A 54504-nucleotide genomic window follows, 5' to 3' on the forward strand; every position below is an offset into this window, starting at 1 on the left:
TCTTCAAGGGTTACCGTCCACAGTTCTACTTCCGTACAACTGACGTAACAGGCGATATCACTCTACCTGAAGGCGTAGAAATGGTAATGCCAGGTGACAACGTTCAAATGACTGTTGAGCTAATCGCTCCAATCGCAATGGACGAAGGTCTACGTTTCGCAATCCGCGAAGGTGGCCGTACTGTTGGTGCTGGTGTTGTAGCTAAAATCTTCGCTTAATAGCATTTAGATTTTTGCACACTCTTCATTAGAAGAACTGCATAAGAAAAGGGAAGCTTCGGCTTCCCTTTTATTTTTCCACGTTCCCACCACTTCTTTTTGCTTTCCCTTAGTATCATCCCCGTTCCTTGTCGTTCTGCTTTTGTCACACAACTTTTCTTCGAATGCTCTGCACAAATATATTCCGATTATTTTTCCAACACCACTTGCATACTAAAATGTGATCTGTATAATGCATCGCACTGGCTAACGCCGGTTTGTGAACCAATGAGCACTGAGGAGTAGGTCTTACCTAGTAATGTATACTCAGCTTATGTTCGCGGTTAATAAAAATAGTAAACCTTGTGTTTACTTCAAAAGTTAACTGACAATGCGTCCTAATCTTGGATGCTACGGTTTCACATAAATCAATCGGCATTCTCTCGTTCTTTCGAGCTTGAGTGGCGATATTGTTTGTGTAATTTTTAATAATTGGAGCTCTGTCTCATGCAGAACCAACGTATTCGTATCCGCCTTAAAGCGTTTGATTACAAGCTAATCGATGCTTCAACTGCGGAAATCGTTGAAACAGCAAAACGTACTGGCGCACAGGTTCGTGGTCCTATTCCACTTCCTACTCGTAAAGAGCGTTTCACTGTTCTTACCTCTCCACACGTCAACAAAGATGCACGTGATCAGTACGAAATTCGTACTCACAAGCGTTTGATCGACATCGTTGAGCCAACAGATAAAACTGTTGATGCTCTAATGCGTCTTGATCTTGCAGCTGGCGTTGATGTTCAAATCAGCCTAGGTTAAGGGAGATAAGAATAATGATTGGTCTAGTCGGACGTAAAGTGGGTATGACCCGCGTATTTACTGAAGAAGGCGTTTCTATCCCAGTAACTGTTGTTGAGGTTGAAGCGAACCGTATTTCTCAAGTTAAAACTCTTGAGACAGACGGCTACGCAGCAATCCAAGTAACTACTGGTGCTAAGAAAGCTAACCGTGTAACTAAACCTGAAGCTGGTCACTTCGCGAAAGCGGGTGTTGAAGCAGGTCGCGGTCTTTGGGAATTCCGTTTAGAAAACGGCGAAGAGTTTGAAGTTGGCGCTGAGCTAAACGTAGAACTTTTCAACGAAATTAAAAAAGTAGACGTTACTGGTACATCTAAAGGTAAAGGCTTCCAAGGCGCTATCAAGCGTTGGAACTTCTCTACTCAAGATATGACTCACGGTAACTCTTTGTCTCACCGCGCACCGGGTTCAATTGGCCAATGTCAAACTCCAGGCCGCGTGTTTAAAGGCAAGAAAATGGCAGGTCACATGGGTGCTGAGCGTGTAACGACTCAAAACCTAGAGATCGTACGTGTTGACGCTGAGCGCAATCTACTCCTTATTAAAGGTGCAGTACCAGGCTCAACAGGCGGTAACGTGATCGTAAAACCTGCTGTTAAAGCATAACGTCTAGGAGTAAGTAATGGAATTGATGGTTAAAGGTGCTGATGCACTAACTGTTTCCGAGACTACTTTCGGACGTGACTTTAACGAAGCTCTAGTACACCAAGTAGTTGTTGCGTATGCAGCAGGTGCTCGTCAAGGTACTCGTGCTCAAAAGACTCGTTCTGAAGTATCAGGCGGCGGTGCTAAGCCATGGCGCCAAAAAGGTACTGGCCGTGCACGTGCTGGTACAATTCGTAGCCCAATCTGGCGTACAGGTGGTGTTACTTTTGCTGCGAAACCACAAGATCACAGCCAAAAAGTTAACAAGAAAATGTACCGCGGTGCTATGAAAAGCATTCTTTCTGAGTTGATTCGTCAAGAGCGTCTAATCGTTGTTGATAACTTCTCTGTAGAAGCACCAAAAACAAAAGAACTTGTAGCTAAGCTTAAAGAGCTTGAGCTAAATGACGTTCTGATTGTGACTGGCGAAGTAGATGAAAATCTATTCTTAGCTGCTCGTAACCTATACAAAGTAGATGCACGTGATGTTGCTGGTGTTGATCCAGTATCACTAATCGCTTTCGACAAGGTTCTGATGACTGCTGATGCAGTTAAGCAAGTTGAGGAGATGCTAGCATGATCACTGAAGAGCGTATCTTAAAAGTTCTACGTGCTCCGCACATCTCTGAAAAAGCAACTATGGCAGCTGAGAAAGCGAACACTATCGTTTTCAAAGTAGCTAAAGATGCAACTAAGAAAGAGATCAAAGCAGCTGTAGAAAAGCTATTTGAAGTTGAAGTTAAGTCTGTAAATACTCTTGTATTAAAGGGTAAGACCAAACGTCAAGGTATGCGTGAAGGCCGTCGTTCAGACGTTAAGAAAGCCTACGTTACTTTGAAAGAAGGTCAAGATCTTGACTTCGTTGGCGGCGCGGAATAACAGGAGTAGTAAAAATGGCTATTGTTAAATGTAAGCCGACTTCCCCTGGTCGTCGTCACGTCGTTAAAGTTGTTAACGCTGACCTGCACAAGGGTAAGCCATACGCACCACTTCTAGAGAAAAACTCTAAGAACGGTGGTCGTAACAACAACGGTCGTATTACAGTACGTCACATCGGTGGTGGTCATAAACACCATTACCGTCTAGTTGACTTCAAACGTACTAAAGATGGCATCCCAGCGAAAGTTGAGCGTCTAGAATACGATCCAAACCGTAGTGCTAACATCGCTCTAGTTCTGTACGCAGACGGTGAGCGTCGTTACATCATTGCACCTAAAGGTGTTAACGCAGGCGACCAGATTCAATCTGGCGTAGATGCTGCAATCAAAGCAGGTAACACTCTGCCGATGCGCAACATCCCAGTAGGTTCTACTGTACACTGTGTTGAACTTAAGCCTGGTAAAGGTGCACAACTAGCTCGTTCGGCTGGTGCTTATGCTCAAATCATCGCTCGCGATGGTGCATACGTAACTATCCGTCTACGTTCTGGTGAAATGCGCAAAGTTCTTTCTGAAGGTCGTGCAACGATCGGTGAAGTTGGTAACTCTGAGCATATGCTACGTGAACTTGGTAAAGCTGGTGCTTCACGCTGGCGCGGCGTACGTCCAACCGTACGTGGTGTAGTAATGAACCCGGTGGATCACCCACATGGTGGTGGTGAAGGCCGCACATCTGGTGGTCGTCACCCAGTATCTCCTTGGGGCGTTCCTACTAAGGGCTTCAAGACTCGTAAGAATAAGCGCACTGACAAGTACATCGTACGTCGTCGCACTAAATAATTTATAAAGAGGAATCGCCATGCCACGTTCTCTCAAGAAAGGTCCTTTTATTGACCTACACTTGCTGAAGAAGGTAGAGAAAGCGGTGGAAAGCGGAGACAAAAAGCCTATTAAGACTTGGTCCCGTCGCTCAATGATCATCCCAACAATGATTGGTTTGACCATCGCTGTCCATAATGGTCGTCAGCACGTCCCAGTTTTCGTTACCGAAGAAATGATCGGTCACAAACTAGGCGAATTTGCACCAACTCGTACTTATCGCGGTCATGCTGCAGATAAGAAAGCTAAGAAGAAATAAGGAGTAGATGATGGAAGCTTTAGCTAAACATAACTTTGCTCGTATTTCTCCACAGAAAGCTCGCTTAGTTGCAGACCAAATTCGCGGTAAGTCGGTAGACCAGGCTCTAGAAATTCTAACTTTCAGCAACAAAAAAGCTGCTGTTTTAGTTAAGAAAGTTCTTGAGTCAGCTATCGCTAACGCGGAACATAACGAAGGTGCAGATATCGACGATCTAAATGTCGCTAAAATCTTCGTAGATGAGGGCCCTATCATGAAGCGTATTATGCCTCGTGCTAAAGGTCGTGCGGATCGTATCTTGAAGCGTTCAAGCCACATCACTATTGTTGTAGCAGATCGCTAAAGACTAGGAGAGTAAGCAATGGGTCAGAAAGTACATCCTAATGGTATTCGTCTTGGCATCGTCAAGCCTTGGAATGCTACATGGTTTGCTAATACCAACGAATTCGCTGACAACCTAGACGGCGACTTCAAGGTACGTCAGTTCCTTACCAAGGAACTACAAAAAGCATCATTATCTCGTATCGTTATCGAGCGTCCAGCTAAGAGCATCCGTGTGACTATTCACACAGCTCGTCCTGGCGTTGTTATCGGTAAGAAAGGTGAAGACGTAGAGAAGCTACGCGCAGCTGTAGCTAAAATCGCAGGTGTACCAGCGCAAATTAACATCGCTGAAGTACGTAAGCCTGAGCTAGATGGTCAGCTTGTAGCTGATAGCATCGCGTCTCAACTAGAGCGTCGTGTTATGTTCCGTCGTGCAATGAAGCGTGCGGTACAAAATGCTATGCGTCTAGGCGCTAAAGGCATCAAAGTACAAGTAGGCGGCCGTCTTGGCGGTGCTGAAATCGCACGTTCAGAGTGGTACCGTGAAGGCCGTGTGCCTCTACACACTCTACGTGCAGACATTGATTACGCAACTTCTTCGGCTCACACTCAATACGGTGTGATCGGCATTAAAGTTTGGATCTTCAAAGGTGAGATTCTAGGCGGTATGCCAGCTGCTAACGCAGTAGAGCCAAAAGGCGATAAGCCTAAGAAGCAGCGTAAAGGCCGTAAGTAAGGAGTCGAACGATGCTACAACCAAAACGTACTAAGTTCCGCAAGGTTATGACTGGTCGTAACCGTGGTCTAGCTAAAGGTACTGAAGTAAGCTTCGGCGAATTCGGTCTTAAAGCTGTTGGCCGTGGTCGCCTGACTGCACGTCAAATCGAAGCGGCACGTCGTGCTATGACACGTCACATTAAGCGTCAAGGTCAAATCTGGATCCGTGTGTTCCCAGACAAACCTATTACTGAAAAGCCTCTTGAAGTTCGTCAAGGTAAAGGTAAAGGTTCAGTTGCGTACTGGGTTGCTCAAATCCAACCAGGCAAAGTTATGTACGAGATGAATGGCGTACCTGAAGAGTTGGCACGTGAAGCGTTCCGCCTAGCGGCACGTAAACTGCCTGTTAAAACTACTTTTGTAACTAAGCAGGTGATGTGATGAAAGCACAAGATCTACGCGAAAAGAACGTTGAAGAGCTTAACGCTGAGCTATTGAATTTGCTACGTGAACAGTTCAACTTGCGCATGCAAGCTGCAACTGGTCAACTACAGCAAACTCATACTCTAAAAGCTGTACGCCGTGACATCGCACGTGTGAAAACTGTTTTGACTGAAAAGGCAGGCGCATAATGAGCGAAACTAACCGCATCCAGCAAGGCCGTGTAGTAAGTGACAAGATGGACAAGTCTATCGTTGTTGCTATTGAGCGTACTGTAAAACACCCAATTTACGGTAAGTTCATCAAACGCACGACTAAAGTACACGCACACGACGAAGACAACACTTGTGGCCTAGGCGACAAAGTTGAAATCGCTGAGTGTCGTCCTCTGTCTAAGACTAAGTCTTGGACATTGGTTAAAGTTCTAGAAAAAGCGAAGATTTAATCTTTGTAATTCTATAACTTATAAGCGGCTCCAAATAATTTTTTGGAGCCGCTTGTTTTTTGTCTACCCAATTTAAAAAAAGGGTGGTACAATTCGCGTCCCTTTTAAAGAGGCAGCCCGACCCGAGAGGGTCTAGTTTTAATATTTAGCGGAGCACTAACAATGATCCAGATGCAAAGTACACTTGACGCAGCAGATAACTCTGGCGCGCGCAAGGTAATGTGTATTAAGGTTCTGGGTGGCTCTCACCGCCGTTATGCACATATCGGTGACGTCATCAAGGTTACAGTGAAGGAAGCGATTCCTCGCGGTAAAGTAAAGAAAGGTGATGTTCTGAAGGCGGTAGTAGTGCGCACCCGTAAAGGCGTTCGTCGCCCAGACGGTTCTGTCATTCGCTTCGACAGTAATGCTTGTGTATTGTTAAATGACACTACTGAGCAACCAGTCGGCACACGTATCTTTGGTCCTGTGACTCGTGAACTTCGTAACGCGAAATTCATGAAGATTGTATCACTTGCACCTGAAGTTCTGTAAGGAGCGGCAACATGGCAGCTAAAATCCGTCGTAATGACGAAGTAATCATTCTTGCTGGTAAAGATAAAGGCAAGAAAGGTAAAGTAACTAAGGTTCTGACAACTGGTAAAGTTGTTGTTGAAGGCATCAATCTTGTTAAAAAACACCAAAAGCCGGTTCCGGCTCTAGGTCAACAAGGTGGCATCGTTGAACAAGAAGCAGCTATTGATGCTTCTAACGTTGCAGTCTTTAACGCGGCTACTGGTAAAGCAGACCGTATCGGTTTCCGTATCGAAGATGGCAAGAAAGTTCGTTTCTTCAAATCTAACGGCGAAACTGTTTCTAACTAATTAGAAGTAATTTGGAGTTCTACTATGGCGAAACTGCATGATTACTACAAGTCGTCTGTAGTCGCTGAGCTTACCAAAGAGTTCAGCTACACAAGCGTCATGCAAGTCCCTAGGATTGAGAAAATCACCCTAAACATGGGCGTTGGTGAAGCAATCAACGATAAGAAACTGCTAGAAAACGCAGCGTCTGATATGGCAACGATCTCTGGTCAAAAGCCTCTTATCACGAAAGCGCGTAAATCTGTAGCTGGTTTCAAAATTCGTGAAGGCTACCCAATTGGTTGTAAAGTAACCTTGCGTGGTGAGCGCATGTGGGAATTTTTAGAGCGTTTAATCTCTATCGCACTTCCACGTGTACGTGATTTCCGTGGTGTTAGCGCTAAGTCTTTTGACGGACGCGGTAACTACAGCATGGGCGTTCGCGAGCAAATCATCTTTCCGGAAATCGACTACGATAAAGTCGATCGTGTCCGCGGTCTTGATATTACTATCACGACATCTGCGGGATCCGATGAGGAAGGCCGAGCTCTGCTGGCTGCCTTTAACTTCCCATTCCGTAAGTAAGGGTAGGGTTACTGTTATGGCTAAACAATCAATGAAAGCACGTGAAGCTAAACGTGCAAAACTAGTAGTTAAGTTCGCTGAAAAGCGTTCTGCGCTAAAAGTTATCATTAGCGATGTAAACGCATCTGAAGAAGATCGTTGGAATGCGGTTCTTAAACTGCAATCTCTTCCACGTGATTCAAGTGCATCACGTCAGCGCAACCGTTGCAACCAAACTGGTCGTCCACACGGTTACCTACGTAAATTCGGTCTAAGCCGTATTAAGGTTCGCGAAGCTTGCATGAAAGGCGAGATTCCGGGTCTTCGTAAGGCTAGCTGGTAATTGCCACTTAATCATTTGGAGTAAATCTTATGAGCATGCAAGATCCGATTTCGGATATGCTGACCCGCGTTCGTAACGGTCAGGCAGCAAATAAAGTTGCTGTAAAAATGCCTTCTTCAAAGCTTAAAGTTGCAATTGCTGCATTACTTAAAGCTGAAGGTTACATCGTAGACTTCGCTGTTGACAGCGAAGCAAAACCTGAGCTAGAAGTTACTCTTAAGTACTTCCAAGCTAAACCTGTAATCGAGCAAATCAAGCGCGTATCACGTCCTGGTCTAAGAGTTTATAAAAATAAAGACTCTTTACCTACAGTGATGGGTGGTCTTGGTATTGCAGTTGTTTCTACTTCCAAGGGTCTGATGTCTGACCGTGCTGCTCGTAAAGCAGGTCTTGGCGGTGAAATCATCTGTTACGTAGCTTAAGGAGTAGATTATGTCTCGTGTTGCTAAAGCACCTGTCGCTATTCCAGCTGGCGTAGAGGTGAAACTAAACGGCCAAGAAGTTACTGTAAAAGGTAGCAAAGGTGAGCTTACTCGCGTTCTTAACAGCGCCGTAGTTATTGCACAGGAAGAAAACAACCTAACTTTCGGTCCGAAAGAAGGTGTTACTAACGCATGGGCACAAGCTGGTACAGCTCGCGCTCTAGTTAATAACATGGTTGTGGGTGTTACTGAGGGCTTCACTAAGAAGCTAACTCTTAAGGGTGTTGGTTACCGTGCTGCTATGAAAGGCAACGCTGTAGGTCTAACTCTTGGTTTTTCTCACCCAGTAGAGCACGCTCTACCTGAAGGTATTAAAGCTGAGTGCCCTAGCCAAACTGAGATCGTTATTACTGGTTGCGATAAGCAAGTAGTAGGTCAAGTTGCGGCTGACATTCGTTCTTACCGTGCTCCTGAGCCTTACAAAGGCAAAGGTGTTCGTTACGCAGATGAAAATGTGCGTACTAAAGAAGCTAAGAAGAAGTAAGGTATCACTATGGATAAGAAAGCATCTCGCATCCGTCGTGCTACACGTGCACGTCGTAAGATTGCAGAACTTGGTGCAACTCGCCTGGTAGTACATCGTACTCCTCGCCATGTTTACGCTCAAGTTATCTCGGCAAACGGCTCTGAGGTTATCGCAGCTGCTTCTACTGTAGAAAAAGCGATCCGTGAGCAAGTTAAGAACACTGGTAACGTCGATGCAGCTAAAGCAGTTGGTAAAGCTGTTGCTGAGCGCGCTCTTGAAAAAGGCGTAGCTTCAGTTGCATTTGACCGTTCTGGTTTCCAATACCACGGTCGAGTAGCGGCGCTAGCAGAATCTGCTCGCGAAGCTGGTCTGAAATTCTAAGGTAGGGTTGGAAGATGGCTAAAGAACAACAACAAGCTAATGATTTGCAAGAAAAGCTGATCGCTGTTAACCGTGTATCTAAGACGGTTAAAGGTGGTCGAATCATGAGCTTCACTGCACTAACAGTAGTTGGTGACGGTAATGGTCGCGTAGGTTTCGGTTACGGCAAAGCTCGTGAAGTACCTGCAGCGATTCAAAAAGCAATGGAAAAAGCGCGTCGTAACATGGTTACTGTTGCGCTTAACGAAGGCACTCTTCACCACCCGGTGAAAGGTCGTCATTCGGGCTCTAAAGTTTACATGCAGCCAGCTGCTGAAGGTACAGGTGTTATTGCCGGTGGTGCAATGCGTGCCGTACTTGAAGTTGCAGGCGTACATAACGTTCTTTCTAAAGCATACGGTTCAACGAACCCAATCAACGTTGTTCGCGCAACGATTGGTGCTCTAGTAGACGTTAAGTCACCAGAAATGGTTGCTGCTAAACGTGGTCTAACTGTTGAATCTATTTCGGAGTAAGCACACGATGGCAACTATTAAAGTAACTCAAACTAAAAGCTCAATTGGTCGCCTACCTAAGCACAAAGCGTGTCTTAAAGGTCTAGGTCTTCGTCGCATCAACCATACAGTAGAACTTGAAGATACTCCGTGCGTACGCGGTATGATCAACAAGGTTTACTACATGGTTAAGATTGAGGAGTAATCAGAATGCGTTTGAATACTCTATCACCGGCTGCTGGCTCTAAACCTTCTAAGAAGCGTGTAGGTCGTGGTATCGGTTCTGGCCTTGGTAAAACAGGTGGCCGCGGTCACAAAGGTCAAAAGTCACGTTCTGGCGGCTCTGTTCGTCCAGGTTTTGAAGGCGGTCAAATGCCTCTAAAACAACGTCTACCTAAATTCGGTTTCACTTCTCGTAAGAGCCTAGTGTCTGCTGAAGTTCGTCTAGCTGAGCTAGCGAAAGTAACAGGTGACGTAGTTGATCTTAACAGCCTTAAAGCTGCTAACGTTATCACTAAGAACATCGAGTTTGTTAAGATCGTTCTTTCTGGTGACCTAAGCAAAGCTGTGACTGTTAAAGGTCTACGCGTGACTAAAGGCGCTAAAGCTGCAATCGAAGCTGCAGGCGGTAAAATCGAGGAATAATCTCGAGGAACGAGGTACAGATGGCTAAGAAACCAGGAAAAGATTTTCGTAGTGCTCAGAGCGGCTTAAGTGAACTAAAGTCGCGCTTATTATTCGTAATTGGTGCACTTTTAGTATTCCGAGCCGGCTCTTTTGTGCCGATCCCTGGTATTGACGCAGCTGTACTTGCCGATTTGTTCGATCAGCAAAAAGGTACCATCGTAGAAATGTTTAACATGTTCTCCGGTGGTGCTCTTGAGCGTGCATCTATATTAGCATTGGGTATCATGCCGTACATTTCGGCATCGATCGTAGTCCAATTGCTAACTGTAGTTCATCCAGCGTTAGCGGAACTCAAAAAAGAGGGTGAAGCAGGCCGTCGTAAGATAAGCCAATATACACGCTACGGCACGCTTGTACTTGCAACATTCCAAGCTATTGGTATCGCAACAGGCTTACCAAACATGGTCGACAATCTGGTTGTTATCAACCAAACCATGTTTACGCTTATTGCTACCGTGAGTTTAGTAACTGGTACCATGTTTTTGATGTGGTTAGGTGAACAAATCACTGAGCGAGGAATCGGTAATGGTATTTCCATTCTGATTTTTGCAGGTATTGTTGCTGGATTGCCTTCTGCAATCGGTCAAACAATCGAGCAAGCGCGTCAAGGTGAATTGCATGTGCTTCTTCTGTTGTTTATCGCGGTATTGTCTTTTGCTGTAATTTACTTCGTAGTTTTCATGGAACGTGGTCAACGTCGTATCGTCGTTAACTATGCGAAGCGTCAACAAGGTCGTAAAGTTTTTGCAGCTCAAAGCTCTCACTTGCCTCTTAAGATTAATATGGCAGGTGTTATTCCAGCGATTTTTGCATCAAGTATTATTTTGTTCCCAGGAACATTAGCACAATGGTTTGGTCAAAATGGTGAAAGCAGCGCGTTCGGTTGGTTAACTGACGTGTCATTAGCTCTTAGCCCAGGTCAACCTTTGTATGTAATGCTTTATGCAGCAGCTATAATCTTCTTCTGTTTCTTCTATACAGCGTTGGTGTTTAACCCGCGTGAAACAGCTGATAATTTGAAGAAGTCTGGTGCATTCGTACCCGGTATCCGCCCAGGTGAGCAGACAGCGAAATATATCGATAAAGTGATGACTAGGCTAACCCTTGCGGGCGCTCTATACATTACTTTTATATGTCTGATTCCTGAATTCATGATGGTCGCGTGGAACGTTCGTTTCTACTTCGGCGGCACATCACTACTAATCGTAGTGGTAGTTATCATGGATTTCATGGCACAGGTACAGACTCATCTGATGTCACAACAGTATGATTCTGTGTTAAAGAAAGCGAATCTGAAAGGTTACGGCCGTTAATTCGGTAGTAATTATTTCGATTCCATTTACGGAGTTTAGCAATGAAAGTTCGTGCTTCCGTTAAAAAAATCTGCCGTAACTGTAAAGTTATCAAGCGTAACGGTGTCGTTCGCGTGATTTGCAGTGAGCCAAAGCATAAGCAACGCCAAGGCTAAGCAGCAGAAATTTTTACTTGAAATACTAGGTAGAGTCGAGTATATTCCTCGGCCTACCTTTTGCGTGCAAAAGAAGTAGTATGCCGCAGCGTATCCATAACGGGCTTTGCTGCGGATAATTCTTTTATGAACCCCCTTAGGAGTGAATAATGGCCCGTATAGCCGGCATTAACATTCCTGATCATAAGCATTCTGTAATTGCACTTACTGCAATCTACGGTATTGGCAAAACTCGCTCTCAAGCTATTCTAGCTGAAGTGGGTATTGCTGAAGATGCTAAGATCAGTGAACTAACTGAAGAGCAGATCGATCAACTGCGTGATGGTGTAGCTAAATACACTGTAGAAGGTGATCTACGTCGTGAAGTATCGATGAACATCAAGCGTCTTATGGACCTTGGCTGTTACCGCGGTCTTCGTCATCGTCGCAGTCTACCACTACGTGGACAGCGTACTAAAACCAACGCTCGCACCCGTAAGGGTCCGCGCAAGCCGATCAAGAAATAGTCGGATAAGGTAGAGTACAATGGCAAAACAACCAACTCGCGCGCGTAAGCGCGTACGCAAGCAAGTAGCTGATGGCGTAGCGCACATTCATGCTTCTTTCAACAACACAATCGTAACTATCACTGACCGTCAAGGCAACGCTCTTGCATGGGCTACAGCAGGTGGTTCAGGTTTCCGTGGTTCTCGTAAATCTACTCCGTTCGCAGCACAAGTTGCAGCTGAGCGTTGTGGTGAAATGGCTAAAGAATATGGCCTAAAGAACTTGGAAGTTATGGTTAAGGGTCCAGGTCCAGGTCGCGAATCTACTGTTCGTGCACTGAACGCTGCTGGTTTCCGTATCACTAACATTGTTGATGCGACACCAATCCCTCATAACGGTTGTCGTCCACCTAAGAAACGTCGCGTTTAAGTTTCGTTTCTAGGAATATTGGAGAAAGATCATGGCAAGATATTTGGGTCCTAAGCTGAAGCTTAGCCGTCGCGAAGGTACTGACTTATTCCTTAAGTCTGGTGTCCGTGCGATCGATACCAAGTGTAAAATTGATAACGCACCAGGTGTACACGGCGCTCGTCGCGGTCGTCTATCTGAGTATGGCGTTCAGCTTCGTGAGAAGCAAAAAGTTCGTCGTATTTACGGCGTTCTAGAAAAACAATTCCGCAACTACTACAAAGAAGCTGCACGTCTTAAAGGCAACACAGGTGCAAACCTGCTTCAGCTTCTTGAAGGTCGTCTTGATAACGTAGTTTACCGTATGGGCTTTGGCGCTACTCGTGCTGAATCTCGTCAACTAGTTAGCCACAAGTCTATTCTAGTTAACGGTAAAGTTGTAAACGTTCCTTCTTTCAAAGTAGCGGCAAACGACGTTGTTTCTATCCGCGAGAAAGCTAAACAGCAATCTCGTATTAAAGCGGCTCTAGAAGTTGCTGAACAACGTGAAAAGCCAACTTGGATTGAAGTAGATGCTGGCAAAATGGAAGGTACATTCAAGCGTATGCCTGAGCGTTCTGACCTATCAGCTGACATCAATGAACACTTGATCGTCGAACTTTACTCTAAGTAAGGTTAAAAAAAGAGAGGACACAATGCAGGGTTCTGTAACAGAATTTCTTAAGCCGCGTCTTGTTGACATTGAACAGATCAATACGACACACGCGAAAGTAACTCTTGAGCCATTAGAGCGCGGTTTCGGCCATACTCTAGGTAATGCTCTTCGCCGCATTCTTCTATCTTCTATGCCGGGTTGTGCCGTAACAGAAGTTGAAATCGAAGGTGTGCTACACGAATACAGCACTAAAGAAGGCGTTCAGGAAGATATCCTGGAAATCCTTCTAAACCTTAAAGGTTTAGCTGTACGCGTTGCTGAAGGCAAAGATGAAGTGTTTATTACACTGAACAAATCAGGCTCAGGCCCTGTTGTTGCAGGTGACATCACCCACGATGGTGATGTAGAGATCGCTAACCCTGAGCACGTAATTTGTCACCTAACGGATGACAACGCTGAGATCGCTATGCGTATCAAAGTAGAACGTGGTCGTGGTTACGTTCCAGCTTCAGCTCGTATCCATACTGAAGAAGATGAGCGTCCAATCGGTCGTCTACTTGTTGACGCTACTTACAGCCCGGTCGATAAAATCGCCTATGCTGTTGAAGCGGCACGTGTAGAACAACGTACTGACTTAGACAAGCTTGTTATCGATATGGAAACGAACGGTACTCTAGAACCTGAGGAAGCAATCCGTCGTGCAGCTACTATTTTAGCTGAACAACTGGATGCGTTCGTAGATCTTCGTGATGTACGTGTACCTGAGGAGAAGGAAGAGAAGCCAGAATTCGATCCTATCCTACTACGTCCTGTAGACGATCTTGAACTAACAGTTCGCTCTGCTAACTGTTTGAAAGCAGAAGCGATTCACTACATCGGTGATCTTGTACAGCGCACTGAGGTTGAGCTACTTAAAACGCCAAACCTTGGTAAGAAATCTCTTACAGAGATTAAAGATGTGCTTGCTTCACGTGGTCTTTCTCTAGGCATGCGCCTAGAAAACTGGCCACCAGCGTCAATCGCTGAAGATTAATCGAAAAGTTAGAAGGATTAGGTCATGCGCCATCGTAAAAGTGGTCGTCAACTCAACCGCAACAGCAGTCATCGCAAAGCGATGTTCAGCAACATGGCTAGCTCTCTTGTTCGTCACGAAGTTATTAAAACTACCGTGCCTAAAGCAAAAGAACTACGTCGCGTAATTGAGCCATTGATTACCCTAGCTAAGACAGACAGTGTTGCTAACCGTCGTCTTGCATTTGCTCGCACTCGTGATAACGAAGTTGTGGCAAAACTATTTAATGAACTAGGCCCGCGTTTCGCGGCTCGCCAAGGTGGTTACACTCGCATTCTTAAATGTGGTTTCCGTACTGGTGATAAAGCTCCAATGGCTTACATTGAGCTTGTAGACCGCCCAGCTGCTGAAGAAGCTGCTGAGTAATCTATACTAGATTCTTAATACAAAAGCCGAGCATTAGCTCGGCTTTTTTGTATCTGTAGAATTAGGAGACCGACATAAGAATTGCACCACGATATTTGGCACTTTTCTTTACCTTCTCTGCTCCATTTCTCAATAATATCTCGTATCTCGTATCTCGTATCTCGTATCTCTTTTGTTCAGCGCACAAAAAAGAGCACCGAAGCGCCCTTTAAGTATTTTAAATCAATTATTAATCACTGGTTATTACAACCAAATAGCTTCGAGTGAATCAACGAGACCGCTTGTTGCGCCTTGTGACTCTAGCCCTTGAATAATGATTGGTGCAAACGCCGCAACCATTGATGAATCCATACCTAATCCTGAAAATGCATTTTCAACAGATGTTTTTGAGTCCAATACTGACGTTAAACCGGTAGAATCAAGCGTCGACATTCCAGGGAAAAGCATTTCGAGCTCTTGGTTGTCAAAGTTATCAAGGGTATTTTGGGCAAGAGCTAGCATGGAGCCTACTCCACCTATAGCTTGCTCATTTGTTACAGATGCTTTGTCACTTAGGGAATTAGCAAGGGTGCTCGTAAATGGTGTTGCTTCATTTTTTTGAGACCACATGTCTACAGCGGCCATAAGGGCTGTTTGTGATAGTTGGGAATAGTTAATATCAGAAGTTGGGCTAACTTGTTCTGACTCGCTAGTACTAGCGCAAGATACCACAGCAAGGCTGCTTAAAACGGTGATGAGTACTTTCTTCATTATTCGTCCTTAAGTAATAAAGTAATTTACTCTTTCACTATAAACGAAAAACGGCGATGTAGTCACATCGCCGTTGAGCTAATTCAGTCTAATTTACCTATAGTTTTTTGTTTTACTAAAGGTTTTTATAGAAATTAAAGAATTGCTAGAAGTTCTACTTCGAATACTAGAGCAGCAAATGGTGGGATTGCAGCACCTGCGCCACGCTCACCGTATGCTAGATCTTGAGGGATGTATAGCTTCCACTTAGAGCCAACAGGCATCATTTGTAGAGCTTGTACCCAACCTTGAATTACGCCAGTTACTGGGAATTCAGCAGGTTGACCGCGAGATACAGAGCTATCGAAAACTGTACCGTCAGTTAGTTCGCCGTGGTAGTGAACGCGCACTTGCTTGTCTGCAGTTGGGATTTCGCCAGTACCTTCAGTTAGTACTTCGTACTGAAGACCAGACTCAAGAACTGTAACTTCTGAACGAAGAGCGTTGTCAGCTAGGAAAGCTTCGCCGTCAGCAGCAGCAGCTTTAGCTAGTTCTTGACGTGCAGCTTCACCACGAGTGTGTAGCTCTTGTAGTGCGTTGTTGATTTCGTCAACTTCGATAGCTGGCATGTCGCCAACTAGAGCTGTTGCGATACCAGCAGCGATTGCATCAACGTTTAGGCCTTCAAGACCAGAACCAGCAAGTTGTTGGCCCATTTGTAGACCGATACCGTAGCTAGCTTTTTGCTCTACAGTTTCAAATTTTACTTCAGACATGAAAAGTCACTCTTTTTGTCAGTACTAAAAGGGTAAGAATACCAGTATTAGCAGCCTGAATAAACGGCTAGCCTCTGATCACTTACGCTTTACCGTGTCCAAATCACAGCTATGTCAATTTTCTTGCTTTGCTCTCTGTTGTCGCGGAAAGATCTATACTGTTGGTACTTTGGTTTTTATACTGTAGTTATTCAATGTATAGGACGCAGTGGCATGAATCGTCGTCAAAAGAAAAAACAGAAAGTAGACCACTTAGCAGAGTTCAAGGACCGACTGAATCAGGTCAAAGAGAAACTAAGCTCGATCGATCTAAAGAAAATGAAAACCTCAACAGTGCAAACTTGGGGATCATTGCCGAAATTACACCAGAAATTATTGATGGTGATTTCGCCGATCATATTAATCTTATTGTTTGCACCGCTACCAGAGCCTAAAGTAGACAACGCACCAGCAACATCTCGTGTTGAGCTTGAGATAAATACTGTTGGCTTAAGCGAGCAGAAAAATGCTAAAAGTAATTCTTCTGAGCCAACCAGTTGGCAAGAGTATCTTGTTAAGCAAGGGGATACGTTAGCGCAGGTTTTTCGAAATAACGACTTACCGTTGTCTGACTTGAACGCGCTAGTGCGTATTGAAGGGGCAGACAAACCACTTAGTCAGATTCGTAAAGGCCAGCTAGTTCGATTCAAACTCGCCGAGACCGGGAAACTAGACATTCTTCAGCTAGAAAAAGGCAACACTTCGGTGATGTTTTTCCGATTGTCAGACGGTGGCTTTGGCCGTAGTAAGTAGCTCAATTCTGAGCCTGCGTTTAAGCGTTTTGTCAGATACAGATAGTCGATAGAAAAGAGCTAATGATTAGCTCTTTTTTTTGGTCGCTTGAAAGGTGCAAGCGGTAAGATGATGAGCATAATTCCGATAAAGGTTAACGTATCTGGAATCTCATCAAACCATATCGCGCCTATTATGGCGACAAACACTAAGCCTGAGTATTCAGCCAAGGCAATTTGACTAGAGTGTGCTTTTTGGTAGGCAGCGACCGCAAGTCCGTTGTAGCTTAAGATTAGCGTCGCACTTAATGCTATGTATCCCAAATGCTCCACAGACACCGGCTGCCAGTATAAGAAGCACAGTACTAATGAGGCTGGAATAGAGCATAAGGTTGTCCACCACAGCGTAGTGACCACCGTTTGCTCACTAGGAAGCTTTCTTACCAATACATTGAATAGTGCGAGGGTGAGTGCTGTACCCAAAGCAAACAGTGCTGCCCAATGAAATTGTGATGGCCTCAAGACAATCAATGCACCAATAAAACCGATAGTGGTGGCGATAACCTTGACAAGTGCCGGTTGCTCTTTCAGTAGAAACATAGAGAGAGGTAACATCAACAGGGGCGCGACGTAAAATACTGCGTTGGCGGTAGCCAAAGAAAGGTGGGTGATCGCGACGACCATACATCCGCTGCCGATTAGGATCAGTTGTCCTCGAATAAAGGTCACTTTAGCTTGTTGTAAGCGTCGTTGTTCTTTTTTCTGTTGTAGCCACAAAGGGGTGATGATGAGCAGAGATATCAACTGTCGGAAAAAAATATACTGAAGAGGCGGTACTTCGCCATTCAACAGTTTTACCGCTACGTCGGAAAGCGAGGCAAACAAGTTACCTGCAACCAACAATAGAATACCGACAGTGATATTCGTCATTACTTTTCAAATCTCATGTCTACATGCGGAATATCGTCTTCCAGATACATCTCAGAGATAGTTTCGAACCCGTGATTCGCATAGAAGTTTTCTAGGTGTTGTTGCGCGCCAATATCGATGGTCTTGCTCGGCCAAAGAGTCTCACAGCGTGTTAACGCTTCTTTGATCAATTGATGACCCAAGCCATCACCTCTTGCTGATTGCTTGGTCGCTACTCGGCCGATGCTGGTATTGTCGTAAGAAGTACCTGGTGGTAACAAACGGGCACACGCCACTAGCTCTGCATCAGCATAGCCAAGCAAGTGTTCAACACCTGCGAGTGTATCTTTACCATCGAGCTCTGGATAAGGGCAATTTTGCTCAACGACGAACACATCTACTCGTAATTTAAGTAGTTGATAAAGCTGTTGTGTTGAAAGTTCAGAGAAGGGAATTGAGTGCCAAGTGATCATGTTTACATCCAGAGGTTATCGATGCTCTGAATGTACTATGTGCGATGATGGTTGGCATTAACTATTGTTAATTCGACCTTTAATTCTGCTCAGACTGATCGCGGTTATTCCTAGGTAAGCGGCAATTTGATTGTCGTTCAAGCGCTGTTCAAGGTCGGGATAATGTTCGCAGAAAAGCTGATAGCGTTGCTCGGGAGTATAGAGCAGCATAAAGCGTTCTTTGTTTTCCTTATGCATCAGCTGAGTTTCTAATAACTTTAAATACAAAGGGTTGTTTGATGCGCGCCACTCGATAACCGCATTCATTGGTAGTTCTAACATAGTAATTGGTGTAAGCGTTTCTAATAGGTAAGGGGACGCTTGGTTTTTTATCAAACTCTCAAAGCCGATGATCCAATCTTGTTCCCAGTAGAACTCTTTGCTGTATTGCTTACCGTCATTAGTGAGATAACAAGCGTGGCACAAGCCTTCAAGTACAAAGTAGATTGAACTCGCCATTTCACCTTGATTGATCAGGATGTGTCTGGTTGGTAGCTCAAGCGGTTTCGCGACAGCTAATAGAGATTCAATCTGACTTTCAGAGAAGTCGAAGCTTTGTAGTTGTTCGATAAAAGAGGTGTGCATGTAAATAACCTAACCCAAATAAGTGTCGAAATCATCGCACTTATTTGAGTATAGGTACAGAGCGGGCTAAATCAGCGTCGAGCGTGCTGTTCTAGATAATCTTGAGCGAGCTCTCTGCCCATGTATTTACCTAGAGTTTTCAATGGTACTTTCTTAAGGTTAACCACAATCAAGCCATCCAGAGCATCATTAAATGATGGGTCGACGTTAAAGCACACCAACTTACCGTCCATCCCTAGATACTGGCGCAGTAGTACTGGGAGGCCTTTTCCTTGCTCCATACGTGCTAACACTTTAGAGAGCAGAGGAACACTCGCCAGTGACGATAAGAGGTGATTCTGCCAGAACACATGATTACTGGTATTGAGTGGTGAAGACGGAGAAACTAGATTCGCCTTTTCCTCATCATAATGGTGAATTGATAAGGTGGTCGCGATCAACAGGCGAGCATTGTGGCTGTAATCATTACTGATACTGACTGGGCCGAATAGGTGAGTGTATTGAGGATGACGATACACGAAGGCCGCGATGCCTTTCCACAATAGTAACAGTGAGTTAAGGCTCTTTTGATAAGGTTTGCTCACCACAGAACGCCCAAGTTCAATACTATTATCAAGGGTATCAATGAACTCTTGATTGTAGTTAAACAGACTTCGAGAGTAGAGTTGATCAAGCCCGTGCTCAGCGATCAACTTGTCGACCATACCAAGTCGGTACGCCCCAACCAGTTCAGCCTTAGCTTTGTTCCACACAAACAGTTGATGGTAGTAAAGGTCATACTCATCTAAATCACAGGCAAGCCCGCTGCCTTCGCCAACCTCTCGAAAGCTCTCTTCTCTGACTCGACCAATCTCACGCATTAAATTGGGGATCGACTGGCTCGGTGTGCAATACACCTCAAAATCGCCCTGTTCAAGTAATCTCATTTCTTGAGGAAGTGACGCGACTTCTATAGAGAGTGCTTCTGATGGAATAGGAGCAATAACCTGAGTGTCAAAAGAGGGTGCATGGATTGGCGTGCTAGGGCTATCTTGTTGACTCATCAGATAGGTATTGAGCCGCAGATAGTTGACGATATCCATCTCTTGTTCAAACGATTTGATCTCTGAATATGGGATCGAAGAGCCGATAGAGATAGAGATGGTAGTCGCTCGTTTATTAAGAAGTTCACGTCCAAGTAAAGCAGTTCGTAACAGCGGATGAACTCGTCCGGCTTGGTAGAAAAGCTCGCTGTTTTTACCATTGATAAAGATAGGAACCGTAGTGGCTTGATGACGCTTAACAAACTTGGCAACTGATTTGCTCCATTCGATGTCTGTCAGTGTTTTTGCCCCTTTACGGTAACTCGATACTTCGCCAGCAGGGAACACAATCAAGAGTCCACCGTCTGCTAAATGACGATTGGCATCTCGAATAGCTTTAGCATTGGTGCGTTTCGATTCTTTACTGTTAAAGACATCGACCCCAATGAAAAGATCATCCAGTTCAGGCAGTCGCTTGAGCAACTCATTGGCCAACACCTTCACATCCTTTCTTACCGATCCTACGAGATCAGCAAGGATCACGCCTTCAATCGCACCAAGTGGGTGGTTAGCCACAATGACTACTGGCCCTTGTTCGGGAATATTATCAGTGGCGCCTGCTGAAACGGAATAGTCGATATTCAATGCTGACAAGGTGTGATGCATGAATTCAAAGCTAGATAACTCATCAGGTCTATCTTGATAGAGCTTATCTAGCTTAGATAGCCCAGTTGCCCACTCGACAACAGACTCACCTAAACCAAAAGGCGTGTAACGTGGTAAACGAAAAGGACTATCAATCATAATGAAGCTACCTTATTGACTAAAGTTGTTTAGGAAACCGTCTTGATTCTTGAAATCTTTTACACTTAAAAATGCACCGCAAAGCCATACTAGGCATGCCATGCCAAACAGTAATCCGCCGTCATAACCGACAATTTCACCCGCTGCGTTAAACTCAGGCATTTGAATACCGAGCGGCGTAAACAGATGGAAAAATATCGCGCCACTCATAATCCCCACACTCATGATGGCACCCAGACCATGCCAACGAGTAAACAGCAAAATGGCCGCAATCAATTCAGCGAACCCAATCAAGTAGCCGCCAAATGAACCGAACCAACTTAAGCCAGACCATGTCGCCAAGGTGCCAAAGATATGCTCAGTCTCGTATGAGCCTGTGAACTTAAAAAACAGCGACTGAACAAATACGAAAGCGATAAATGCCGCAGGAATATGTTTAGCTGGAGTGAATGTCATGGTTATTCCCTTATTTGATCAGTTGCGGCCAAACGGTGTCGGCTTTTTGAATATGCTGTGCTCGGTCTTGTTCCCAACGCTGTTTAATCTCTTGGTCGTAGTTGAGGTAAAGCTTGTTATCAACAATTGTCCATTGGTTTGGGTCACCGGGTGCAAAGTCACTTTTTGCTGAAACAGCCCAAGCGCAATAACCCCCATATTGAGGGGCATATTTTTCAGGATTATTAACAAATAAAGTCAGATTCTTTTCAGAAGAGAAATACCAGTCCGCGCCTTTGTACTCGGTGCTGAATTTTTTACTGCCTTCAATGGGCTTACCTGAAGTGAAATAAGCCACAGTATCGTAGCCATCGAGCGCCTTACTGCTAAAGAACCCTGTGTAGATTTCATCGGCGGCAAATACGTATGGGCTAACAAGTAGCATGACCATGGTTAATAGTTTTCTCATGATGGACTCCTATAGATTGATTACGGGTGATAAATCGAAGGTAAAGCGCTGTTGATTTATCTGGCATGGTTTAATGGGTTCACAAGGCGAGCCGGGTGCGTAAAACATAGAGGCTTGGCCGTGTAGATTGCGTAAGTGTGTAAAGCTCACGGTGTGCGCGTCTTCACGATGCATACAGGTCGCTAAATGAGGCTGTTCGCTATGATGGTGAGAGTGAAATTGAAGTAAGTTCTGCTGATTCTTACCTGTTGTCATAAGCTGATCGTATTTTGCTTGTCGGTAGGCTTGCACTCGCTCTAAATCAACACCGGATGAGAAGAGTGGAGAATCGGTGTCGACGATGTGCTGTTGAATACCATCCCACATGTAGGCGATAACCAAACCATTGTTCTGAGTTAAATTCGGCGCGAAAGCCAACAAGGTAAATGGAGCAAAAGAGTGCAGGTCGAGCTGATGAAATGCTTCAGAGAGCTGACTGATGTTACGACTCGATGATAGATTCTTGAGTAACAAACCACGGCTAACTAAAGGTCCAACAGGTACTATGCCTTGATAGTTATTGAGTAGGCATAGCGAAAGCCCGAACTCATTGATACTGATCCAGCTACCACCGCCAGTTGGGTCGAGTGGCATGATGATATCGACGCCGTTAACTCGATACTGTTTAGGCGGCATTGCTAGTGCTCGCGTCTTTTGTTCGTCACGGTTAAAAAAGACCTGATAACCATTTTCTTCAAGCAGCCAAGATACTGAACACATGATTATTGCTCCCTCAGATAGCTGCTGGTGGTTGGGGCATAACCAAAGGTATTGCATGTTTCGACATCAAGAAAGGTCGTGATCACCTTGATCATCGCATAGTGATGATTGGCATGCAGCGCAGCAAAGGTAACCTCTCTTTCTAGCGTAGAAGGTAGGCTGGCGAACACTTGTGTATCCATTGAAACTTCGGTTTGGATCATGATAGGCGCTTCGAGATCTCTGCGGTCTAATCGTTCAAGCCAGTTGATCACGTAATGGATCTCTTTCAACGCAATCGACCTGTCGAACTCCACGGGGTGACCACGACGACGAGTGTTGTAATCAACGGTCGCATTCTCTTTTAAAATCAGAGCGTGAAAAAGATCGAGCGTGTGACGGGTATGCTCACCAATAGAACTTGTGACGTGCGGCTTTGCTCGTGTCAGATAGTCGCTGTCAGATATCGTTAACAAAAACTCTAAACCCTGATTCAATATCTCTACCGCTCCCTTGATACTAGGAGAGAAAGAAGTGAGGGCGCTCGGTTGGGCTATGGGGTTCATTCATGATCCTCGTACAAAGTTAATCGGTGGTCGGATATTGTTGAACAAGACGTCGCTCTTCTTGCCACGCAGCGAATAAGCTCTTGAAAGAGGGAGTCTTATGGCCTCGTTGTTTTTGCTGAGCGCCAATATCAAAAAGAATACGGTATTGCAGAAGTAGCGTAGCAAATATCTCTCGCAGCGGTGTATTGCGATCCCAGATATGCCCAGCCTCACTGCTTGCGCCATTGACCTCAAGGATCGTGAAATCCTCGCCGTTCATTAGGCTGTGCATGTCTTTAAACTTGACGTCGAGTCGGCCAAAATGAAAACCATCGAAGTCATCGAATATCTCGTCTAAACGTTCAGTTAAAGCCTGAGTAATGTATTGATTGCCATCGCGGAAGATGCAGCCACGGCTATGGCTACCTGCGAACGCGAGTTGGAACTCTTCGCCCTCTGCGAGCACTTGATCCAATTTATCTTGATGTCTTGGCAGATAGAGGTGACTGAGCTGCCCAGCACGCGGGCTATTTTCAATTAACTGTTTGAGTGTCGACTTGCCATCACCCATCACCATTGGCGCATATTTGAGTGTGATCGAGATGATCTCGCCTTGCTTTTTGTTTGGGTAACGAACATAGAAAACGCCAGCTTCTGCCTGATAAGGCGCCTTTTCTTGCAGTAGAAAGCGAGCATTATTTGGGAAAGATTCAACATATTGCTCAAGTTGATCTTGTGTGTTGATCAGCTTGACGCCTACGCCTCGACAGCCAAGATCTGGTTTAGCGACAATCGGGAAATCAAGATCGGATTGTATTAGTGCGCTGCGTGCATCTTCAGCTTGTTTCTTACCGCTGAGATCCGTTTTGGTGAGGGTGATAAACGGAGAGATCCAACGCTGACTTGAAGATCCGGCAAGGCTTAATATCTCGTGTTTTGATTCGCCTACCATTCCGCTTAACTTGATGCTTGGGTTGGCAATGAGCGGCAGTGCCCAGTCAAAGTGCCGTAACCCTTGCATCAGGCTTTGAATCACCACTGGCGTGTAGAAGAACCAAGTTGGAAGAAACTCATAAGGAGAGACGCTGCGCACGGTATCTTTTTCAAGCAAAGGCATGCCTGCATTGATTTGATGTGCGGGAATGATGCGAATATCTTGCGGTGAACTCATGATAATCCTCTAGAGTAGGTTCTATTCATTAATCGATTGCCGATAAACAGCAAAGCGATGGCACACGGGATGATGATCCATTGATATTCAGAGGCTTGCAGCCACGCTGATGTCCCTAAATAGTAGATGGCAGAGAAGACAATGCCAGTCCAGAGCGCAGTGGCACTAATCACGGCAAACAAGAAAGTAGGCAGTGGGATTGCGAAAAAGCCACTTAAGGTAAAGCCGACGGTACGAAGCCCGGGAATAAAGCGGATAACAAAAAGGCTGCTGAATGCGTTCTGACGTAATTTGGTACGAAGCGAACGAAAGTACTTATTAGTGAGGGCTTTATATCGAACACCTCGGAAGTAACGTCCTGATTTACCCAGGTAATAAAGACCGAGATCACCCGTGGCAATACCGATGAAAATAGCAAGCAGCGCATATTGAGGAAGTATTAGACCTTGAGTCGCGATACCTGCCGCCGTAACAATCGCAAGATCTTCAAGCAGATAAGAAAGCGCGATGATGCCAAGCATCAGCCATAGCAGCGACTCCTCCCCTGAATGTAACCATGCTTGAATGCTCTCGACGGTGCTCATCAAATGTCCTTATCTATCCTATAGATGAATGGCTTAACCACCATTCATTGAGTGTAGTAAATTAAATAGACAGGAGGAGCAGATAAAAACTTACAGCTGATTAGTGTTTTTTTGTGTTGGATTTATTCAATTGGTGGTTTGAGTCGTGCTGTTTGACTGCTGTTTGACTGCTGTTTGACTGCTGTTTGAAGCTAAAGGCGTGGCATTTGGAAGCGGGTTGAGCGAGAGTTTGTCGTTCGACAAATTAGAGCTTTGGACTGAACATTTATAAGAAAAGAAAAAGGCTGAGTCGTTAAACTCAGCCTTTCATAACGTTAACTATAGATTACTTAAGCAACCTATTTAGTTAGGTCAATCTGGTAAACAGCAAAACCAACATCGTCAGTCGCAACACGTTTCATCGGGTATTGACCCTTCTCTTTAATGAACTCTGCTGCTTTGTCGCTTGGAGATGTTTCAAAGCGGATATCTAGCTTGTTATCTGTTTTGATTGGCGCAAATGACCAATTGTTATCCGCGCTTGGGCTCACTTGACCTTGCTCTTTGCTTACGCGAGAGATGTAGTTTGCAAGAACAGTACGGTTCTCATCTGGTGCATCAAATGCGATGAAGTCTTCACCTGTACCTGGGAACTTAGCGCTGTATGCTCGGTAGTTGTTGGTTGCGATCAGGAAGTCTTGCTTCATGTCGATTGGCTTACCTTGGTAAGTTAGGCCAACAATACGCTGTGAGTCAGGGTTAACGACTTTACAGTTTGCATCGTATTTAGCAGGTTGAGTTACGTCGATTTGGTAATCAACACCGTCGATAACATCGAAGTTGTAAGTACGGAAGTTATCCCACTCAATCAACTGTTGTGGTGCTGTGGAGTTAACATCCACTTGGTTGAACTGACCTGCAGAACACTCAAGCCACTCTTTTACTTCGTGACCTGTTACCTTCATCGCAACTAGCGTGTTCGGGTAAAGGTACAAGTCAGCTGCGTTACGGAATGTCAGTTGGCCAGATTCAACCTCAGTGAAGTTCGCTGGGTCATTCTTACGGCCACCGGCCTTGAATGGTGCAGCCGCGGAAAGTACTGGCGTACCATCTAGGTCAGGGTCACCTTGGATGAACTGTTCAACGTAATCTTTCTGTGCAAGGTTAACGATTTGAACTGTTGGATCGTCTTGTACTAGAGACAAGAAGCTGTACATCACATCGTCTGCTTTACCAATCGGTTGGTTAACAAACTCACGAGTACCAGCGTGGTCTTTTTCTAGTGCTGTTACGATGCCTTCATCAGCTGCAGCAAGAGATTTCTTCTCTATTTTGTCGTAGATAGGGCGTGCTTCTGATTGGCCTTTAACGACTTCCCACTTACCGTCTTTTTGTGCAAGTGTTAGATCCATAACACCAACGTGGCTACCCCAACGACCTGGCATTACTGCCGCAACGCCGTTCATTGTGCCAGTTTCGTTGTCGATGCCTTGAATGTCATCAAAACCTTTACCTGGGAAAACTGCGTGAGAGTGGCCGAATGCGATCGCATCGATGCCGTCTACTTCAGATAGGTAGAACGTTGAGTTCTCTTCGCCATTTTTGTATGGGTCAGTTGATACGCCTGAGTGAGGGATAGCAACGATAACTTCAGCGCCTTCCGCTTTCATTTGAGGCACTAACTCGTTAGCCGTCTCAATGATATCGCGAGCGATCACTTTACCTTCAAGGTTCTTCTTATCCCACGTCATGATTTGTGGTGGAACGAAACCGATGTAACCCACTTTTACTTCGTGCTCTACGCCAGCAGTATCTTCGAACGTGTGCGTCTTGATGATATAAGGCGTGAAGTAGTGTTCTTTGGTTTCTGCGTCGTAAACGTTAGCACTGATGTACGGGAAATCAGCGTCGTTGATAGATTCTTCTAGGAACTCAAGACCGTAGTTGAATTCGTGGTTACCTAGGTTTGCAGCGTCGTAGCTTAGTTGGTTCATTGCTTTATATGCAGGGTGAACTTCGCCTGCTTCGATGCCTTTGTCTGCCATGTAGTCACCCATTGGGCTACCTTGCAGCAAGTCACCGTTATCAACTAATACGCTGTTGGTTACTTCGCTTTGAGCTTCTTTTACTAGAGTTGCAGTACGTGCTAAGCCAATTTTTTTCGATGGCTTGTCTTTGTAGTAGTCGTAATCCATTAGGTTGGTATGGATATCCGTCGTTTCTACGACACGTAATTTAATCACTTCATCGGTATCTGGTGTTGTTGTGCAGCCTGCTAAAGTCAAACCAAGACCCGCAAGTACAGCCAATGACAAAGGTTTCATTGCAACTTTCATTTTGTAGCTCCAAAGTGGATAGTAGAAAATTCGTTGCGTAATGTAACAAAACCGAATGAAACAATGATTACAACGAATGTTAATTCGTGACTTAGATCGATTACTTTATGGTGTTCTGCAAGACGCCTCCCAAAGCTGCTCAATCGATGCGCAACTGATATCGATAATATTAGTCCATTCATTTCACCTGCTTATCGGTAAATTCAATCCCTTATCAGCTTTTCGAATAAAAAATGAAATTTTAGAATTTCCAGTAATATGAGAGGCTCGTCATAATGCCTATATCAAGGACGTATCAGGCAGATGAATAGCAAGGATAGCTCAAAACGAAGCTTCTGTTTTCTTCTAGTGCCAATACTCCCATTCACTCAAGTGGATGAGTTAAATCCCTTGCTTGGCAAGACCAAGTAATGAATTGCTCGTAACGCGAGCCTTAAAGGAAGCACTGAAATGGACCAAGAACGTTTAACCCACCTAAAACAGCTCGAAGCGGAAAGTATTCATATTATCCGTGAAGTAGCGGCTGAGTTTGATAACCCAGTGATGATGTACTCCATCGGTAAAGATTCTTCTGTGATGCTTCATTTAGCTCGCAAAGCGTTTTATCCAGGCAAGATTCCATTCCCACTATTGCATGTAGATACGGATTGGAAATTCCGCGAGATGATTGAGTTTCGTGATCGTACGGCTAAAAAGTACGGCTTTGACCTTTTAGTACATAAGAACCCAGAAGGTATTGAGATGGGGTGTAGCCCATTCGTACATGGCTCTTCTAAGCATACAGACATCATGAAAACTCAAGGCCTTAAGCAGGCGTTAAATAAGTACGGGTTCGATGCCGCTTTTGGTGGTGCGCGTCGTGATGAAGAAAAATCTCGAGCAAAAGAGCGTGTTTATTCTTTCCGCGATAAGAACCATACATGGGATCCAAAAAACCAGCGTCCAGAGCTTTGGCACACCTACAACGGTCAGGTTAATAAGGGCGAAAGCATTCGTGTTTTCCCGCTATCTAACTGGACTGAGCTCGATATCTGGCAATACATCTACCTAGAGAGTATCGATATTGTTCCACTTTACCTTTCAGACAAACGTCCTGTGGTTGAGCGTGATGGCATGCTGATCATGGTTGATGATGACCGTATGGAACTGCAAGAAGGTGAAGTGATTGAAGAAAAAAGCGTTCGTTTCCGTACTTTGGGCTGTTACCCACTAACCGGAGCCGTTGAATCTGAGGCGAATACGCTAACAGGTATTATTGAAGAGATGCTGGTGGCGACGTCCAGTGAGCGTCAAGGTCGAGCGATTGACCATGATCAGTCGGGCTCTATGGAGCTGAAAAAGCGCCAAGGTTATTTCTAAGAATCTAAGGAAAGAAAAATGAATAGTGCAGTAGAAGCCGAATTGGCTGAACTAGGGATTGAAGGTTATCTAAGTCAGCATCAGCATAAATCTATGCTTAGATTTTTAACTTGTGGCTCGGTAGACGACGGTAAAAGTACGTTAATCGGTCGCTTGCTCCATGATACAAAGCAGATTTATGAAGATCAGCTAGCAGCGGTTCACTCTGATAGCCAACGAGTGGGTACCACAGGTGAGAAACCTGATTTAGCACTGCTTGTTGATGGCTTGCAGGCTGAGCGTGAGCAAGGGATTACGATCGATGTGGCTTATCGTTACTTCTCGACTCAAAAGCGTAAATTCATTATTGCTGATACCCCAGGGCATGAGCAGTACACGCGCAACATGGCAACAGGCGCTTCAACGTGTGATCTAGCGGTGATCTTGATTGATGCTCGTAAGGGCGTTCTGGATCAAACACGTCGTCACTCGTTTATTTCTAACCTGCTTGGTTTGAAGCACTTCATCGTCGCAGTCAACAAAATGGATCTCGTCGAGTACTCGCAAGATCGTTTTGAAGAGATTCGCGATCAGTACCTAGAGTTTGCTGAAAACCTAGAGGGCGAAACTAATATTCAGATCCTGCCAGTTTCCGCACTTGAAGGTATTAACGTTGCTGCGCCAAGCAAAGAGCTTGCATGGTTCGAAGGTCCGTCTCTATTAGAAGTGTTAGAGAACGTCGACATTGACCAAAAACGCTCTGCGGGCGAATTCCGTTTCCCTGTGCAGTATGTCAATCGTCCTAACTTAGATTTCCGTGGCTTTGCTGGCACCGTGGCTTCTGGTCGTGTCAGCGTGGGTGATGAAATCAAGGCGTTGCCTTCAGGTAAAACTTCTAAGGTGGCAAGCATTGTGACCTTTGATGGTGAACTTGAATCAGCACAAGCGGGTTTGGCGGTAACACTGACTCTTGAAGATGAAATTGATATCAGTCGTGGTGATTTGATTGTGCTGGAAAACGCGCAAATTGAATCTACTAACCATGTATTGGCTGACATCGTGTGGATGACAGAACAACCACTGCAACCGGGTAAAGCTTACGACATCAAGATCGCAGGCAAGAAAACCGTCGGTCAAGTTGAAACGGTTCGTCACCAGTATGACATCAACAACCTGTCGACCCACGCTGTCGATGAGTTGCCACTGAATGGTATTGGCTTGTGTGAATGGTCACTGAACGAGACTGTCGCATTGGATAAATACCGTGAAAGTGCCGATACCGGTGGCTTCATCGTTATCGACCGTCTAACCAACGTGACGGTTGGTGCTGGTTTGATTCGAGACCGTTTGGACTCTGTTGAACAGCAAGTCGGTAACTTCTCTGCATTTGAACTTGAGTTCAACGCTCTAGTTCGTAAGCACTTCCCTCATTGGGATGCCAAAGATCTAAGCCAACTACTGAAGTCATAAACGACCAAGTAACAGCTTATTGAATCAGGCGGAAACCGATTGTTTCCGCCATAAAGGACGGGTATATGTGGCAACAAGGATTTGTATTAGCGATTTTGCTCGGCATCATTACTTGCCTGCTCGTTACCCGTATTAAGCCAAGCTTTATCTTTGCTGGCGCGGCTTTTATTGCTTTTATGGCTGGTATGATCGACTTGTCGAGCCTAGCCAATAACTTCACTAACTCCTCGTTACTGACTTTAATTCTTCTGATCCTCGCATCAAGTGCGTTGGAGAAAACTCGCTTAATCAGCTGGGTTAGCCGCAATATCTCTGAAGGTAGGCTAGGTACCGTGGTTGCGAAGTTGGGTATTTCCACAGCGCTACTTTCTTCTTTTACTAATAACACAGCGGTGGTTGTCTCTTTGATCGGTGCGATCAAACGCAATCAACAGCACGCGCCATCTAAGTTACTTATCCCTTTGTCATACGCTGCCATTTTAGGCGGAACCCTGACATTGATCGGCACTTCAACCAATTTGATCATCAATAGTTTTGTTGAAGATGCGGGATTGCCAAGCTTAAACTTTTTCACACCAACCTTGATCGGTTTAGCGGTCTTGGTGGGTGGTGTTTTGATTCTTATCCCTCTGAGTTACTTCTTACCAAGCTACGATGATGGGTCGCAGGACGATCTGCCTTACTTTCTAGAGGCGCGAGTTGAACCTGGCTCACCGTTAGTTGGCCGCAGTGTTAGCGAAAATAATCTCAGAGCTTTGAGAAAATTGTTCTTAGCCGAAGTGATTCGCGACGGTAAGACCACGGCTTCGATTGACCCTGATTTTATTCTTCAAGCTCGTGACCGGTTGCTGTTTTGTGGCGACGTTGAAAGCGTAGCGACACTACAAGAAATTCAAGGGTTGACCCTGTTTGGCCAGCATCACCTTAACGGCCAGAGCTTTGTTGAAGTGGTGGTGAGTTCGTCGGCAAGCTTCTGTAATAAAACCCTCAAAACAAGCCAGTTTAGAGACCGTTTCGATGCAGTTGTAGTTGCTATTCGTCGTGGCCATGAGCGCCTTGAAGGTGGGCTAGGGAATATCACATTGACCGCTGGTGATACCTTGATTTTGGTTCCCGGTAAACGCTTTGAAGAACAGCGCCAGCAACACAACAAAGAGTTTGTGTTGATGAATGACTTGGACTCGAGTGCCAAGCTTGATGCCGATAAATCGACGTTTGTGTTGCTCGGCTTTGCCAGTGTGATTGGGTTATCGCTCGCTGATGTAGTCCCTATTATTAAAGGGCTAGCGGGATTTTTATTATTGCTAGTGGCATTTGGTGTAGTACAACTTGGTGAGCTTCGCCGCCGCTTCCCCGTCGATATTGTCGTGATCGTTGGTTCGGCACTCTCTATTGCTCAACTGATGATTTCATCTGGGTTGTCTGAGCGAATGGGGCTGATGTTTATGGAAGCCTTTAATGGCTGGGGCGTGTTTGGAGCGCTAGTCGCGACCTATTTCATGACGTTGGTCCTGACTGAGTTGGTGACCAATAATGCGGCCGCGGCACTCTCGTTCCCAATTGGCTACAGTATGGCTGTCGGTTATGGCGTTGACCCAATGCCGTTTATTATGGCGGTTCTGTTTGGTGCCAGTGCCAGTTTTATTTCGCCATACGGCTACCAAACCAACTTACTTGTTTATAGCGTAGGTAATTACCACCTTACGGATTATCTGCGCATCGGCATCCCAATCTCGATTGTTTATTCGGGTTTGGTGCTGACCCTAATTCCTTATTTTTTCCCATTTTAATGCTGTTTATTTAAAGGACTAATTATGACCGCAGTACTCAAACCAAAAGATGAGAATGTTGTGTGGCATCAACACTCGATTGATAAAACATTCCGCTCTGATCTGAAATCACAAAAGCCAGCCGTGCTCTGGTTCACGGGATTATCTGGTTCTGGGAAGTCGACAGTCGCTGGAGCATTAGAAAATCGCTTGGCACAGCTTGGTTACCATACTTACTTATTGGATGGCGATAATGTGCGTCATGGGTTATGTAGCGACCTTGGCTTCTCTGAGCAGGATCGCCGAGAGAATATCCGTCGTATTGGTGAACTTGCTAAATTGATGGCGGATGCGGGTTTGATTGTATTGTCAGCGTTTATTTCTCCACATCAAGCGGAGAGACAGTTGGTGCGTGATTTATTGCCGGAAGGTGAGTTTCTTGAGGTGTTCGTCAATACACCACTTGAGGTTTGCGAACAGCGTGACCCTAAAGGCCTGTATAAGAAAGCACGTGCTGGAGAGATCCCGAACTTCACTGGTATCAGTTCAGCTTACGAAGCGCCTCAGAGCCCTGAGATAGATCTACCCGCGGGCGAAAAGACACTCGATGAACTGGTCGAATTGTGTATTGAGGCTTTAGAGAAGCGTAATATTTTATCCAATTGAGATCGATGGTATGACTAAGGCTACTCTCCTGTTTATCTGCTTAATTCACTGCGGATAAATAGTGCAGCCTTGGTTTTCCGAGACAAGAACCTTATCCTCTAGATTCTCTTCACTCTTATCAATACTCTTCACAGCGTACACCGTCTATTTTTTACAGTATCGATTGTCTAGACGGTGTAGTTCACACTGCTTTTAACTTCTGTTTGAACCGTAAATTTTTGGCTCAATAGCGCAATCAGCTGGTCGTAATACTGCGTGTTAGGCTTGTTGCCAAGTAAGTTGCAAAGCTCATTGCCTGTTGGACTGAATCGGTAGTAAATCAGCTTTACCCCTTTTGATAATGGTGCCAGTGACATGCCCTTACCTTGATAAGTTAAGTGCAGAGCAGGATCGAAATCAATCTCTCCAGATTCTAGTTCTGTGCCCAGAATAATCCCGAGTTCAATCAAGTGGAGCAAGCTAGAGTAGGGAAGGTTGTGTCCACCAAGATTGATGGTGTTGGTGGTGTCCCTTTTACCAAAGCTGAAGATTCCAGCATGGGATTTAAAGCCGAGTAACAGTTTTCTGCTGTTATCACTACCAAAGCTACAACCAAGTGACGCTGCTCTTTGCAGGGTGAGCGCTTCTTTTGGTGTCATGTCTTTTAAGATCTGCAGCGCTTTCATCGAAGTCGAGCCTGGGTTGGTGACTTCTCGTTTCAGTACTTGAGCCCATAGCCTCTGCATCGATGTATTGTGGATCTCTTGTGCCATATCGAAGAAACGGTATAGCCAGTCCTGATCAGGATCTCCAGCCGCTTCATCCTTACATGAAGAGTGTGCCAACTTTAGAATCTGTTCTAGGTTCTTTTGGCGAAGCTCTCTACGTTTTTTCTCTCGTAATAGTGCCCGTTCGATAAGCGTACTCTCAGCTTTATCGTTTGGCTTTGCACTATGACCAATTAAGGAATCGAGGCCGAAGCTTTGTGCGATGTGCCGCATTCTGCTTGCACTATCGGCAATATGAGGCTTTTTCTCATGCTTTTGCTGTGTATCGCTAGCATGCTCAATGATCACTGGCTGTTTGGTTTCTGACATAAGAGTACCCTAAGGAAACGACTTAACTGTCTAAAATGTAACTCTTTATCTTATTGGTGGCTAGATTTTGCGTGCAGAGTTGAAGGTTTCAACAAAATTTTACTTTTGCTAATGATAATAAAATGTTAAATTTGTTGTAATTCTCAAGGAGGAGTTATGAATCAAGTCAATGATAACAAGCTGAAGAAACAGCTTAGTATAGGGTTATTACTCGCTACTTACGTCGCTGTTCTAGCGTACTTGTCTAATTACATCGCATAATTTAGAATAAAATTATCGTTATTAAACTGTTATTGAATGATCTCACTCGTTCAGTGACGGCAGCTCATCCGTGAGCCACCCTTCTAATGACTACATGTCGTCATATTCTTCAATCGCAGTACCTTCAATAAGATAACCGGTTTGAGCTAAGTCGTGGCTTATTGACTCGGTTTTTAGTGTACCTACTAAATAAATCACATCCCATAGCTGCTGGATTGGAGCGCCTTGTGGGAACTTCACGTAGATGATTTGGTTCGGCGGCGGTGGCGGTACGTGGATACATGCGCCAAAGTACGGTACTAACAGAAACTCAGTGATCATGTTCTCATCGCCTTCCAATGGAATCACAAAGCCAGGAATCTTGACTGTGCTGCCATTCAGCTCTGGGCGAACAGCGCCAAGTGTCGATTGTTGAGGTTTGTCCATACTGTCGTGGTTAACCATAGGCATACCAAATGAGTCGAGTTGTGCTCGCTCTGACTCTGGAATCAAGTCAATCCAATCGAGTGTTAATACCGATTCGTCAGTCTGAGTGGTTTCAGCGTGAGCTGTGCTGATAAATGGGAACATAAGTAACCCAAGTATCAGTAGGAATTTGCGTTGCATCGTAGGTTCCTATTTTAGATTCGGATAGTCATGCCATCAGACAATGACTGACGGTAAGCTCTGAAAGCGGGAATAAAGCCAATAATGATTCCGGCAACTTGCACCAACATAAGCAGTTTCCACTCATGGGGTGTGATTGCGGATACCGATATGTTGATACCATAACTTTGTTGCACAATAGGAGCAACTACTGCGATTAGCGCAAACAACACGGCAACACCCAATGTGATACCGAGGAAGGTTAGGGCACTTGCTTCACTGATCAGTAAACCGAACACATGACGAGGCCTTGCTCCCATCGCGCGCAGAATGGCCATCTCTCGACGTCTTTCTTGCAAGCTAGTGAGTAGACTACTCAGCATCCCTAACAGTCCCGCGATTACCACAAACCCTGAAACAATCAGTAGTGCTTGCTCTGCTACGGCCATCATTCCCCACAATTCGTGAAGCGCAATACCTGGCATAATGGCGCTCAAAGGTTCTTGGCGGTAGTTATTGATTTCTCGTTGCAGTGCAAAGGTTTGGATCTTCGATTTAAGGCCAACCATCATCGCGGTAATCTGCTTTGGTTGGAAGTCACGTTGCTTTAGCGCTTCAGCATTCGGTGTGTGGCCTAGGTTAGCCCCCGATTCCCAACCAACGTGAATCGCTTCAATGGCCTCTAACGAAACATGCACCGTTTTATCTACTGGTGTGCCGGTTGGCGCGAGTATTCCGACAATGGTGAAGGGCAGGTTGTCGTGGCGACTGAAGGCGACATCACTGATACCGTGCGCCAGAATGATGTGATCGCCAATCTTGTAATCTAACTTCTTCGCGACATCGGCACCAATCACGACATCAAATAGCTGATTGAACTCTTTGCCTTGTTGAAAAGTAAGTGGTTGCTTACTTCCATAGCGATAATTATCAAAGTAACTATGGTTCGTGCCCATTACACGAAAGCCTTTATGTGAATCTCCCAATGAGATGGGTATCGCCCACTTTACAGCATTATGTTGGCTAAATTCTTGATAGCTTTTCCAGTCGATGTTGTTGGTTGCATTACCAATCCTAAATACCGAATAAAGCAGTAGGTTTACCTGACCAGAGCGGCCACCAACAATAAGGTCGGTACCTGAAATCGTATTAGCAAAACTGCTCTTTGCTTCGGTTCTTACACGTTCAACACCGAGTAATAGAATCACTGATACTGCCACGGTGAGAATCGTCAGAATAGCGGTGGCTTTACGGTTGAGTACGCTTTTTAGGGCTAAGTGAGTAATTACTTTCATACGACAACCTTAGCTTGGTTAACGGTTTTTAAATCTATGGTTCGAGTGAACAGCTTTTCTAATGTTGGATCGTGACTGACAAATATCAGAGTAGACCCGGCTTGATTTGCTTGCTCTAGTAACAATTCGATGAAGGCTTCTCGGTTGTCATGATCCAAAGCCGAGGTTGGCTCGTCGGCAATAATGATTTTCGGTCGGCCGAGCAAAGCGCGAGCGGCAGCAACACGTTGTTGTTGACCAATGCTCAACTCGGTAACAGGCTTGTCCATTAGAGCTTGAGGTAGCTTTAATCTGAGCAACAACTCTTGAGCGGTTGCTTGCAGGCTGTTCTGACTTTCAGTGACTTGCTGCTTACGAATCTTAGAAAACTGGCAAGGAAGCGTCACATTGTCGATCACTGACAAGTAAGGAAGCAGATTAAATTGTTGGAATATATAGCCAATATGATCGGCTCTGAACTTGTCCCTCTGACGAGGTGTTAGCTGTGTGAGGTCTTGGCCAAGGATTGAAACTTCACCTTGTTCAGCTTGGTTGATTCCGGTCAGTAACCCTAGCAATGTTGACTTTCCACAACCACTAGGCCCTTTGATGAAAAGGTGCTCTTGGGCTTGGATATGCAGTGAGGGGATCTCTAGCGTTGGGGGTAATTCAGGCTTCCAACGAAAGCTGATATTTTCGAGTTTGACCACAAGTGATGAACTGTCAAAAGACATATTAGCTCCAATGATTAAAGCGGTGTATTTACTGGACAGCTACTAGAAAAATAAATTCCCAGAACACACCGATTTGCACAACCAAGTAAGTGACTACTTACTTGGCTGCGTATCTACGTTTAATTCAATCTAATACTGATTAGAATCGAAAACTAATACGATCTGCGTTAAGCACTTCTTGAATTTGAGCGCTGTCAGTTAGAAGGTTTACCGTCATTGATTTTGTGTTGCTGAACTTAGAGAACCATTGAGTGCTCACGGTATCTAGCTTCGCAATATCTGAACATTGGTAATGGTACTCGACAGTGAATTCGCCGTGCCCACCTTCTGAATGGTCATGGCCTTCATGGTCATCATGATCGTGTTCAGCATGGTCATGGCCTTTGTGGTCATCATGGTCGTGTTCAGCATGGTCATGGCTTTTGTGGTCATCATGGTCGTGTTCTGCGTGATCATGACCGTTGTGGTCGTCATGGTCGTGTTCAGCATGGTCATGGCCTTTGTGGTCGTCATGATCGTGTTCAGCATGGTCATGGCCTTTGTGGTCGTCATGATCGTGTTCAGCGTGGTCATGGCCTTTGTGGTCATCATGGTCGTGTTCAGCGTGTTCAGCGTGGTCATGGCCTTCATGGTCATCATGATCGCCTTCCAAGGTGTTCGTCACCGACTTGAACTTCAGAGTACAGCTTGCATTTTTGAAACCAAATAGCTCATCTGGCTTGTTTAATTGCGCAATCGCTTGTTCAAATACTTTCTTTTGCTCAGCAGTTTCTGGAGCATGTTCAAAGCCAACCACATCAGCGCCGGGAGCTGTTACTTCAACAAGTAGTTCTTGCCCATCTTGAGCGATGTTCACCTCAACTTTACCGTGCACGTGTGCTTCGTGAGAGCGGAATTCTTCGTTAGCTAGAACATTAGTAGAGACAGTCATACCGATAACAACGGCTAGAATAGTAGGTTTCATGTTTTTTTCCTGAATAAAGGTTAATTAAAAAGTAGTGGTAATTAAGAAATCTTTACAGGAGGTGAACGTGCTAAATAAGCGAAATACAGGCGCTGTAACGAAACGACTGACTCTGTGATAGCGACAGTAAATTCCGAATGGAACTCTGGGATCTGTGGAAGTGAATGCGCCGTTATGAACTGATTTATCGAAAACAGCTCACAATGATGTGAAGAGTGATGATGTGGGTCGATATCCACAATATGTGTCGCTGCTAACACGCTCAACATGAGCATCAGCCCAAGCAAGAAGCCTGTTTTACGTTTCACATTATTAGGTGTGTTTTTCCACATCAGGATGATTAACCACAGAATTAAAAAAGGATACTGTTATAATATAACAATATCCTTTGGTCAGGTCTCGAAAAAGACGCGAATATCTTATTAAAGGCTCGCTTTAATCAACTCAATAACTTGAGTGACTTCTGAGTCGTTTAATGCCCCTTCTTTAACAAACAATATTTTACCTTGCTTGTCTTGAACGATAATCGCTGAGCTCTCTTCTTTTAAAGCCCATGATGACGCTACGGTTCCGTCTTCATCTAGCACCATAGAAGACCATGGAAATTCTTCTTTGCTACTTTCTGCTGACGATTTAACAAAAGACCCAGTCCCCCAAATCGCATCATCTTGGTTGATGATGGTAGTGGTTTGGTAGCTGTCTTCTGCGAATTTCGATGCTGTAATTGCTGCCATCAGTTGTGCGTTGAGCTCTTTCGAGCTGCTACGGCCAGCAATAGCTTGAACGACGCGAACTTTACCTAGAAGATCATTGGTTGCCCAAGCTTGATATCCAGTATTTCCGTCGTTTAGTACGATTTCACCATAGTTGCTAACATCGACAGCAGGCAGAGTTGCACCGACTGATAGATTATGAGCATTGGCGAAAAGTGGAGAGGCTGCGGCTAAAAAAGCCAGTAGAGTTTTGTTTTTCATTATATTTTTGTTCCGCTTATTGGTTTGCTCTGGAAGTATAATATGAAATTTGAAAAATGCCTCTTTAACTTTTTTATCGTACGGTGTAGAAATAAGTTGCAGGCTTGTTACCAAAAGGTATAATGCATCAATATCGAGATGAACAATAGATTATCTTGCTGTTTGCTAAAGGAATTAGCGATTTAATGTGCTTTGAATACGTTGGTGTTCAGGTACGTGGCTGTAGTACTCAAATGGAATTGAGGTTGTATTATGTTAAGAAAATTTTCTACTTACCGTCCACATCAGGTGGCGCGTTTCGTTAAAGTCCTGTTCAAAGGCCAGTTTGCTATAGAGGGTATCGGAGAGTTTCGCTTCGACCAAGGCAAGGTGCTTCTTCCTGAAGTTTCAGACAAACAAAAGCTAACGATTTTTAAAGAGGTTAACGGCACCATTGCTGCGCTGCCGGTGTAACTGACTGTTATAGATTTGCATTTCGTCAAATAGATTTCCATTAAAAAAGGGCTTCCTAGCGGAAGCCCTTTTTTAATGGATGTTGTTCTAGTTTGTATGCCTAATACCAATCGTAGTAAATAACTGTTCATCCTAGCTGGTTAAAACACTCGATAACATCGTTAGAAATTTTGATTGTAGAATAACTACTTATCAAAAATTTCTGCCTTGTTCTCAAGCATTTTTCCTGCGCTATTTATGATCACTTACTTACTGTGATTGGTATAACACATTATTGCGGAGGGAAGCACACACCTGTTCCACCCAATCCACAATAACCATTCGGATTTTTAGCTAGGTATTGCTGGTGGTAGGTTTCTGCGAAAAAATATTTTCCAGCAGGCAGAACTTCCGTTGTGATTTCGTTGCCCAAAGATTCAGTCATTGCTCGTTGGTATTCACGTTTAGAGTGCTCAGCGATAGTCTGTTGTTCTTCGCTGAAGGTGTATATCGCAGAACGGTATTGAGTCCCTAAATCGTTGCCTTGGCGCATCCCTTGAGTTGGGTCATGACGCTCCCAAAAGGTTTCAAGTACTTGAGCGAGAGATGTTTGTTCGCTATCAAAAATGACACGAACGACTTCGGTATGGCCAGTTTGTCCGCTACATACCTGCTCATAAGTGGGGTTAATTGTGTATCCACCAGCGTAGCCAACAGATGTTGAAATAACGCCGTTCAACTGCCAGAACAAACGCTCAGCTCCCCAGAAGCATCCCATACCAAGTAGGACTTCTTGTTGAGAACCCGTAGGAGCATTGAGCAAGTCAGTTTGATTGACGAAATGGCGCTCAGTGATTCGGATTGGGTCAGCATTTCCCGGTAATGCGGTTGCTGCGGAAACCAGTTGTTGTTTGTTTAGCATGTTATATTCCTTTTCGCATACGTTTACCGCGTTAGTTAACATTAGATCTAGGTTTATATTAACTGGAGGCTCATATTAACGGCCGGTTAATATTGATTAAGTCTTTACATTAGACCGTGTTATTGCCGGATTTATTGCAGACTCAATGTCGTTTTAGCGGTATGATTTCTTTTCACTTATTAACGTATTGATAACTTCTTCACCAATTAAACATGATAAGAAAAACTTTACCAGTTCTGATTGGCACTCTACTGTCATCGACGCTCGCTTTTGCTGACGTTTCCCTTGATATTAAAGGGTTGGATGGCGCGCTTGCAGATAATGTGGATGCTTATCTGAGTGCGATTCCTGAAGAAGAGTATTCGGTCTCATTAAGATTTCAATCTCGCTTGGAGTCGATGATCAACGAAGCGTTGAATGCATTAGGCTACTACCAACCTAATATCACATTTACTCATTCTGAAGATGATACCGAATTGACTGTTACGGTTGAGCCGGGAGAGCCGGTTGTTATTTATGCTTCAGATATTGTTCTGACTGGTGAAGCCAAAGATGATCCTGATTTTTTGGCCTTAATAGCTAAGAGCAAGTTGTCTAAAGGTTCGATTTTGAATCATGGTAACTATGACTCTTTAAAATCATCGATCCGCAATCTTGGATTAGCGAAAGGTTACTTCGATGGGGCGTATGATCTTAGCAAACTAGAAGTCGCTCCTGAATTAAACCGCGCTTATGTCCGCCTTCATTATAACAGTGGTATTCGTTATCACTTTGGCTCTACTCAGGTTACTGGTAGCCAAATAGAAGAAGAGAAGGTGCAGTCACTTAAACCATTTGAAGATGGCGAACCTTACTCGATAACCAAAGTTGGTGAATACAACCAAAACCTTTCCAATACGGATTGGTTCTCTTCAGTCTTTGTTGAGCCTGATTTAAGTCAATTGGGTGAAGGTCGAGAAATTCCGATGAAGGTAAGCCTTGCTCCGCAAGCGCGGAACCAAATTGAAACGGGTATCGGTGTATCAACAGACTTGGGTGTAAAAGGTACCCTTAAATGGAAGAAACCTTGGGTTAATGAGAAAGGTCATAGTTTTAATAGTAGTTTATCGATCTCCAAGCCTGAGCAGACGATTACGGCGGCTTATAAAATCCCATTGGATGACGTGCTTAATGACTACTATCAAATTAAGTATGGAATGAAGAATCTGGATAACCGTGATACCAAGAGTTTGGAGTCAAACTTAGCCTTAGAAAGGTACTGGCGTCTAGATAATGGTTGGCAACGCACGGTATTCATTCGATACCTAGTCGAAAACTATAAACAAGGTTTACAAGACGATTTGGCGCAGTTTGTGTTGCCAGGTGTCTCTTTCTCACGCACTCGAACCCGAGGCGGTTCAATGCCGATGTGGGGCGATAAACAAACCATCATGGTTGAAGCGGCTGATGATACCTTGTTATCTGAAACCCAAGTCGTACGTTTTCAAGGGCAAACCGCATGGATTCGAAGCATTGGTAATAACCACCGAGGTTTAACCCGCCTTCAATTCGGCGGAAACTTTGCGGACGAATTTGATAAGTTATCTCCTTCTTTAAGATTTTTTGCGGGTGGTGATAATAGCATCCGTGGTTATGGCTATGAGTCTATCTCTCCTCGAGATGAAAGTGGCGCACTAACGGGGGCGAAATTCATTGCAACCAGTTCGTTTGAATACCAATATCGCTTAGTTGGGAATTGGTGGGGAGCGGCTTTCTACGATATTGGTGATGCATTCAATGACACGCCAGAGTGGAAACATGGTACTGGTGTCGGGATTCGTTGGGCGTCCCCCGTCGGTCCTGTGAGTTTAGATTTTGCTTGGGGTCTAGATGCGAAAAAAGGTGATGAGTTCCAACTGCACTTTAGTTTAGGGCCAGAATTATGATCAAAGTGGTGGGTAAGTGTATAAAGTGGGCGTCGATTTCATTGACGTCTATTTTGTTATTGTTGATAGCCCTACTAGGTTTTGTTTTGTTCACCAATTCGGGGTTGAACACTGTGTTGTGGGGCGCTGAAAAAGCATTGCCACAACTGAAAGTGGAAAGTACTAAAGGCGCTCTTTTCCCAAGCTTTACGCTTAATAATGTCCAGTTCAAAGATGATAGCCTGCATATCGATACCAAGGTTGAAAATTTGGTATTGGCGATCAATCCGCGCTGTCTGCTTGACCCTAAAGTATGTGTTGACCGCTTAGCAATTCAAGGGCTGGACTTTGCACTTACTGAATTGCCACCAGCTTCTACAGAAGAGGCAGAACCTACTCCGCCCGTAACATCGGTAAAAACACCACTACCAATCGTCATTAATCGAATCGCTTTATCTGATATCAAACTGAATATCTTAGGTCATGAAATTGAATGGGGTTTGTTCTCTACTGCCCTGAGTATGCAGGGGGAAAAGCTGACAGTATCGCCAACCTTATTCAATGATCTTAAGGTTAAACTTGCAGAGTCTACTGAAGATCCACAATCAGAAATTGTCGAGCCAGATACTGCAACTAAGACAGCTATCGAGTTGCCTGAAGTTTGGATTCCTTTACAGATTGTGTTGGAGCGTTTTGATCTCAACCGTTTCACTCTAGAACAAGAAGCGCCAATTGTTGTGAATCACCTCGGGTTAGAAGCTCGCGCGGGTAAACACACGGTTGACGTTTCCAGTCTCGAACTCGATATGCCACAAGCAAGCGCGAACCTAACGACGAAGGTTGAGCTCAAGGGCGGCTATCCGCTAGAGATTTCTTTGGGGGCGTTGGTGAAAGAAACCGATCTTGCTGGTCAGAAACTGTCTCTGAAAGCACAAGGCAGCGTGGCTAAGTTAAGCCTAGAGTCTCAGTTCTCCGAATTGATTGAGGCAAAGTTGTCTGGGGATATTCAACCCTTAGAACCGACTCTGCCATTTGACCTTCTTTTAGAGGGAGGTAAAGCGCAATGGCCTTTGACAGGTAAAAGTGACTACCAAGCTGCAATTGAGAAATTCAAAGCCGATGGTTCATTAGATGGTTTTAATGTGCAGCTTAAAGCTGAAGCCGATGGTAAGGAGATACCTGCCTTAACAATAGATCTACAAGGTAAAGGCACCACGGAACAGATTGAACTTGAACGCTTGAAACTGAATACCTTGGGTGGCGAACTAAATGGTGTAGTTAAAGCTAACTGGAAGAAGCTCGTTAATTGGCAAGCCGATGTGACGCTCAAAGACATACAACCGGGTCTGCAGTGGCCAGAAGCCGAGGGTAACATTAGCGGAAGCATCGTAACTTCGGGTGAACTGACACAAGCGGGTGGTTGGGCGATTGAACTACCTAAGCTCGATATCGAGGGGATCCTACGAGAATACCCTCTGGATATCAAAGGGCAGTTGTCAGCGTCAGATCGCAGCGCGAGCGGTGAACCTAAACTGAAAACCAGTGGTTTGAGCTTGGCTCACGGTGTTAATTCGATTAAGGCTCAAGGGCAACTGGATAAGCAATGGGGTATGGGCGTTGCGATTAATTTTCCACAGTTAGATAAGAGTGTTCCAGAGCTGACGGGTAAAGTGATGGGTAATATCCAGCTTAGTGGCCCAACGAAAGAGCCAAAGGTCGATCTCGCACTTAATGTTGATAAGGTCGATTGGAATAACGAAGCAACACTAGAATCCTTATCGCTTAATGGCTCAGTGGTTCCTCTGCCATTGCCTGAAGCTCAAGCCGATCTTGTATTGAAAGCTAAGAACTTAACCTATCAAGAACAAAATGTGGAAAGCATTGATTTAACCGTGAATGGCGGTGAGAAGCAGCATACCGTAACACTTGATGTGATATCCGATATAGTGTCGACCAGTTTGGCTATCTCTGGAGAATTGATTCAGAAGCCTTCTCTTATTTGGGATGGGTCGTTAGACAGAGTCAGAATTACCACTCAACAGGGACCTTGGGTATTAGACCAACCCGTTGCGATTAAGGCGGATGTCGATAAGCAGTATGCCGACGTTCAAGCGCACTGTTGGAAGCAATCGGGTTCGAGCGTGTGTCTGGATGAGGATATCCGCGCTGGAAAGTCAGGTGAGGCCAAACTGGGCGTTAACCAATTCGACTTTGAGCAGATCCAAGCCCTCATGCCTAAAGAAACGCAATTACAGGGTTTAGTCAATGCGACCGCTCATGCCAAATGGTCGGAACAAGGTGAACCTGAGGTGACGGTAAGCGTCGATATGCCGAAAGGTCAGGCTGTTCAACAAGTTGGTGAGCCAATCACACTCGGTTGGGAAAGCGTTGCATTGAATGCACAGTTGAAAGACAACCAACTGAACGCCGACTTTAAACTGGATGTTTCCGACAATGGTGACCTGTCTGGCTCGGTGTCGTTACCAGACATTCTCGCAGAAGACAAAATGGTCGATGCGGCAATTAAGCTGACAACTTTCCATCTGGACTTCTTACAGCCAATCCTCGGCGAATACAACCTGTTGAAGGCCGATCTTGAGAGTGACCTACAGGTAAAAGGCTCTTTGATGCATCCTCAAGTCTTTGGTCAATTCTCTGTTGATGGTATTCAAGTCAAAGGCGATGTCACACCAGTCGATATTAAAGATGGTCGTATTGACCTCGATTTTGACGGCTACAGCGCGAAGTTAGATGCCAATGTTGAAACACCCGATGGTCACCTTGATATCGAAGGCTCCGGGGATTGGCAGGATCTTAAAGCATGGCACTCTAATGTCAGAGTGTTTGCCGACGAGTTGATGGTTGATATTCCGCCTATGGTTAAGGTGAAGGTCGTGCCTGACATGACCATTGATGTCACTCCAGAGCTTGCAAAAATTACGGGTGATATCGCATTACCGTGGGGACGTATCGTTGTCGAAGACTTACCACCGTCAGCGGTCGGCGTCTCTTCTGATCAAGTTATCTTGAATAAAGATCTTGAGCCAGAGAGCGAAGACACGATTCCATTCAATGTGATGACCAATATTAATATCTCCATTGGTGATGACTTTAAACTGTCAGCATTCGGTCTTGAAGGCGACTTGGTTGGTAAGCTCAATGTGGCTCAAAAAGACCAAGGTCCTTTTATCACAGGTGAGGTAAACATCGTCGATGGTACTTACCAATCCTTTGGACAAGATCTCTTGATCAAAGAAGGTAAGATTCTAATGAATGGTCCTCCAGATCAGCCATATGTAGCGATCAATGCGATACGTAACCCTGATAATACTCAGGATGATGTGACAGCTGGTATTCGAGTGACAGGCCCGGCGACAGAGCCGACCATCGAAATTTATTCTGATCCTGCGATGCCGCAAGCCAATGCGTTGTCTTATATTTTGCGTGGTCAAGATATTGATGGTGAGTCGAATGGTTCAATGACAACGACCTTAATTGGCTTAAGCTTGGCGAAGAGCGGCAAGGTTGTCGGCGAAATTGGTGAGGCTTTTGGCGTACAGGACTTGCAACTGGATACTGCAGGCTCTGGAGATGATTCCCAGGTTACGGTCAGCGGCTACATTCTCCCTGGTTTACAGGTGAAGTATGGCGTAGGTATCTTTAACTCGTTAGGTGAGTTTACTGTTCGTTATCGATTGATGCAGGATCTCTATGTTGAAGCCGTATCGGGGCTAGACAGTGCCGTGGATCTTCTCTATCAATTTGAATTCGAGTAACACTTGAGTCGTGATTGATTAGCGGATGACGAATGCTGAGGAGGGGTTATGCAGCAACTTGTTTTTGTTTATGGAACCTTGAGGCAAGGTCAGTCCAACCACCACTATTTGCAGCAGTGTGAGTGCTTAGGAAGATTTGACACCCCTGAGGAATACGCTCTTTTTGATTTAGGTGCCTATCCAGCGATGATTTCTGGAAAGAAAAATGTCGTTGGCGAGGTCTATATCATTAACGACGAAGTCTTGGCGTCGCTCGATCGGCTAGAAGATGTTCCTGTTGAGTATCGTCGCGAGAAAATAGAGACTATATTTGGATTAGCATGGGTATATTTGTATCAGCTTGATCTAACGGCTAATAAAGAAATATTTTCGGGTGATTGGTGTAAGCGGGACAACCCGTAATAGTTATCTATCCGTAACATCTATGTATTCTGAGTTGTCGAACAAAAAGCCAGCATGTAAATGCTGGCTTTTTTAATGGCGTTAACTTGAAAAATAAGCGAGACGGTTAGTCTCGGTTAAGTTCAAGGAACTCTTCTACTTTTTTCACCATGTTCTTAGAACCGACAAAGAAAGGCACACGTTGGTGCAGTTCTGTTGGTTTTATATCCATGATGCGTTGGGCGCCATCGGAGGCAATACCGCCAGCTTGCTCCATGATGAAGGCTATTGGGTTGCACTCGTACAGCAGACGCAGTTTACCTTGAGGGTGGCTTTGCGTACTCGGGTATAAGTAGATGCCGCCTTTCAGCAGGTTACGGTGGAAATCTGATACTAGAGAACCAATGTAACGAGAGGTGTAAGGGCGGTTATCACTTGGCTCATCTTCTTGGCAGAATTTGATGTACTTTTTAACACCCGTAGGGAAGCGGAAGTAGTTACCTTCGTTGATCGAGTAGATCTTACCTTCATCAGGGATCATCATGTTTTCATGAGATAGACAGAAGGTACCCAGTGATGGGTCGTAGGTGAAACCATTGACGCCAGCGCCTGTTGTGTAAACAAGCATGGTTGAAGAACCGTAAATTACGTAACCAGCTGCGACTTGTTTGTGGCCAGGTTGTAGGAAATCTTCTTGTGTTGGTGGGGTACCAATCGGCGACACTCGGCGGTAGATAGAGAAAATCGTACCAACCGATACATTCACATCGATGTTTGAAGAACCATCAAGTGGATCCATCAGAACAACGTATTTTGCGTTTTTGTTGAGCTCTTTATTGAAGGCAACAGCTTCGTCTTCTTCTTCACTTGCAACGCCACAAACTTGGTCACGAGCTTCTAGAGCCGCTTTAAATTTGTCGTTCGCGTAAAGGTCTAGCTTTTGTTGCTCTTCACCTTGAACGTTGTCTGTACCAACAGCGCCAGTAATGTCGACAAGACCTGCTTTGTTGATTTCACGGTTAACAATTTTCGCAGCAAGACGAATTGATGACAAAAGGGATGATAGATCACCACTTGCATGGGGAAAGTCACTTTGTTTTGCAACAATGAACTCACCAAGGGTGCGCATCTCAGACATGTTATTTCCTTAAACTTCTCTCAATATTAGGGGGATTTGAGCACTGTAGATTAGGCCTCTTGAGTGGGCTTTATTCATCTAGACGCTTACCTAAATTCTAAAGGTTAGATCTTTTTAATGGTAATGAACTAAGCGACACAGATCTCACTTACTATGTCGACTAAATTTGTTTTGCATTGCTGCTCGCTTTTAATCGCCATTTAATGATAATGAGTGCAAGTAGTTTGATTTAGACATGGCTCATTTAGCCAAGCGTTTGGAAGCAATATATGCATATTCACATCTTAGGAATTTGTGGCACCTTCATGGGTGGTGCCGCGGTATTGGCTCGTCAATTAGGTCACAAGCTTACGGGTAGTGACGCGAATGTTTACCCTCCAATGAGCACTTTGTTGGAATCACAAGGGATTGAAATTATTGAAGGGTTCGACCCTAGTCAATTAGAGCCAAGGCCTGATCTCGTGGTTATCGGTAATGCCATGAGCCGTGGTAACCCGTGTGTTGAGTATGTATTGGATAATAACCTTAGATACACATCAGGCCCGCAATGGTTGCAAGAATTTCTACTGCATGACCGTTGGGTATTAGCGGTATCGGGAACGCATGGCAAGACAACAACATCGAGCATGCTGGCTTGGATTTTAGAAGACTGTGGCTATGCGCCTGGCTTCTTAGTTGGCGGCGTGTTGGGTAACTTTGGTATATCTGCTCGCCTTGGTGAAAGCATGTTTTTCGTGGTTGAAGCCGACGAATACGACAGTGCTTTTTTCGATAAACGATCTAAGTTCGTTCATTACCACCCAAGAACCTTGGTCATGAATAATCTTGAGTTCGATCATGCGGATATCTTTGACGATCTTGAAGCGATCAAGCGACAGTTCCATCATTTGGTTCGCACTGTGCCAAGTAATGGTCGTATTTTCTCACCGAAGCAAGATACGGCTATTGAAGATGTTCTATCTCGTGGGTGTTGGAGTGAGACTGAATCGAGCGGCGAACTTGGCGATTGGGATGCCAAGAAACTGGTTAAAGATGGCTCCAAATTTGAGGTCTATTTCCAAGACGAATGTGTTGGAACCGTAGACTGGGATTTGGTTGGCGATCATAACGTAAGTAATGCCTTGATGGCGATTGCGGCGGCAAGACATATTGGTGTGACACCCGACTTAGGATGTGAATCACTGGCGACTTTCATTAATACCAAGCGTCGCTTAGAGTTTAAAGGTGAAGTGGCAGGTGTTTCTGTTTATGACGATTTTGCTCATCATCCTACAGCGATTGAACTTACTCTGGGTGGCTTACGTAATAAGGTCGATACGAAAAAAATCATTGCTGTTTTAGAGCCTCGTTCTGCCACCATGAAGCGTGGTGTGCATAAAGAAACGCTGGCTGATTCGTTGAAGCAAGCGGATTCTACTTACTTATTCCAACCCGATAACATTGATTGGTCAGTAAAAGACGTCGCCGATGCGTGTCACCAATCCGCGCACGTGAGTGATAACATGGATGCATTCGTTGCTAAAATTGTCTCTGAGGCACAAGCGGGTGACCAAATCTTGGTAATGAGTAATGGTGGCTTTGGTGGTATTCACCAGAAACTGTTGGATGGATTGGCACTCAAAGGTTAACGCATCCTCGACCTTATAATTTGAAGTAATTGAGAACATGACAAAACACGATAAAGCGATAACTCTGGCTTTCACTGGCGCATCCGGTGCGCCTTATGGCCTGCGTTTACTTGAATGCCTTTTGGCCGCCGATTATCAGGTCTACTTGCTGATATCATCGGCAGCGCGAGTGGTGTTGGCGACCGAGCATGAACTTAAGTTACCTGCTGGGCCAGATGCTGCGAAACAAGCTTTGGTTAAGCATTTAGATTGCGACCCAGAAAAGCTGGTGGTGTGTGGCAAAGATGATTGGTTCTCACCAGTTGCATCTGGTTCAGCAGCACCGAAGCAGATGGTGGTGTGTCCATGCTCTGCAGGAAGCTTGGCATCGATTGCTCATGGCCTATCAGATAACTTAATCGAGCGTGCAGCCGACGTGGTTATGAAAGAGCGAGGACAGTTGTTGTTGGTGGTTCGTGAGACGCCATTTTCTACGTTGCATTTAGAGAATATGCACAAACTCTCGACCATGGGCGTGACGATTATGCCTGCAGCTCCGGGTTTTTATCATCAACCTAAGTCGATTGAAGACCTGGTCGACTTTATGGTGGCACGTATTCTTGATCACCTTGGTATCGAGCAAGGTTTAGTGCCACGTTGGGGTTACGATCAACGTAATTGATCCAAACTTGATGGCTTATTGTTAAAAATCAAATTACAATCCTGAACACTCATCGGGGAGCGAACCATTCAAATAATGAATGCGAGCTGAGATCAAGCAAACACTTGGGACCCGTAAACCTGAACCAGATAATGCTGGCGTAGGAATTGAGTTAGGAACAACCTCTACCGTTCTCCTCCCTCAAACCTGTGCCGCTCAGACCATGGAGAGCGTCCAGTGAAATTAACATTAACAACTCTTGCTGTTACTACAGCCATCTCTTTTTCTGCCTTCGCAGCAGACAACACCTTAACGGTTTACACTTACGACTCTTTTGCTGCGGATTGGGGCCCTCGTCCTGCCGTTGAAAAAGCATTCGAAGAAAAGTGTGGTTGTGATGTGAATTTTGTCGCGTTAGAAGATGGTGTGTCTATTCTAAACCGCTTACGTCTTGAAGGTGGCAACAGCAAAGCTGACATCATTTTAGGCCTAGATAATAATCTCATGGCTGAAGCGAAATCTACGGGCTTATTGGCTGAGCACAGTGTTGATACATCATCTGTGACGCTTCCTAACGGTTGGAACGACAGTACCTTTGTTCCTTATGATTTTGGTTACTTTGCGTTTATCTATAACAAAGAGAAGCTAGCAAACCCGCCAAAAAGCCTGAAAGAACTGGTTGAGCAACGTGACGATCTTAAGGTTATCTATCAAGATCCACGTACATCAACACCAGGCCAAGGCATGATGCTATGGATGAAGTCGGTTTACGGTGATGAAGCAACTGCAGCATGGAAGAAGCTTGCTCAGAAAACGGTGACTGTGACTAAAGGTTGGTCTGAAGCTTACTCTATGTTCCTAGAAGGCGAGTCTGATTTAGTGTTGTCTTACACAACTTCTCCGGCTTATCACATCATTGCAGAAAGTGATTCTAAGTACGCAGCAGCAAGCTTTGAAGAAGGTCATTACACTCAAGTGGAAGTGGTAGCGAAGGTTAAAGGTAGCAAGAACGAAAAGCTTGCCGATGAGTTTATGGCATTTATCTTAAGTGATGAGTTCCAATCGGCGATGCCTACTGGCAACTGGATGTACCCAGTGACCGATGTTGAGCTACCAAAAGGGTTCGAGCAACTTACGGTTCCTCAGAAAGCGCTAAGCTTCACACCAGAAAAGATCGCCGAGAAGCGTAAGCCTTGGATTCGTGAATGGCAGAGTGCACTTACTTTTTAACTTACTATTAAAAAGATGAGCGTCCTGTACTTAAAGGCTCATTCGTGATGTTTGGAATGAGCCATTTACGGTAAATAATTAATTTATGATAAAGAAAACACCTAAGGTCGGGATCTGGGTTGCGATACTCATTACCGCCTTCGTGGTTTCAGCAGTTGGGGCATTGCTTAGCAATGCCCCTTCTCTTGATATCAGCCAAGTATGGTCAGATCCTTACTATTGGCATGTAACGAAATTCAGTTTTTATCAAGCGATACTCTCAACTGTGCTGAGTGTTGGCTTTGCTATACCCGTTGCTCACGCTCTGTGTCGCAGGCAATTTTTTGGACGAGCTTTGTTGTTAAGACTGTTCGCGTCGACTTTGGTTCTGCCTGTGTTAGTCGGTGTCTTTGGCTTGCTCGCGATTTATGGGAATAGTGGTTGGTTAGCTAAATTTTTGGCTAACTTCGACATTGAATTACCATTCTCGATTTATGGTTTGAATGGCATTTTGCTGGCGCACGTTTTCTTTAACCTGCCTTATGCTAGCCGTTTACTTTTACAAGCTTTAGATACCGTACCTGCCGAGCAGCATAAGCTTTGTGCTCATTTGGGTATGAGTCATTGGAACAAATTCAGATGGGTTGAATGGCCTCGTTTAAGACAGCAACTGCCACATGTGTGTGGTTTGGTCTTTATGCTGTGTTTTACCAGCTTTGCTACCGTGATGGCACTAGGCGGTGGACCTAAATCAACCACTATCGAACTCGCTATTTATCAGGCGATTAAATTCGACTTTGACCTGCAGGCTGGTGCCTTGCTCGCTATATGGCAAATGCTGCTGTGTGGTGTGTTAGCTGTGAGCATTCAGCGCCTATCGAAACCTATTTCAGTGACAGCCAGTCAATTGTCGGAAGAGAAATATTTGGTTAAGGACTGCTGGTGGTCAAAAGCTTGGGATAGCTTTTGGATCATCACCGTCTCAATGCTGGTATTGCCGCCATTAGCTATGGTTATCGTCAGTGGCATTAACTCGCAGGCATTAATCGTACTGAGCAGCGAGCCGTTTTGGGCTGCGTTAATTACCTCGGTTAAAGTCGCGTCATTAGCAAGTGTTATCGCTGTTGGTATTGGTATCGCCATACTGCTGACTAGTCGAGCATGGCGTTTACAGAACAAGAATTTTCGAGCCGATAAAATCGAGTTGATTGGCACTATTATCTTAGTGACTCCAGGGCTTGTGATCAGTACGGGGCTCTTCTTATTACTGCGTTCATTCACCGATGTTTTCAGCTTAGCTTTCTTTATCGTGATTGCAGTAAACAGTTTAATGGCGCTTCCTTACGTAATTAAAACCTTGGCTCAACCTATGCTGCATTTGTCTCAGCAATATCAGTATGTGTGCGCAAGTTTGGGAATGATTGGTTTTACGCGTTTTAGGCTAGTGGAGTGGCGCGCATTGCGTAAACCGATGGCACAAGCCTTCTCGATCAGCTTTATGTTGGCAATGGGTGACTTAAGCGCGATTGCTTTGTTTGGTAGCCAAGATTTTAGAACTCTGCCTTTGTACCTATTCCAATTATTAGGCAGCTATCAAATGGAAGCTGCAGCTGTGGTTTCCGTGAGCTTATTGTTACTGAGTGTTGGCAGCTTTAGCCTGATTGAATTTTTATTTACTCGAAGATCTAAGCTCGATGCTAAAGAGTTGAGGAACCGATGATGTTAGTGATGAAAGATGTGGACTACCACTATCACAGAGAGTTGTTTTGCTTTGATTTTCAAGCTGAGCAGGGCGATATTGTTGCGCTTATGGGGCCAAGTGGCGCAGGTAAATCAACGCTGTTGGCACTGGTTGCTGGGTTTATTGAGCCCACTTCGGGTGAGATCTCTGTAGCGGGACAATCACTGATTGGCAAAGAAGCACATCAGCGTCCATTAGCGATGTTGTTTCAAGAGCACAATTTGTTTGCCCATCTCACCGTACGTGAAAATATTGGCTTAGGCTTGCATCCAGGGTTAAAGCTTACGGCAACCCAAAAGCACGAAGTCGAACAGGCCGCTACACAAGTGGGTGTCGCGGAGTATTTAGATAGATTGCCTGAGCACTTATCGGGCGGTCAACGTCAGCGTGTCGCGTTAGCTCGATGCTTTGTTCAGCCTCATGATATTTGGCTGCTTGATGAACCTTTCTCTGCGCTTGACCCTTTGCTTCGTGAGGAAATGCTTAACCTTGTTAGGCGATTAGCCGCCGAGCGAAACATTACGGTATTGATGGTTACTCACCACTTAGGTGATGCACGCAGTATCGCAAATAAGTTCGTTTTTGTTGCGCTAGGTAAGGTGTTGGTTGCAGACTCGATAGAGACACTGACGGCTGAACATCCACAGCAAGAGCTAAGCTCGTTTGTTAAAGCGGGTGAATGATGATTTTTTCACTCCTGTGAGTACTTATTGATATTGAGAGCTTCTTGATATCGAGTGCGTCAAAAACAAAAAGACCTAGCATGCGCTAGGTCTTTTATTATCTTTCTGATTAAAGGGCGGCGAAGATTAGTCGCCTAGCTTTAGCTCTTTTAAGATTTGGAATATTTCACGAGAAGACTTAGCCGGTTTATTTGCCGCTTTCTCTTTGTTAGCTTGACGAGCGAGCTGACGAAGACGTTGACGGTCAGCTTCCGGGTACATTTCCATAACGTCTGAAATGGCCGCATCGCCTTCTGCAACAACACGATCACGCAGTTGTTCTAGTTTGTGCAGTTCAACTGTTGCTTGAGAGTGTTTGTTGCGAATCTTATCTAAAGCCGCTTGAATTGGCTCTGGATCGACACTGCGCATTACTTTACCAATGTATTGAAGTTGACGGCGCTTCGCTTCATTTTTAAAGCGTTGTGCATCTTTAATCGCTTGTGCCAAATCTTCAGACAGCGGAAATTTGTCTAATACAGAAGGCTTTAGGTCAACAAGCTCTTCTCCCAGCTTTTGCAGGGCGTCCATGTCCGTTTTCATTTCTGTCTTACTTACCCAGATGATTTCTTCTTCTGGTTCCCATGGGGCTTTTTGGTTTTTGCGAGCCATCTTTTCTGCCTATGTCACTATCTCAAACGAATATATTGCCTATTTTAGCAAGAATCTTGGGGAGAAAGCGAAATTCTTGTTATCCTACGTAATATTGACCTAAAAAATTAGAATAGATATGGATGTAAAACAGCAAGTCGCCCAACAACGAGTTGAGCTAGAAGCCGCAGTAGCTAAAGCGTTGGATATGGCATCAGTGAGTGCAGACGCCGCTGAGGTTGCTATTACTAAGTCAACGGGTTTAAGTGTTTCAACACGTATGTGTGAAGTGGAAAACGTTGAATTTAATAGTGATGGTGCTCTAGGTATTACTGTTTACCGCGGTCAGAAAAAAGGCAGCGCATCTACATCTGATCTGAGTGAGAAGACAATTGCTCAAACAGTCGCGGCTGCGCTTGATATCGCTCAGTACACTTCTGAAGACCCGTTTGCTGGTCCTGCAGCAAAAGAATACATGGTAAAAGAAATTCCAGACTTGGATCTTTTCCACCCAGATGAACCAAACCCTGACTATGCCGCTGAGATTGCGATTGCAGCTGAGAAGCAAGCTCTAGCTTATAGCGATAAGATCAAGCAAAGTGATGGTGCAAGCTACGACAGCCATTATGGCGTTAAAGTTTATGGTAACAGCCATGGCTTACTAGCTAGCTACGCATCAAGCCGCCATAGCACGAGCTGCTGTGTGATTGGACAAGGCGCTAACGGTGAGATGGAGCGAGACTACAGCTATACCGTTGCACGTCACCGTGATGAGCTATGGACGCCTGAGCGCGTAGGTCAAGAAGCAGCAGAAAAGACAATTAGCCGTTTGGATGCGAAAAAGCTACCAACAGGCCAATACCCAATCATGTTTGCTAACGATGTCGCGACTGGCTTGATTGGCCACCTTGTGATGGCGATCAGTGGTGGTAACTTATACCGTAAGTCATCGTTCTTATTGGATCACCTAGGTCAGAAAATTCTACCTGATTGGTTTAACATTTCTGAGCGTCCTCATATCTTACGTGGTTTGGCTTCAAGCCCATTCGATAGCGAAGGTGTGTTCACTCAAGATCGTGAAATCATCACTGATGGTGTGTTAGCAACTTACCTGCTAACCAGTTATGCCGCACGTAAAATGGATATGACACCAACAGGTCATGCTGGTGGTATTCATAACTGGTTCGTTAAATCAACGGGTCAAAACTTTGAGCAGATGCTAAAAGAACTAGGCACCGGCTTCCTTGTGACTGAAGTAATGGGTCAAGGCGTGAATACCGTGACCGGTGATTATTCACGTGGCGCAGCAGGTTTCTGGGTTGAGAATGGAGAAATCCAATACCCAGTATCTGAAGTGACGATCGCGGGTAACCTAAAAGACATGTTCACTCAGATTGTTGCGGTTGGTAACGATGTTGAAACGCGTTCACAAATTCAAACGGGCTCTATCTTGCTTGAGTCGATGAAAGTCGCGGGTGAGTAATGAAGTTAGCGCCAATATGATGAATTAAAAAAGGGAGCCGATGGCTCCCTTTTTGTTTTCTGTATTTCGCCAAAAATAGGCTAGCTGCTTATGATAACTAGAT

67 protein-coding genes, 1 pseudogene and 1 riboswitch (1 of these 69 only partly in view) are annotated in these 54504 nt (G+C 44.9%); of the genes and pseudogenes, 44 read left to right on the forward strand and 24 right to left on the reverse strand.

The annotated features are described in order from the left end of the window. The 29 genes and pseudogenes from tuf to rplQ all read left to right on the forward strand — a co-directional run. Positions 1–218, forward strand: a pseudogene (gene tuf, locus ACED53_RS06725) (elongation factor Tu); the annotation flags it as partial. Positions 219–704: 486 nt separating this feature from the next. Continuing rightward, positions 705–1016, forward strand: coding sequence for a 30S ribosomal protein S10 (gene rpsJ, locus ACED53_RS06730; RefSeq protein WP_004736761.1), 312 nt, complete (start codon positions 705–707; stop codon positions 1014–1016). 14 nt (positions 1017–1030) lie between these two features. After that, the gene (rplC, locus tag ACED53_RS06735) at positions 1031–1660 is read left to right on the forward strand and encodes a 50S ribosomal protein L3 (protein WP_004736763.1); all 630 of its coding nucleotides are present in this window, start codon (positions 1031–1033) and stop codon (positions 1658–1660) included. A gap of 16 nt (positions 1661–1676) precedes the next feature. After that, positions 1677–2279 (forward strand): 50S ribosomal protein L4, encoded by a 603-nt coding sequence (gene rplD / locus ACED53_RS06740; RefSeq protein ID WP_004736764.1) that lies wholly within the window; start codon positions 1677–1679, stop codon positions 2277–2279. Next, a complete protein-coding gene (rplW, locus tag ACED53_RS06745; protein WP_004736765.1) occupies positions 2276–2578 on the forward strand; it encodes a 50S ribosomal protein L23 in 303 nt (100 codons plus the stop codon). Before rplD ends, rplW begins: the two co-directional genes overlap by 4 nt. Before the next feature lie 14 nt (positions 2579–2592). Continuing rightward, on the forward strand, positions 2593–3417 hold the full coding sequence (gene rplB / locus ACED53_RS06750) for a 50S ribosomal protein L2 (protein WP_012604912.1): 825 nt from the start codon (positions 2593–2595) through the stop codon (positions 3415–3417). A 19-nt stretch (positions 3418–3436) separates the two neighbouring features. Then, positions 3437–3715, forward strand: coding sequence for a 30S ribosomal protein S19 (rpsS, locus tag ACED53_RS06755; RefSeq protein WP_004736729.1), 279 nt, complete (start codon positions 3437–3439; stop codon positions 3713–3715). A 10-nt stretch (positions 3716–3725) separates the two neighbouring features. Further along, the gene (rplV, locus tag ACED53_RS06760; RefSeq protein ID WP_004736732.1) at positions 3726–4058 is read left to right on the forward strand and encodes a 50S ribosomal protein L22; all 333 of its coding nucleotides are present in this window, start codon (positions 3726–3728) and stop codon (positions 4056–4058) included. Positions 4059–4076: 18 nt separating this feature from the next. Next, positions 4077–4775: a 30S ribosomal protein S3 gene (gene rpsC, locus ACED53_RS06765; protein WP_004736734.1), complete on the forward strand. Its 699-nt coding sequence runs from the start codon at positions 4077–4079 to the stop codon at positions 4773–4775. Between the two features lie 11 nt (positions 4776–4786). Continuing rightward, positions 4787–5197: a 50S ribosomal protein L16 gene (gene rplP, locus ACED53_RS06770; protein WP_004736736.1), complete on the forward strand. Its 411-nt coding sequence runs from the start codon at positions 4787–4789 to the stop codon at positions 5195–5197. After that, positions 5197–5388 (forward strand): 50S ribosomal protein L29, encoded by a 192-nt coding sequence (gene rpmC, locus ACED53_RS06775; protein ID WP_004736737.1) that lies wholly within the window; start codon positions 5197–5199, stop codon positions 5386–5388. Before rplP ends, rpmC begins: the two co-directional genes overlap by 1 nt. Then, on the forward strand, positions 5388–5642 hold the full coding sequence (rpsQ, locus tag ACED53_RS06780; protein ID WP_004736739.1) for a 30S ribosomal protein S17: 255 nt from the start codon (positions 5388–5390) through the stop codon (positions 5640–5642). The genes rpmC and rpsQ overlap by 1 nt, the downstream gene beginning before the upstream one ends. A gap of 162 nt (positions 5643–5804) precedes the next feature. After that, the gene (gene rplN, locus ACED53_RS06785) at positions 5805–6176 is read left to right on the forward strand and encodes a 50S ribosomal protein L14 (RefSeq protein ID WP_004736740.1); all 372 of its coding nucleotides are present in this window, start codon (positions 5805–5807) and stop codon (positions 6174–6176) included. Positions 6177–6187: 11 nt separating this feature from the next. Then, a complete protein-coding gene (gene rplX, locus ACED53_RS06790; protein WP_004736742.1) occupies positions 6188–6505 on the forward strand; it encodes a 50S ribosomal protein L24 in 318 nt (105 codons plus the stop codon). A gap of 24 nt (positions 6506–6529) precedes the next feature. Then, entirely contained in the window at positions 6530–7069 is a 540-nt protein-coding gene (gene rplE, locus ACED53_RS06795; RefSeq protein WP_004736744.1) for a 50S ribosomal protein L5, read from the forward strand. Between the two features lie 16 nt (positions 7070–7085). Then, positions 7086–7391 (forward strand): 30S ribosomal protein S14, encoded by a 306-nt coding sequence (gene rpsN / locus ACED53_RS06800; protein WP_004736747.1) that lies wholly within the window; start codon positions 7086–7088, stop codon positions 7389–7391. A 29-nt stretch (positions 7392–7420) separates the two neighbouring features. Beyond that, positions 7421–7813 (forward strand): 30S ribosomal protein S8, encoded by a 393-nt coding sequence (gene rpsH, locus ACED53_RS06805; protein ID WP_009847785.1) that lies wholly within the window; start codon positions 7421–7423, stop codon positions 7811–7813. Between the two features lie 10 nt (positions 7814–7823). Beyond that, positions 7824–8357 (forward strand): 50S ribosomal protein L6, encoded by a 534-nt coding sequence (gene rplF, locus ACED53_RS06810; protein WP_009847784.1) that lies wholly within the window; start codon positions 7824–7826, stop codon positions 8355–8357. A 9-nt stretch (positions 8358–8366) separates the two neighbouring features. Then, positions 8367–8720: a 50S ribosomal protein L18 gene (rplR, locus tag ACED53_RS06815; RefSeq protein ID WP_009847783.1), complete on the forward strand. Its 354-nt coding sequence runs from the start codon at positions 8367–8369 to the stop codon at positions 8718–8720. A gap of 14 nt (positions 8721–8734) precedes the next feature. Continuing rightward, complete coding sequence (gene rpsE, locus ACED53_RS06820) at positions 8735–9235, forward strand: 30S ribosomal protein S5 (RefSeq protein ID WP_004736754.1); 501 nt, start codon at positions 8735–8737, stop codon at positions 9233–9235. 7 nt (positions 9236–9242) lie between these two features. After that, positions 9243–9419, forward strand: a complete 177-nt coding sequence (gene rpmD / locus ACED53_RS06825; RefSeq protein WP_004736756.1) for a 50S ribosomal protein L30 — start codon at positions 9243–9245, stop codon at positions 9417–9419. 5 nt (positions 9420–9424) lie between these two features. After that, entirely contained in the window at positions 9425–9859 is a 435-nt protein-coding gene (gene rplO / locus ACED53_RS06830; RefSeq protein WP_004736758.1) for a 50S ribosomal protein L15, read from the forward strand. A 20-nt stretch (positions 9860–9879) separates the two neighbouring features. Continuing rightward, entirely contained in the window at positions 9880–11214 is a 1335-nt protein-coding gene (gene secY, locus ACED53_RS06835) for a preprotein translocase subunit SecY (RefSeq protein ID WP_004736759.1), read from the forward strand. A gap of 41 nt (positions 11215–11255) precedes the next feature. Beyond that, the gene (rpmJ, locus tag ACED53_RS06840; protein WP_000868186.1) at positions 11256–11369 is read left to right on the forward strand and encodes a 50S ribosomal protein L36; all 114 of its coding nucleotides are present in this window, start codon (positions 11256–11258) and stop codon (positions 11367–11369) included. Positions 11370–11518: 149 nt separating this feature from the next. After that, positions 11519–11875 carry a 30S ribosomal protein S13 gene (gene rpsM / locus ACED53_RS06845; RefSeq protein WP_004738779.1) on the forward strand — a complete coding sequence of 119 codons (357 nt, stop codon included), beginning with the start codon at positions 11519–11521 and terminating at the stop codon, positions 11873–11875. 19 nt (positions 11876–11894) lie between these two features. After that, entirely contained in the window at positions 11895–12284 is a 390-nt protein-coding gene (rpsK, locus tag ACED53_RS06850) for a 30S ribosomal protein S11 (RefSeq protein WP_004738778.1), read from the forward strand. A 31-nt stretch (positions 12285–12315) separates the two neighbouring features. Further along, positions 12316–12936 (forward strand): 30S ribosomal protein S4, encoded by a 621-nt coding sequence (gene rpsD, locus ACED53_RS06855; RefSeq protein WP_004738777.1) that lies wholly within the window; start codon positions 12316–12318, stop codon positions 12934–12936. A gap of 22 nt (positions 12937–12958) precedes the next feature. Then, positions 12959–13951, forward strand: a complete 993-nt coding sequence (rpoA, locus tag ACED53_RS06860; RefSeq protein WP_004729813.1) for a DNA-directed RNA polymerase subunit alpha — start codon at positions 12959–12961, stop codon at positions 13949–13951. A gap of 24 nt (positions 13952–13975) precedes the next feature. After that, on the forward strand, positions 13976–14356 hold the full coding sequence (rplQ, locus tag ACED53_RS06865; protein ID WP_004729812.1) for a 50S ribosomal protein L17: 381 nt from the start codon (positions 13976–13978) through the stop codon (positions 14354–14356). Positions 14357–14599: 243 nt separating this feature from the next. Here rplQ and ACED53_RS06870 read toward each other — a convergent pair whose 3' ends face one another. Beyond that, a complete protein-coding gene (locus tag ACED53_RS06870; protein WP_017096570.1) occupies positions 14600–15106 on the reverse strand; it encodes a DUF2780 domain-containing protein in 507 nt (168 codons plus the stop codon). 134 nt (positions 15107–15240) lie between these two features. Further along, positions 15241–15861, reverse strand: a complete 621-nt coding sequence (locus tag ACED53_RS06875) for an FKBP-type peptidyl-prolyl cis-trans isomerase (RefSeq protein WP_008220519.1) — start codon at positions 15859–15861, stop codon at positions 15241–15243. A 213-nt stretch (positions 15862–16074) separates the two neighbouring features. Between ACED53_RS06875 and ACED53_RS06880 the strand changes: the two genes are divergently transcribed. Then, entirely contained in the window at positions 16075–16653 is a 579-nt protein-coding gene (locus tag ACED53_RS06880) for a LysM-like peptidoglycan-binding domain-containing protein (RefSeq protein ID WP_029225384.1), read from the forward strand. A 59-nt stretch (positions 16654–16712) separates the two neighbouring features. Here the strand turns inward: ACED53_RS06880 and ACED53_RS06885 are convergent, their stop codons facing one another. The 11 genes from ACED53_RS06885 to ACED53_RS06935 all read right to left on the reverse strand — a co-directional run bounded on the left by ACED53_RS06885 (position 16713) and on the right by ACED53_RS06935 (position 26723). Then, positions 16713–17561, reverse strand: a complete 849-nt coding sequence (locus tag ACED53_RS06885; protein WP_102579988.1) for a DMT family transporter — start codon at positions 17559–17561, stop codon at positions 16713–16715. Next, positions 17561–18013 carry a GNAT family N-acetyltransferase gene (locus ACED53_RS06890; protein WP_004735261.1) on the reverse strand — a complete coding sequence of 151 codons (453 nt, stop codon included), beginning with the start codon at positions 18011–18013 and terminating at the stop codon, positions 17561–17563. The genes ACED53_RS06885 and ACED53_RS06890 overlap by 1 nt, the downstream gene beginning before the upstream one ends. Positions 18014–18070: 57 nt before the next feature. Next, complete coding sequence (locus tag ACED53_RS06895; protein WP_004735262.1) at positions 18071–18637, reverse strand: Crp/Fnr family transcriptional regulator; 567 nt, start codon at positions 18635–18637, stop codon at positions 18071–18073. A 71-nt stretch (positions 18638–18708) separates the two neighbouring features. Further along, a complete protein-coding gene (locus ACED53_RS06900; RefSeq protein WP_017100015.1) occupies positions 18709–20463 on the reverse strand; it encodes a lysophospholipid acyltransferase family protein in 1755 nt (584 codons plus the stop codon). Positions 20464–20475: 12 nt separating this feature from the next. Continuing rightward, positions 20476–20919: a hypothetical protein gene (locus ACED53_RS06905; protein WP_004735264.1), complete on the reverse strand. Its 444-nt coding sequence runs from the start codon at positions 20917–20919 to the stop codon at positions 20476–20478. A 10-nt stretch (positions 20920–20929) separates the two neighbouring features. After that, positions 20930–21367: a YHS domain-containing (seleno)protein gene (locus ACED53_RS06910; RefSeq protein ID WP_004735265.1), complete on the reverse strand. Its 438-nt coding sequence runs from the start codon at positions 21365–21367 to the stop codon at positions 20930–20932. A 9-nt stretch (positions 21368–21376) separates the two neighbouring features. After that, positions 21377–22126 carry an NRDE family protein gene (locus tag ACED53_RS06915; protein WP_017078812.1) on the reverse strand — a complete coding sequence of 250 codons (750 nt, stop codon included), beginning with the start codon at positions 22124–22126 and terminating at the stop codon, positions 21377–21379. A gap of 2 nt (positions 22127–22128) precedes the next feature. Then, positions 22129–22671, reverse strand: coding sequence for a DinB family protein (locus ACED53_RS06920; protein WP_017100016.1), 543 nt, complete (start codon positions 22669–22671; stop codon positions 22129–22131). A gap of 19 nt (positions 22672–22690) precedes the next feature. Further along, positions 22691–23824, reverse strand: coding sequence for an ATP-grasp domain-containing protein (locus ACED53_RS06925; RefSeq protein ID WP_017100017.1), 1134 nt, complete (start codon positions 23822–23824; stop codon positions 22691–22693). Next, positions 23821–24408 (reverse strand): DedA family protein, encoded by a 588-nt coding sequence (locus ACED53_RS06930; protein WP_017100018.1) that lies wholly within the window; start codon positions 24406–24408, stop codon positions 23821–23823. The genes ACED53_RS06925 and ACED53_RS06930 overlap by 4 nt, the downstream gene beginning before the upstream one ends. 338 nt (positions 24409–24746) lie before the next feature. Continuing rightward, positions 24747–26723: a bifunctional 2',3'-cyclic-nucleotide 2'-phosphodiesterase/3'-nucleotidase gene (locus tag ACED53_RS06935; RefSeq protein ID WP_017069395.1), complete on the reverse strand. Its 1977-nt coding sequence runs from the start codon at positions 26721–26723 to the stop codon at positions 24747–24749. A gap of 414 nt (positions 26724–27137) precedes the next feature. Between ACED53_RS06935 and cysD the strand changes: the two genes are divergently transcribed. From cysD to cysC, 4 genes are all read left to right on the forward strand, one after another. After that, the gene (gene cysD, locus ACED53_RS06940; RefSeq protein ID WP_226088532.1) at positions 27138–28082 is read left to right on the forward strand and encodes a sulfate adenylyltransferase subunit CysD; all 945 of its coding nucleotides are present in this window, start codon (positions 27138–27140) and stop codon (positions 28080–28082) included. An 18-nt stretch (positions 28083–28100) separates the two neighbouring features. Then, entirely contained in the window at positions 28101–29531 is a 1431-nt protein-coding gene (gene cysN / locus ACED53_RS06945; protein ID WP_004735272.1) for a sulfate adenylyltransferase subunit CysN, read from the forward strand. 65 nt (positions 29532–29596) lie between these two features. Continuing rightward, positions 29597–31321 (forward strand): SLC13 family permease, encoded by a 1725-nt coding sequence (locus ACED53_RS06950; RefSeq protein WP_017080873.1) that lies wholly within the window; start codon positions 29597–29599, stop codon positions 31319–31321. 24 nt (positions 31322–31345) lie between these two features. Further along, positions 31346–31966, forward strand: coding sequence for an adenylyl-sulfate kinase (cysC, locus tag ACED53_RS06955; protein ID WP_017100019.1), 621 nt, complete (start codon positions 31346–31348; stop codon positions 31964–31966). A gap of 167 nt (positions 31967–32133) precedes the next feature. On the opposite strand, the gene ACED53_RS06960 is transcribed toward cysC, so the two are convergent. The 7 genes from ACED53_RS06960 to ACED53_RS06990 all read right to left on the reverse strand — a co-directional run bounded on the left by ACED53_RS06960 (position 32134) and on the right by ACED53_RS06990 (position 37834). Then, on the reverse strand, positions 32134–33042 hold the full coding sequence (locus ACED53_RS06960; RefSeq protein ID WP_017100020.1) for a TIGR03899 family protein: 909 nt from the start codon (positions 33040–33042) through the stop codon (positions 32134–32136). Positions 33043–33393: 351 nt separating this feature from the next. After that, the gene (locus tag ACED53_RS06965) at positions 33394–33909 is read right to left on the reverse strand and encodes a DUF3299 domain-containing protein (protein WP_009847763.1); all 516 of its coding nucleotides are present in this window, start codon (positions 33907–33909) and stop codon (positions 33394–33396) included. A 14-nt stretch (positions 33910–33923) separates the two neighbouring features. Beyond that, entirely contained in the window at positions 33924–35183 is a 1260-nt protein-coding gene (locus tag ACED53_RS06970) for an ABC transporter permease (RefSeq protein ID WP_009847762.1), read from the reverse strand. After that, a complete protein-coding gene (locus ACED53_RS06975) occupies positions 35180–35896 on the reverse strand; it encodes an ABC transporter ATP-binding protein (RefSeq protein ID WP_102579753.1) in 717 nt (238 codons plus the stop codon). The genes ACED53_RS06970 and ACED53_RS06975 overlap by 4 nt, the downstream gene beginning before the upstream one ends. Positions 35897–36035: 139 nt before the next feature. Then, positions 36036–36860, reverse strand: a complete 825-nt coding sequence (locus tag ACED53_RS06980; protein WP_371692652.1) for a DUF2796 domain-containing protein — start codon at positions 36858–36860, stop codon at positions 36036–36038. Positions 36861–36901: 41 nt separating this feature from the next. Further along, the gene (locus ACED53_RS06985) at positions 36902–37192 is read right to left on the reverse strand and encodes a DUF2607 domain-containing protein (protein ID WP_012604884.1); all 291 of its coding nucleotides are present in this window, start codon (positions 37190–37192) and stop codon (positions 36902–36904) included. 90 nt (positions 37193–37282) lie between these two features. Then, a complete protein-coding gene (locus ACED53_RS06990) occupies positions 37283–37834 on the reverse strand; it encodes a YtfJ family protein (protein ID WP_009847759.1) in 552 nt (183 codons plus the stop codon). Between the two features lie 252 nt (positions 37835–38086). On the opposite strand from ACED53_RS06990, the gene ACED53_RS06995 reads away from it, so the two are divergent. Then, complete coding sequence (locus ACED53_RS06995; RefSeq protein WP_004735283.1) at positions 38087–38287, forward strand: DUF1107 family protein; 201 nt, start codon at positions 38087–38089, stop codon at positions 38285–38287. A gap of 271 nt (positions 38288–38558) precedes the next feature. On the opposite strand, the gene msrA is transcribed toward ACED53_RS06995, so the two are convergent. Next, complete coding sequence (gene msrA, locus ACED53_RS07000) at positions 38559–39188, reverse strand: peptide-methionine (S)-S-oxide reductase MsrA (protein ID WP_017100023.1); 630 nt, start codon at positions 39186–39188, stop codon at positions 38559–38561. 212 nt (positions 39189–39400) lie between these two features. Between msrA and ACED53_RS07005 the strand changes: the two genes are divergently transcribed. Genes ACED53_RS07005 through ACED53_RS07015 form a run of 3 tightly spaced genes read left to right on the forward strand, consistent with a single transcriptional unit; the run spans position 39401 to position 45270 of the window. Next, on the forward strand, positions 39401–41113 hold the full coding sequence (locus tag ACED53_RS07005; RefSeq protein ID WP_017100024.1) for an autotransporter assembly complex family protein: 1713 nt from the start codon (positions 39401–39403) through the stop codon (positions 41111–41113). Beyond that, the gene (locus ACED53_RS07010; protein ID WP_017100025.1) at positions 41110–44868 is read left to right on the forward strand and encodes a translocation/assembly module TamB domain-containing protein; all 3759 of its coding nucleotides are present in this window, start codon (positions 41110–41112) and stop codon (positions 44866–44868) included. The genes ACED53_RS07005 and ACED53_RS07010 overlap by 4 nt, the downstream gene beginning before the upstream one ends. A gap of 48 nt (positions 44869–44916) precedes the next feature. Next, positions 44917–45270 (forward strand): gamma-glutamylcyclotransferase, encoded by a 354-nt coding sequence (locus ACED53_RS07015; protein WP_017100026.1) that lies wholly within the window; start codon positions 44917–44919, stop codon positions 45268–45270. Positions 45271–45376: 106 nt separating this feature from the next. Here ACED53_RS07015 and fbp read toward each other — a convergent pair whose 3' ends face one another. After that, positions 45377–46387, reverse strand: coding sequence for a class 1 fructose-bisphosphatase (fbp, locus tag ACED53_RS07020; RefSeq protein ID WP_017100027.1), 1011 nt, complete (start codon positions 46385–46387; stop codon positions 45377–45379). A 269-nt stretch (positions 46388–46656) separates the two neighbouring features. Between fbp and mpl the strand changes: the two genes are divergently transcribed. The 5 genes from mpl (at position 46657) to thiQ (ending at position 52288) form a co-directional block, all read left to right on the forward strand. Continuing rightward, positions 46657–48015, forward strand: a complete 1359-nt coding sequence (mpl, locus tag ACED53_RS07025) for a UDP-N-acetylmuramate:L-alanyl-gamma-D-glutamyl-meso-diaminopimelate ligase (protein ID WP_017100028.1) — start codon at positions 46657–46659, stop codon at positions 48013–48015. 37 nt (positions 48016–48052) lie between these two features. After that, positions 48053–48676: a flavin prenyltransferase UbiX gene (locus tag ACED53_RS07030; RefSeq protein WP_009847752.1), complete on the forward strand. Its 624-nt coding sequence runs from the start codon at positions 48053–48055 to the stop codon at positions 48674–48676. Between the two features lie 43 nt (positions 48677–48719). Beyond that, positions 48720–48839, forward strand: a riboswitch (TPP riboswitch). A 53-nt stretch (positions 48840–48892) separates the two neighbouring features. Beyond that, positions 48893–49885, forward strand: coding sequence for a thiamine ABC transporter substrate binding subunit (gene thiB / locus ACED53_RS07035; protein ID WP_017100029.1), 993 nt, complete (start codon positions 48893–48895; stop codon positions 49883–49885). A gap of 85 nt (positions 49886–49970) precedes the next feature. Next, complete coding sequence (gene thiP, locus ACED53_RS07040) at positions 49971–51584, forward strand: thiamine/thiamine pyrophosphate ABC transporter permease ThiP (RefSeq protein WP_017100030.1); 1614 nt, start codon at positions 49971–49973, stop codon at positions 51582–51584. Beyond that, positions 51584–52288: a thiamine ABC transporter ATP-binding protein gene (gene thiQ, locus ACED53_RS07045; protein WP_029225386.1), complete on the forward strand. Its 705-nt coding sequence runs from the start codon at positions 51584–51586 to the stop codon at positions 52286–52288. Before thiP ends, thiQ begins: the two co-directional genes overlap by 1 nt. 126 nt (positions 52289–52414) lie before the next feature. Here thiQ and yjgA read toward each other — a convergent pair whose 3' ends face one another. Next, positions 52415–52939: a ribosome biogenesis factor YjgA gene (gene yjgA, locus ACED53_RS07050; protein ID WP_009847748.1), complete on the reverse strand. Its 525-nt coding sequence runs from the start codon at positions 52937–52939 to the stop codon at positions 52415–52417. 118 nt (positions 52940–53057) lie between these two features. Here yjgA and pmbA point away from each other — a divergent pair, with 118 nt between their 5' ends. Beyond that, positions 53058–54401, forward strand: coding sequence for a metalloprotease PmbA (gene pmbA, locus ACED53_RS07055; protein WP_017100032.1), 1344 nt, complete (start codon positions 53058–53060; stop codon positions 54399–54401). A 97-nt stretch (positions 54402–54498) separates the two neighbouring features. Here pmbA and mgtE read toward each other — a convergent pair whose 3' ends face one another. Then, positions 54499–54504, reverse strand: partial view of a magnesium transporter gene (mgtE, locus tag ACED53_RS07060; protein WP_017100033.1) — the end only. 1350 nt of this gene lie beyond the right edge of the window; the window shows 6 of its 1356 coding nt (coding positions 1351–1356); the start codon falls outside the window, past its right edge; it ends in the stop codon at positions 54499–54501.

It is taken from the genome of Vibrio sp. 1F169 (assembly GCF_041439605.1).
GTDB classification, from domain to species: domain Bacteria; phylum Pseudomonadota; class Gammaproteobacteria; order Enterobacterales; family Vibrionaceae; genus Vibrio; species Vibrio tasmaniensis_A.

Bases quoted from the DNA above. Each gene is read 5' to 3' on its own strand.
- rplF (WP_009847784.1), top strand. From the start codon at position 7,824: ATGTCTCGTGTTGCTAAAGCACCTGTCGCTATTCCAGCTGGCGTAGAG.
- fbp (WP_017100027.1), bottom strand. From the start codon at position 46,387: ATGTCTGAGATGCGCACCCTTGGTGAGTTCATTGTTGCAAAACAAAGT.
- rplQ (WP_004729812.1), top strand. From the start codon at position 13,976: ATGCGCCATCGTAAAAGTGGTCGTCAACTCAACCGCAACAGCAGTCAT.
- rplX (WP_004736742.1), top strand. From the start codon at position 6,188: ATGGCAGCTAAAATCCGTCGTAATGACGAAGTAATCATTCTTGCTGGT.
- secY (WP_004736759.1), top strand. From the start codon at position 9,880: ATGGCTAAGAAACCAGGAAAAGATTTTCGTAGTGCTCAGAGCGGCTTA.
- rpsD (WP_004738777.1), top strand. From the start codon at position 12,316: ATGGCAAGATATTTGGGTCCTAAGCTGAAGCTTAGCCGTCGCGAAGGT.
- ACED53_RS06995 (WP_004735283.1), top strand. From the start codon at position 38,087: ATGTTAAGAAAATTTTCTACTTACCGTCCACATCAGGTGGCGCGTTTC.
- ACED53_RS06990 (WP_009847759.1), bottom strand. From the start codon at position 37,834: ATGAAAAACAAAACTCTACTGGCTTTTTTAGCCGCAGCCTCTCCACTT.
- rplR (WP_009847783.1), top strand. From the start codon at position 8,367: ATGGATAAGAAAGCATCTCGCATCCGTCGTGCTACACGTGCACGTCGT.
- rpsC (WP_004736734.1), top strand. From the start codon at position 4,077: ATGGGTCAGAAAGTACATCCTAATGGTATTCGTCTTGGCATCGTCAAG.
- rpmJ (WP_000868186.1), top strand. From the start codon at position 11,256: ATGAAAGTTCGTGCTTCCGTTAAAAAAATCTGCCGTAACTGTAAAGTT.
- ACED53_RS06885 (WP_102579988.1), bottom strand. From the start codon at position 17,561: ATGACGAATATCACTGTCGGTATTCTATTGTTGGTTGCAGGTAACTTG.
- ACED53_RS06980 (WP_371692652.1), bottom strand. From the start codon at position 36,860: ATGAAACCTACTATTCTAGCCGTTGTTATCGGTATGACTGTCTCTACT.
- ACED53_RS06910 (WP_004735265.1), bottom strand. From the start codon at position 21,367: ATGAGAAAACTATTAACCATGGTCATGCTACTTGTTAGCCCATACGTA.
- rplV (WP_004736732.1), top strand. From the start codon at position 3,726: ATGGAAGCTTTAGCTAAACATAACTTTGCTCGTATTTCTCCACAGAAA.
- ACED53_RS06985 (WP_012604884.1), bottom strand. From the start codon at position 37,192: ATGTGGAAAAACACACCTAATAATGTGAAACGTAAAACAGGCTTCTTG.
- ACED53_RS06900 (WP_017100015.1), bottom strand. From the start codon at position 20,463: ATGATTGATAGTCCTTTTCGTTTACCACGTTACACGCCTTTTGGTTTA.
- ACED53_RS07015 (WP_017100026.1), top strand. From the start codon at position 44,917: ATGCAGCAACTTGTTTTTGTTTATGGAACCTTGAGGCAAGGTCAGTCC.
- cysN (WP_004735272.1), top strand. From the start codon at position 28,101: ATGAATAGTGCAGTAGAAGCCGAATTGGCTGAACTAGGGATTGAAGGT.
- rpsS (WP_004736729.1), top strand. From the start codon at position 3,437: ATGCCACGTTCTCTCAAGAAAGGTCCTTTTATTGACCTACACTTGCTG.
- ACED53_RS06960 (WP_017100020.1), bottom strand. From the start codon at position 33,042: ATGTCAGAAACCAAACAGCCAGTGATCATTGAGCATGCTAGCGATACA.
- ACED53_RS06970 (WP_009847762.1), bottom strand. From the start codon at position 35,183: ATGAAAGTAATTACTCACTTAGCCCTAAAAAGCGTACTCAACCGTAAA.
- ACED53_RS06895 (WP_004735262.1), bottom strand. From the start codon at position 18,637: ATGCACACCTCTTTTATCGAACAACTACAAAGCTTCGACTTCTCTGAA.
- msrA (WP_017100023.1), bottom strand. From the start codon at position 39,188: ATGCTAAACAAACAACAACTGGTTTCCGCAGCAACCGCATTACCGGGA.
- rpsN (WP_004736747.1), top strand. From the start codon at position 7,086: ATGGCTAAACAATCAATGAAAGCACGTGAAGCTAAACGTGCAAAACTA.
- rpmD (WP_004736756.1), top strand. From the start codon at position 9,243: ATGGCAACTATTAAAGTAACTCAAACTAAAAGCTCAATTGGTCGCCTA.
- ACED53_RS07010 (WP_017100025.1), top strand. From the start codon at position 41,110: ATGATCAAAGTGGTGGGTAAGTGTATAAAGTGGGCGTCGATTTCATTG.
- ACED53_RS07030 (WP_009847752.1), top strand. From the start codon at position 48,053: ATGACAAAACACGATAAAGCGATAACTCTGGCTTTCACTGGCGCATCC.
- ACED53_RS06915 (WP_017078812.1), bottom strand. From the start codon at position 22,126: ATGTGTTCAGTATCTTGGCTGCTTGAAGAAAATGGTTATCAGGTCTTT.
- ACED53_RS06870 (WP_017096570.1), bottom strand. From the start codon at position 15,106: ATGAAGAAAGTACTCATCACCGTTTTAAGCAGCCTTGCTGTGGTATCT.
- rpsK (WP_004738778.1), top strand. From the start codon at position 11,895: ATGGCAAAACAACCAACTCGCGCGCGTAAGCGCGTACGCAAGCAAGTA.
- yjgA (WP_009847748.1), bottom strand. From the start codon at position 52,939: ATGGCTCGCAAAAACCAAAAAGCCCCATGGGAACCAGAAGAAGAAATC.
- rplE (WP_004736744.1), top strand. From the start codon at position 6,530: ATGGCGAAACTGCATGATTACTACAAGTCGTCTGTAGTCGCTGAGCTT.
- thiP (WP_017100030.1), top strand. From the start codon at position 49,971: ATGATAAAGAAAACACCTAAGGTCGGGATCTGGGTTGCGATACTCATT.
- ACED53_RS06890 (WP_004735261.1), bottom strand. From the start codon at position 18,013: ATGATCACTTGGCACTCAATTCCCTTCTCTGAACTTTCAACACAACAG.
- rpmC (WP_004736737.1), top strand. From the start codon at position 5,197: ATGAAAGCACAAGATCTACGCGAAAAGAACGTTGAAGAGCTTAACGCT.
- rplP (WP_004736736.1), top strand. From the start codon at position 4,787: ATGCTACAACCAAAACGTACTAAGTTCCGCAAGGTTATGACTGGTCGT.
- rplB (WP_012604912.1), top strand. From the start codon at position 2,593: ATGGCTATTGTTAAATGTAAGCCGACTTCCCCTGGTCGTCGTCACGTC.
- ACED53_RS06935 (WP_017069395.1), bottom strand. From the start codon at position 26,723: ATGAAAGTTGCAATGAAACCTTTGTCATTGGCTGTACTTGCGGGTCTT.
- rpsM (WP_004738779.1), top strand. From the start codon at position 11,519: ATGGCCCGTATAGCCGGCATTAACATTCCTGATCATAAGCATTCTGTA.
- ACED53_RS06920 (WP_017100016.1), bottom strand. From the start codon at position 22,671: ATGAACCCCATAGCCCAACCGAGCGCCCTCACTTCTTTCTCTCCTAGT.
- rpsJ (WP_004736761.1), top strand. From the start codon at position 705: ATGCAGAACCAACGTATTCGTATCCGCCTTAAAGCGTTTGATTACAAG.
- ACED53_RS06965 (WP_009847763.1), bottom strand. From the start codon at position 33,909: ATGCAACGCAAATTCCTACTGATACTTGGGTTACTTATGTTCCCATTT.
- ACED53_RS06925 (WP_017100017.1), bottom strand. From the start codon at position 23,824: ATGAGTTCACCGCAAGATATTCGCATCATTCCCGCACATCAAATCAAT.
- rplD (WP_004736764.1), top strand. From the start codon at position 1,677: ATGGAATTGATGGTTAAAGGTGCTGATGCACTAACTGTTTCCGAGACT.
- rpoA (WP_004729813.1), top strand. From the start codon at position 12,959: ATGCAGGGTTCTGTAACAGAATTTCTTAAGCCGCGTCTTGTTGACATT.
- rpsE (WP_004736754.1), top strand. From the start codon at position 8,735: ATGGCTAAAGAACAACAACAAGCTAATGATTTGCAAGAAAAGCTGATC.
- rplO (WP_004736758.1), top strand. From the start codon at position 9,425: ATGCGTTTGAATACTCTATCACCGGCTGCTGGCTCTAAACCTTCTAAG.
- ACED53_RS07005 (WP_017100024.1), top strand. From the start codon at position 39,401: ATGATAAGAAAAACTTTACCAGTTCTGATTGGCACTCTACTGTCATCG.
- ACED53_RS06875 (WP_008220519.1), bottom strand. From the start codon at position 15,861: ATGTCTGAAGTAAAATTTGAAACTGTAGAGCAAAAAGCTAGCTACGGT.
- rplW (WP_004736765.1), top strand. From the start codon at position 2,276: ATGATCACTGAAGAGCGTATCTTAAAAGTTCTACGTGCTCCGCACATC.
- thiQ (WP_029225386.1), top strand. From the start codon at position 51,584: ATGTTAGTGATGAAAGATGTGGACTACCACTATCACAGAGAGTTGTTT.
- ACED53_RS06905 (WP_004735264.1), bottom strand. From the start codon at position 20,919: ATGACATTCACTCCAGCTAAACATATTCCTGCGGCATTTATCGCTTTC.
- ACED53_RS06880 (WP_029225384.1), top strand. From the start codon at position 16,075: ATGAATCGTCGTCAAAAGAAAAAACAGAAAGTAGACCACTTAGCAGAG.
- rplN (WP_004736740.1), top strand. From the start codon at position 5,805: ATGATCCAGATGCAAAGTACACTTGACGCAGCAGATAACTCTGGCGCG.
- ACED53_RS06950 (WP_017080873.1), top strand. From the start codon at position 29,597: ATGTGGCAACAAGGATTTGTATTAGCGATTTTGCTCGGCATCATTACT.
- rpsQ (WP_004736739.1), top strand. From the start codon at position 5,388: ATGAGCGAAACTAACCGCATCCAGCAAGGCCGTGTAGTAAGTGACAAG.
- mpl (WP_017100028.1), top strand. From the start codon at position 46,657: ATGCATATTCACATCTTAGGAATTTGTGGCACCTTCATGGGTGGTGCC.
- rplC (WP_004736763.1), top strand. From the start codon at position 1,031: ATGATTGGTCTAGTCGGACGTAAAGTGGGTATGACCCGCGTATTTACT.
- ACED53_RS06975 (WP_102579753.1), bottom strand. From the start codon at position 35,896: ATGTCTTTTGACAGTTCATCACTTGTGGTCAAACTCGAAAATATCAGC.
- rpsH (WP_009847785.1), top strand. From the start codon at position 7,421: ATGAGCATGCAAGATCCGATTTCGGATATGCTGACCCGCGTTCGTAAC.
- cysC (WP_017100019.1), top strand. From the start codon at position 31,346: ATGACCGCAGTACTCAAACCAAAAGATGAGAATGTTGTGTGGCATCAA.
- pmbA (WP_017100032.1), top strand. From the start codon at position 53,058: ATGGATGTAAAACAGCAAGTCGCCCAACAACGAGTTGAGCTAGAAGCC.
- ACED53_RS06930 (WP_017100018.1), bottom strand. From the start codon at position 24,408: ATGAGCACCGTCGAGAGCATTCAAGCATGGTTACATTCAGGGGAGGAG.